This window comes from Paenibacillus sp. HGH0039 (assembly GCF_000411255.1).
In the GTDB taxonomy this organism is placed as follows: Bacteria; Bacillota; Bacilli; order Paenibacillales; family NBRC-103111; genus Paenibacillus_F.
Genome location: NZ_KE150412.1, coordinates 1,745,878 through 1,790,195, shown reverse-complemented (window position 1 = coordinate 1,790,195; position 44,318 = coordinate 1,745,878). Strand labels below are relative to the sequence as shown.

The window sequence follows — 44,318 nt, the reverse complement described above, 5'->3', positions numbered from 1 at the left end:
CCAGAACAACAACCAGAACAACAACCAGAACAACAACCAGAACAACAACCGTCCTAAGCCTTCCCAAGCGGCCGAAACTCCGGCTCCGCAAACCGGTCCGGAATCTTCCGAATAATTCAGATTACCAAGCAAAAGCAAAACCCTCTGTTCCTCCTTATTTATGCATAAGGACAAACAGAGGGTTTTTATATGTGAGCCCTTCCGGCAAAGGGCATGTCCGGCAACAATCAGTTTGCTTTGTTCGCTTTTTGAGCCAGGCGGACCAGCATGTGAGCGAGCATATGACGCTCTTCATCGCGGCCTACATTCCAGAGCTCTCTGAGCAGATTTTCCTCCGCATTGCGGGGTTCCTCGTGAGCAGCCAGGTAGCCTGCTACTTTCTCGGCCGTTTTGGCGAGCTGCTCTTCACCCAGACCGAGGCTTTCACCCAGATGGACGCGGCTTCCGAGGTAAGATTTGAACTCATCGAAGTTTTTCAGAATCTGATCTTTCTCACCCGTATCCATGCGATTCATGACATCATTCACTTTACCTGTATCCAAAGTTCCGTTTTTGTCGACCATATGATTTTGTTCTGTCATCGTTAACGCCTCCTTGTATAAGGTTAGTATAATGTTACAAGACATCCTTACCCTCAGGATTTTAGGTTGAATCGGTGCGGGCTTTTTTTCGAGGGGGCGGATATCGTATTGACTTGCCATCGGAGCGCTGGTTATAATTAAGAGGTAACTTCTTACAAAAGGGGAAATTTTGATGTCGGTGTCCGTTCTTAACTAAACAATTCCATAACCGGAGTTCGACTACGTACCGTGCAGGCTAAATGTCGCTCAAGGCGATGTTTATTTTGTTGCGCGTACCGGATTCCAGTGGATTAGTTAAGAACAGCGGAAATCAATCATCGCCCCAGGTGCATACCCGGCTTTGAGCTTATTCCGTGCTTTCTTAAAAGCACGGTTTTTTTAGTTAGCTCTCATAAAAGCCGGTTTCTGAAGAGGCGGAGAATGAGCATGCTCATTCTTCGTCTTTTTTTATTACCCATTAAAAGGAGAGAAAGACCATGAATCCAAACACGTTAAAACGGTTGAACTACGAGTTTATTAAACAACACCTGCTGGAATATGCTATTTCCTATCTGGGAAAAGAGCGGGTCGAGAGTATGATGCCCATGACCGGTAAAGAGGAAATCCGAAGCCGTCTCGACGAGACGGAGCAAGCCAAGAAGCTGCTGGAGCGAGGCCGCGGAGCTCCTATCCCCTCCCTGGAAGGCATACGGGACATTATGGATCTGCTTGGATCCGGCTATATTTTCAGCGAACGGAATTTTTGCGATATCGCGCAGTTTCTCTACAGCTGTACCCAGCTTATTCGCTATATGAGGTCTCATGCTCAAGCGGCTCCGCTCGTAAACATGTACACAGCCGAAATGAACGACCTCCCCGCGCTGCAGGCAGAGATCGAACGATGTATCCGCAGCGGAGCGATCCTGGATACGGCAAGCAAGGAGCTGTTGAAAATCCGCAAAAAGAAGGCAACCGCCGAAGAACGGCTTAAGAGTAAGCTGGCTTCTCTGGCTAACAGATACCGGTCCGTTATGCAGGAAAACCTGATCAGCATGCGGGGAGGGCACTATGTGTTGCCCATCAAGAAGGAACACCGGAAGCTGGTAAAGGGATCGGTACTGGATGAGTCGGCAAGCGGCCAAACCGTGTATATGGAGCCTCACGAGATCGTGGAGCTTCAAAGCCAGCTTTCTTCTCTACGAAGGGAGGAAGCCGACGAAGAAATGAAAATTTTGAGCGGGCTGACGGCCATGGTGGAAGAGAACAGGGATGCTTTTCGCAAAAACGTCGAGCAGGTCGGTATTTATGATTTTCTGTTTGCAAAGGCGAAGTACGGTCTGGAAATCGGAGGGACGAACGTGAAATTAAGCGGGGAGGGTAAAATCGACCTCCGCGACGCGCGGCATCCACTGCTTGGAAACCGGATGGTGCCTCTGCATTTTGCCATCGGAGAAGCCTACAATTCTCTGATCATAACCGGCCCCAATACGGGCGGGAAAACGCTCACGCTCAAAACCGTCGGGCTTCTGACGCTAATGGCCCAATCCGGTCTGCTCGTGCCGGCTGCGGAAGGAAGTACCTTGGCGGTATTTACGCAAATAGCCGTGGACATCGGAGACGGTCAAAGTCTTGAAAATAACCTCAGTACGTTTTCGGCTCATATCCGCAACATGATGGAGATCTTAGAGAGGGCAGATCGGTCGACGCTGGTCCTCATCGATGAAATGGCGACGGGAACCGACCCGGGCGAAGGAGTCGCTCTGTCGGTGGCCATACTGGAGGAGCTTCAGAGAAGGGGAGCGACGGTTACGGTTACGACCCATTTTAACGAAATCAAAAATTTCGCGGAAGCGGCGGACGGCTTTGAGAATGCCCGGATGGAGTTTGACCCGGCAACGCTTCAGCCTCTCTACCGGCTGCGTATAGGGGAGGCCGGCCGGAGCTATGCGTTTCTGATCGCGCAAAAGCTGGGAATGCCGGCGGGGATTATAGAACGGTCGCGTGAAATCGCGTCAGAGGGAACCGGCAGGCTTGCGGATCATGGTAAAACCGAGTGAGGGGAGTACGCAACCGTAACCCGTAACCCGTAACCCGTAACCCGTAACCCGTAACCCGTAACCCAGCACAAAAAAACGGGACGTCTCGGCAGCATAAGATTGCCGGGAACGTCCCGTTCGCTATTTGCGGGAGCCGTCTGGGGCACCCGTAAAACACATTATTGAAATTCTTGGCCGATGAACGCTTCGCGGACCCGGTTCCAGAACGGGAACGGGCGGTAGCGGGCGAATTTCACCTTCAGGTTCGGGCTCACCCGGCACCGGATCGACTCCACATCGCTGCGCTGCACATATTGATAATCGAACGCCAGGTAAACCGGGTGCTTCGATTTGGGATAAATGTCGCAGTGGTGATGCATCGGAAGCAGCATCGGCGAGCCGAGCGTCCGGTAGACGCGGTTGTTGATGGACGCAATCTCGGCAATCTGGATAGCGGCCAGAGACGGATGCACGATGGCGCCGCCCAAACTTTTGTTGTAAGCGGTGCTGCCCGATGGAGTGGACACGCAAATGCCGTCTCCGCGGAACATCTCGAACATTTCATCGTTGATGTCGACTTGGGCGACAAGCGTGTTCTCGATTCCTTTTAACGTGAATTCATTTAAAGCCAGGCGCTGTTCTACACCTTGGGAAGAATGAATTTCAATTTCCAGAATAGGGTATTGAACAATGCGCATGTCCTGATTGATTTCTCCGTTATGCATAAGCTCTACCAGGTAATCGAGCTGATCGGGTTTCCAGTCGGCAAAAAAACCGAGATGCCCGGTATGAATGCCCACAAAAGAAATACGGTCCAGCTTATCCGCAAATTGGTGGAAGGCGATCAGCATGGTGCCGTCCCCGCCTATGGATACAACAACCTCGGGTTCCTGTTCGTCGAGCTCCATGCCGTATTGTCCGGCCAATTCGTGAAAACGGCGGGCCAGTCCGGCGGATACATCATCCTGACGCTGCACTAAGAAATATTTCAACACGGTTCCTCCTAAGAAGATGTTTGTTCGCAATAGGTATCAATGAGATTCAATGACGAAAGCGGAACGTCATGAAATTCAATGCCGACGCGATAAGAATCGCTGCTGAAGGGCGTGCTGCTCCGAACTTCGCCTGTCAGGAGAAGCGGAGCTTCAACTTCAGGCAAATGGAAGGATAATTCCAACATTAGGGATTCGATCATCCTGTGCGGAGTGATCATAGAAGTGCCGCTTCGGCTGATTTCCAGAAGCTGCCCTACAAAGGCGGGCGTTTCCTCGGCGGAACGCTGCCGGGCTCCGATCACACGGCACGTGGCGTTCGTGTGCGGAGGCAGAGGCTTCCTGCAGTGCCTGCGGTTCTGATAGGAGTACAGCTCCTGCGGAGAGACGAGCTTCAGCACGCAAGAGGAGACTCCCGGGTCAAGCTGTACAAGATCGACAAAAGAATAGTAATTGATCCCCTGATCCTGGAAGGAGAATTCGATAAAAGAAATCTGCTCCAGCTTATCAAGCGGATTGGCGAGGTCAAAATATACATGCACCGAAAAAAAGTCCAAGCCGGCTTCCCGCAAAAACACGCGGGTTTCCAAGCAAAAGGGCTGACCATCGGCGGTTTCTCCGACAATGATCAGCTTGCATTCCGTTTTCGGTACGAGAATATGTTGGGTCAGCGCATACGTCCAATTCATCATTATCACCATGGTTCCGTGCGGCGGCATCCAGATTAGGTACACTCATTCATAACGAACCTTCTTTTCTCATAATAATCAATTACGGCCGATAACACAATGCTTAGACCCTGTAAAGCTTTACTGGAAAGAGCAGCGGCGGGGATGCTTATTTGCCCGGACGCCCATAATTCGCCGTTTTCGCGCCGAAGGCTGAGGCTTCATACGATGCGGCGAGGCTGCCGAGGCTTCGGCTGACCGTTCACTTTTTGCAAGGCCGATTCATAAGATGAATTGACAGAATATTCTTTCAAACAGTTCGTTTCAGGAAGGAGTGAAGAAGATAAAGCGAGAATAAAATGAACAGGGAACCGGCGAAGACAACGAAAGCGAGCGGAAAAAGCGTCAGCCACCCGGTACCGCCGTCCGTTCCGAATTTTCCGGCAGGCAGGGTATTCTCCAGAAGAACCCCGATGGGCCGCATCGGTTTCCACAGCACAAACACAAGCAGCGAAGCGAGTAAACTATGCAGAATGCGGGCCGTCAAAAATGGCGCGTAACGCATGTTCGTCTGGCTCAGGACGCTCACGATCTGGGCATGAACGGATAGCCCTCCCCAGGAAAGAATGAAGGCGGCCGCGGCTGTCTTGAATACGAGCAGGGTCGAATCACCCATGCTGCCTGCCGCTTTGGCGCCGAGCGTAACTTCGAACGTGCCTCCGATCAGCGCATCTGAGAGGGTCGGGGGGAGTTGAAGCACGCTCAGGAACATGCGCAGCAGCCCGGAGAGCATGTGAATGACACCGCTCAGGGTTAGCATTTCAAGTACGACGGAGAAAAAAACGACGAGGCTGCCCAGCAGAAAAATCAGGTTCAGCGAATTCCGAACCCCTTGGGCCAGCAAAGTGCCGAAAGGCCGTCCGTCTTCCAGACGTGCCTTGTGCATCGCTTTGAAGGCGCGGGCCCAGACGGACGAACGATTGCCTGCGGCAGCACGCGGAGCGGGCGTTGAAGGAGCCCCTCTTCCATGGAACCGCATCAGAAAGCCGACAAGCAGGGCGCCCCCGTAATGGGCGGCCGCGAGCACGGCGGCGAGGGAAGCGTCATGGAAGAAGCCGACGCAGACGGCTCCGATGAGGAAGATGGGATCGGAGCTCGTCGTGAAGGCGACAAGGCGCTCGCCTTCCTCCCGGTTGACGAGCCTGTCCTTCCAGAGCTGCGAAGTCAGCTTCGCTCCGACCGGATAGCCGGAGGCGAAGCCCATGGCCACCACGAATCCGCCGATTCCGGGTATGCGAAAAACGGGACGCATCATGGGATCGAAGATCATTCCGAAGAAGTGGACGATTCCGAATCCGAGAAGCACCTCGGAAATAACGAAGAAAGGGAATAAGGCGGGAAAGAGCACGCCCCACCAGATGGCGACGCCGTGAACCGCAGCCGCGAGACTTTCGCGGGGATAGGCAACCATAAGCGCAGCGATACCGATGATCAGGACACACAAAGGAATAAGGGTAAAGACGGAACGTCTCGACATGGGGTTTGTACACCTCCTCCCTAACGTATATGTGCGCAGGGAGAGAAACATGTTTTTGTAAGCGTATACTTAGTTTTTCGAAAACACTGGAAGTTGAACTTAAGTATGGTACAATGGTACTAAACCTGGTTTTTCATCCTGTAACCGTGGGAGTGAAACTTATGGCTGGAGTAATTTCTGGACTGCTGGTATGCTTTTTTGTTTACGTGATAAGGGAAGCCCTTATAAATGCGGCGGAAGACGATCTGGAAGGATATTGAGCCGAGCAGTCAGGTCTGTTTAGCGCCGATGTCCTCAGGTTGTTCTGCGCCGACGATTTTAGTTGCCAAAGGATGACCTCAGCATGAATATCGATGATTCAACGTCAACGCTGTACGAGCGCATGGGCGGGGAGCCTGTCCTTCGCAGGCTGGTGGAAGCCTTCTATCCGAAGGTGCAGGAGAATCCGCTGCTCGGTCCTCTATTTCCGGAAGATATCCGTCCGGTGATGGAGAAACAAATACAGTTTCTCACCCAATTTTTCGGAGGGCCCATGCTTTATACGATGGAGCACGGACATCCGATGATGCGGGCGCGCCATATGCCTTTTCCCGTTACGAGAGACAGGGCGGATGCCTGGCTGTCCTGCATGCGCGAGGCTGCCCGGGAAATCGGTATTCCCGATGACTTGGCGGGGATTCTGCTTGCGAGATTGCAGGCGCCGGCCTATCATTTCGTGAATCAGGAATAAGGGGAAGGACACGTCCGGCAGGAATGCTCCTCTAGCCCCCTAAAATTTCAAAACGCTTATTGAAACACGCATGCTCTCTTTCGCATGGTACTTCAATAAGCGTTTTGTTGTTCCAGGAGCGCAGGCTCCGGAGATTCGCTGCACAGGGTAATCCTGTTTTTACCCGTATTTTTGGAAATATACAGGGCACGGTCCGCTTCATCGATCAGCAGCTGCAGATCCGCAGCTGCATCCGCGGCGGCAGAGATGCCGATCGAAACGGTGACGGGCGTCGTTTCCGCATGCTCGAACGGATAAGCCGCAACGGCAAGCCGGATTTTCTCGGCATACTCCCGCAGCTTGACGGGATCGGTCTCCGTGCTCATAAGGATGAATTCTTCGCCCCCGTAACGGGCGATATAATCGTGCTCTGCGACCACATTCTTGAGCAGGCGTCCCGTTTCCCGGAGAAGCTGATCCCCGTGAAGGTGGCCCCAGCAGTCGTTATATTGCTTGAAATTGTCGATGTCGATCATAAAAATGGAAACCGCACGGAACCCGAGCGTACGTCCCGCTATTTCAAAAAAGCTCCTCAGATTCGGGAGCCCCGTAAGCAGATCCTGGCTTGCTTTCATCTCGAGCTTGCGCTGGGTCAGCCACTTGGCGTTTTCGTCGTTGCTCATCCCGATCAGGAGGCAGACGGAGACAGCCGACACGACGGACATAAACAACAGCGGGTACGATTCGCTCAGGGCGTGCCTTCCCGTATGAACGGCCGCGTAAATGACGACTTGGGTCAGGAACAGGAGCACGCTGATTTTCAAGCCGGCCCAGATCGGAATCGGTTTGCTGCCGGTCCTGAATTCCGAACGATGAAAGCCCGAACTGAGAACAGCCGGGATAATCAGACTCTGCAGCGTTTGCATGACCCACATGGAATCTTCCGCCGTCAAGAAACAGTAGAGCGTGGGGAGCAGGGTGGAGAACAAGGCGTTGCCGAGCCCGTAGCGGAGCCCTGCCATGACGACGGGAAGGTAGCGCAGGTCTACGGCGCCCGTATCCAGCGAGAGCGGCTGCTGCATCAGCAAAATGCAGGCCAGGCCGGTCAGTACGGGTGAAGCTATTTTTTCATAATTTTCAAAAAAATGCATGCGCTGTATTTTCAGCGCCAGATAGCTGAGGGTGACCAGGGTACAAGCAATGGTGAGGGCAACCAGATATTCACTCAAGCGGAACCACTCCTCGTTATTGCAATGGATGGCTCGTCTTACCGTTTTCTGAAAGGCCGGTCCGCAAGCAAATAATCCGTGTCCGTGTCCACCAGCGTCACTTTCTCACGGCAGCAGGGAAACACAAGAAGTCTTTTCTTGCCTTCATGGATCGGAAGTAAGTCTTTAGTCCTTAAAGGCAGGAGAACGTTAGATTGGCTGCAGAACGGGCATTCGGCTACATAAATATCTTTCAAAACGGTTTCATAAGGCCATGTATGACTAAAAGGAAGCATCATTTTACTTCGTTTCACTTTCGGAATCCGGTGCCGGATCCTCATCGGGCTTGGACGAAGCGAGCTCGGCCAGCTTTTGCAGCAGAATATGCTGGGGCATGTGCATCAGGTGCTCGAGCGGTACGCCCAGGTGCTTGGCAAGCTTCACCGCCGTGTCCGGAGAAATGTTCAAGGGTTTCATTAGACCTATCCTTTCTTCGGGAAAAATGGTTCTTTTTATCTATTGATAGCATATTTCTTAGGAAGAAGCAATTGGGTGAATAAACGGTCCCTCTTCCATACTGTATCCTATCAGGGGTCCTCTCACAACAAGGCGGAAGACCCTTCTTTTGTTTGAAGGAGGTTTATGGTTTAATGTTACCGTAGGTCAATTTGCTCTTTACCCTCTAATCGGAAAGGTGGATTACACATGCATACACCGTTGAATCAGACTTGGGATCTGGACGTATTTTTCCCGGGCGGCAGCGAATCTCCCCAGTTTGCCTCGTTTCTGAACGACCTGGACGGCGATATCGCCGCATTCCGCGCCAGTCTCGAGAAAGCGTCGTCCCCTCAAACCGCCGGCGATTCGGCTGACTTTAAGGCGCTAATAGATCAGTATCAGGGCATCTTAAAACGGATTCGTGAAGCGGATTCATTCGTAGGCTGCCTCGCGGCCGATAATCAGAAGGATAAGAAAGCCGTCCAGCTCGGCGGTAAAGTGAAAACGCTCTATGCCGATTTCCTGGCATCCCTGACCCGTCTTGACCCTGTGATCACGGGAACGCCGGATGACGTCTGGAGCGCTCTGCTTGAGCAGGAAGGTCTCCGCGAGATCGCGTTTTCCCTGAACGAGCGCAGAGCGCAGGCGAAAGAGAAGCTTCCGCCGGAGCAGGAAGCGCTGATCAGCGACTTGGCCGTTGACGGCTATCACGGCTGGAACGACCTTTACAACACGACGGTGAGCCAGTTCCGCATGGTGGTGGAAGAAAACGGCGAGCGCCAGGAGCTGTCGGCGGGCCAGGCCTTTAACCGCCTGCATACGCCGGAGCTTGCGAAGCGCACCGAGCTTTTCAACCAGTGGGAAGAGGCATGGGCCGAGAAAGCCGACTTTGCGGCGGAGGCTCTTAACCATATCGCCGGCTTCAGGCTGCAGGTTTACAAACAGCGCGGCTGGGATTCCGTACATAAAGAACCGCTTGAAATCAACCGTATGAGCAAGCAGACGCTCGATGTGATGTGGGACGTCATTACCCGCAATAAGGGCGTGCTCGTCGATTATCTGAACCGCAAAGCACAGCTGCTGGGCCTTGAAAAGCTGGCGTGGGCGGATGTGGACGCCCCTCTGGAAGGCGGAACGAAGACCGTCGGCTACGACGAAGGCGCCAAGCTGATCGTCGACCAGTTCCGCGACTTTAGCCCGCGTCTGGCGGATTATGCCGCGGAAGCGTTCGAGAACCGCTGGATCGAAGCGGAAGACCGCGCAGGCAAGCGTCCGGGCGGCTTCTGTACGTCGTTCCCGCTGGCGAAGCAGACGCGTATTTTCATGACCTACAGCGGAACACTGAACAACCTGTCCACGCTCGCTCACGAGCTCGGCCACGGCTTCCATCAGTATCTGATGGATGATATGCCGGCGCTGGCCCAGGAATACGCCATGAACGTGGCCGAGACGGCTTCCACCTTCGCGGAGCTGATCGTGTCCGACGCGGCTGTAAAAGCGGCTGTCAGCGACGACGAGCGCATCGTCCTGCTGGAAGACAAAATTCAGCGCGCGGTCGCGTTCTTCATGAACATTCACGCCCGGTTTATTTTCGAGACCAACTTCTACGACGAGCGCCGCAAAGGTCTCGTAAGCGCAGACCGCCTCAGCGAGCTGATGGTCCAGGCGCAGAAAGAAGCGTTCAACGATTCGCTCAGCGCTTATCACCCTCATTTCTGGGCGGCGAAACTGCACTTTTACGCGACGGATGTGCCGTTCTACAACTTCCCGTATACGTTCGGTTTCCTGTTCAGCGCGGGCATTTATGCGCGTGCGCTCGAAGAAGGGACCGCGTTCGAGGACAAATACGCGGCGCTTCTCCGGGATACCGGCAGCATGACGGTCGAAGAGCTGGCTCATAAGCACCTCGGCGTCGATCTGACCCAGCCGGATTTCTGGCAGAGCGCGGTCGATACCGTTATCGAAGACGTGAACGAATTCATGCGCCTGACGGAAGGCAAAGTGAAGTAAAGTAAAACCGTTCATTACAGCCAAAAGAACCTTCAAATCCACAATTTGTGGAGGCGAAGGTTCTTTTTACATGAACACACCGGCGGACCGGAATGAAACTTTCTCAAGATGACTTTTGCTGCTGTCATTACACCGCCGCTGTATCCCAGGCCCGGTTTTGTGCTCGGCCAAATCTCTATTTTAACTCAAAATTTAAATATTTGTATCGTCTGCTCCAACTGTTTGACGGAACGTGTCATTTGTTCGCACCGGCTCACCATTTCGAGAACGCCGCTGATCTGCTCGTTCATCGAAGCGGACACTTCCTCCGTTCCCGCAGCGGACTGCTCGGTAATGGCGGAGATGTTCTCCATCGTTGCGGAAATTTGACGTGCGCTTGCCAGCATATGGTCGCTCTCTCCGGCAAATTCTCCGATCCGGTCGGAAATAAAACGGACGGCGTTAAAAATATCGGAGAACACGGCTTCGGTATCCCGGATCAGCTCCGTCTGTCTGCCGACGGCTTCCTCATTTACTTCAATATGAGACAGCGCCTGGCGAATGCCGGATTCGATGGCCGTCACCAGCCCGAACACTTCCCGCGTCTGGGTCGTCGCTTCTTCGGCCAGCTTCCTCACCTCCTGCGCAACTACGGCAAATCCCCGTCCCTGTTCCCCCGCTCTTGCCGCTTCTATTGACGCGTTCAGCGACAATAGGTTGGTTTGTTCGGCAATTTCCGAGATCGCCTTGGTGATTTTGGAGATTCCTGCCGTTTGTTCCGCAAGTGTGCGAATCGTGTCGGAAACGCGCGCGGTGGCTTCGACATTTCTTTTCATGCCCTGCCCCTGTATTTCGACAGCCTCACGGCCTTTGTCGACGAGCGACAGCATCTGCTCCGAACGGGCATTCATCGTTTTGGTCGACCCCGCAAAGTTCGAAACCTTCTGCTCGATATCTTTCGTAGAGACGGAAATGGTGGAGACTTCTTCCGAAATCTGTCCGGCTCCCGAGGCAAGCTCCTGGGCGGAAACCGTCACCTGCTGAAGAACGTCCTTGAGCTGCAAGTTCTGGGAATAGATGCTTTGGCTCGTATCGGCGACTTGTCTCGTGATGGCTCCGGTTTCGCCCAAAATGCCGCGCAGCTTGTCGATCATGCTGTTGAAGGAACGTCCGAGATCGCCCAAGGCATCGTCCGTTGCCGCATCCACCTTGCGGGAGAAGTCGCCTTTGGAGATGTTGAGAGCCGCGCGAGTAAGGTCTTCGACAGGTTCTGTAAGCGCTCTCTCGAACCAGCGAACGAAAGGGAAACTTGCAGCCAGCATAACCGCGAGAAAAATAAAGCCGATCAAGCGGTTGGAACCCGGAAGCAGGAGAAGGAGAAGCAGCGCCGCGGAATAAACGGCGATCAAGCCGTAACAGCCGGCCAGCAGCTTGCTTTTGAAGGAGAGAGACGACCAGTTCTTCATACTTAACGCTCCTATAGACAGAGTAAATTCAAAATGTAACATATTTCCTGCCGCCATTATATCACCGTGTTTTATAAGGGTCTATAGTTTTATTTCGCGTAAAAAAGGTGAGTGAAAAGACCTAGAAAAGAAATGGAAATATAGGACCTAAGATAAAAATTTCCTCAATTTTCATAGGAAAAAATCATAGGAAATGTGACTATTAGGCGGATTTTGGCGGGAAAAGGGTTGAAAAAAATAAAAGTAATGTAAAATTTTGTTGTATTAGCTCTAAAGACACATTATACTGTGGCTACATACCTAGAACATACAAATTCATACCATTTTAAGAGGGACATTAGGGGGAAAATGATGATTATTGAACCGATTTCATTGGTGCGTCAGGTTGAAATTGTATTTACCGAGCTTCGGCAGGAATTGAGCGAGTTAAACTCGGGAACGGTCTTTTTGCAGATCCGCAACAATGCGGTCGGAAAGTTCGGTGTCCGGCATAATCCTCTCGAAGGAAGGGACGGGGTTGTGCAGAAGAGCGGGACGGGTCTGGCGGAATCCCAGTGGCAGGCTTTCCGGAAGCTGGCGCTGGATTCCCTGAAGTACAAAGTGAATTGGACGCACGGGGAAATTACGTTTGATTTCACGGTAAAGAAAGAAACGCTGTATGCCAGCGTCATGTTCGAATCGAACTATAACATGTCCAGCCTCATCCGCGGATAAATACGTTTAAAACAAGCAAAAAGGTGGCTATTTCGGCCACCTTTTTTGGTCGTGCTTAAGTATGTTTGAATCAGACGATTAACGTCCCAATTTGCCTGCCAGCTGTTGCTCGGCGATTTGAACCAGTCTGCGAGTGATGTGTCCACCGATCGCGCCTGTGTCGCGAGTAGCCATGTAACCGTAGTAGCCGTCTTGAGGGATTTGAATACCAAGCTCTTGAGCGACTTCGTATTTCAGTTGGTCCAAAGCTTGGTTAGCTTGTGGAACAACCAGTGTGTTGCTGCTGCGGGATTGTCCTGCACCCATTGATATCACCTCCTTCGGTAATGGGTAGTATGAACCGTTTTGTTAAAAATACTCATGCCAGAAAAAAATATTTTAACTTGTCGAAAAGAGTCTGGATAGAGGTGTATAAATAGGTAGAAAAAGTCGAAAGCGTCAAAAAAGGAAAAGAAAAGAGGGTCTTTACGAAGAGCGGCAAGGAGGCTTTATGAACGGGCGGAGCTCTGTCATTTTGTGATAAACTATAGGCCGGGGATCGGACAGATACGCACGTTGTCCGGAACGACCCCTTTGCATGGAAAGGAAGGGAAGTATGGCCGAGAAAAAGTTTTATGTGGTATGGGTGGGCAGAACCCCGGGAATTTATTCGACTTGGGCCCAGTGCAAGGAGCAGACCGATGCGTTCCCGCAGGCCAAATACAAGTCGTATCCGACGGAAGCCGAGGCGCGGGCCGCTTTCGAACGCGGCTGGCAGAAGTCGCTCGATTTCGGAGCGAAGAAAAAGTCCGCGGGAGCGGGAGCTTCGGGGAAATCCGAGGCGCCTCCGGAGGTGGATTACGACAGCATTTCCGTCGATGTGGGCTGTTCCGGCAATCCCGGAATCGTGGAATACAAAGGCGTGGATACGAAGACGGGCGAAGTGATTTTCTACAGGGGACCGATTTCCAAAGGGACGAACAATATGGGGGAGTTTCTCGCCATCGTTCATGCTCTGGCCTATCTGCAGAAGCTGGGAAGCAGCAAGACCATTTATACGGATTCGATGACGGCCCTCAGCTGGCTCCGCAAAAAAGAGGTCGCTTCCAATCTGGTCAGGGACGCTTCGACCGAAGAAATATGGACCTTGGTAGACCGCGCGCTCCAGTGGGTCCGCACCAACACATATACCAATAAAATCGTCAAATGGGATACTAAAAAGTGGGGCGAAATCAAGGCCGATTTCGGCCGTAAATAAGCCAGGCTCTTAGTCCGGAATGTTATCCGGGCTGAGAGCTTTTTTAGTTTGCGCGCAAAAAGGGCGCCTCGGAACCTGCGCAAGTGCGCCTAAAATTTTCGTTGACGAAAAGAAGGACGTACAGTATGATATGCCTTAATCCAACTGGAATACTTGGATTAAACAGAATCTTTTACACAGAAAATGAACAACGGGGGAGATGGAACTATGAAAGGGATACGCAAAGTTGTCCATGTTTTCACTATGATGATTCTCATCGTCGGTCTGGTGGCGGCATGCGGCAAAGCAAACACGGAGACAACTACGGGATCGGCTGCGCAGACACCTGGCGCCTCGCCGGCTGGCGGAGATAAAGCAAATGCCCTGGCGGGCAAGAAAGTCGCGCTGATTATGCGTCAGAATCTCGGAACATTCTCGGCTCAATACGTGGAAGGCGTGAAGGAGCAGGTTACCAAGCTTGGCGGTACGGTAACGGTGATTCCTGCGGACGGCGATCTGACGAAGATGGCCTCCAACCTCGATGCGGCCGTCAATCAGAAATTCGATGGTATTCTGCTCGATCACGGAACACCGGATGCCCTTCAGAACGGAATCAATAAAGCCGTGGAGAAGAAAATTCCGATCGTCGCGTTCGATTCCAACGTCAAAGGACCCGGCATCGTGGCACTGGAGCAGAACGATCAGAAGCTGGCCGAACTGACGCTGGAGCAGCTTGGTAAAGACGCCGGAGGCAAGGGCAACATCGTCAAAGTATGGGTAGCGGGTTTCCCTCCGATGGAGAGCCGCCAGATCGCTTACAAAGCGTTCTTGGATAAGAACAAAGACATTAAAGAAGTCGCGGCGTTCGGCAACGCGCAGAACCCGGCTTTGGATACGCAGGCGCAAATGGAAGCGATTTTGAAAAAATATCCGAACAAAGGCGATATTACGGCCGTCTGGGCGGCGTGGGACGAGTTCGCCAAAGGCGCAACGCGCGCCATTCAGCAGGCGGGCCGCACGGAAATCAAAGTCTACGGCATCGACATGAGCGACGAAGACCTTCAGCTCATTCAGGATGCGAACAGCTCCTGGGTAGCTTCGGCCGCCGTCGATCCGAAAGATATCGGACGCATTCAAGTCCGTTACCTGTATCAGAAGCTTCACGGAGATCAGACTCCGGAGAAAGTCATCCTGGAGCCGGTATTCGTCTCCCGCGACGAGCTGCCGAAAGACAAGAAAGTAACGACGGCGGAACTCAGCCAGTACGTGAAAGGCTGGGGCAACAGCCAGCAGGGCTATACCGACTGGCTTAAGGAAGCCGAGAAACAGTCAGGCAAATAAGAAAAATACGCGAAATCCCATCGGGTTGTTGACGATGGGATTTTGAAAGTTCGGGGAGGAGTACGGTTCATCATGACGACGACTTCACTATCCGTGCTGCGGATGAACGGCATAACGAAAACATTTCCGGGCGTAAAAGCCTTATCGGAAGTGGATTTTGAAGTAAAAGGCGGAGAAATTCACGGGCTTCTGGGGGCCAACGGGGCGGGAAAAAGCACGCTCATGAAGATTTTGTCCGGCGCTTATACCGCCGATGGGGGAACGATCGAAATCGACGGGGAGGCCGTGACGATTTCGTCGCCCAAGGATGCGATGCGCCAGGGGATCTTCTGTGTGTATCAAGAAGTCGACACCGCACTCGTTCCGGAGCTCACGGTGGCGGAGAACGTGCTGCTGGACAGCGTCGCGCACGGGAGCGCCTGGCTCCGCTGGGGCACCCTGAACCGGGAAGCGGCGAGAATCCTCGCCTCGATGGGTTCGGACATCCCGGTGAAGCTGAAGGCGTCGCAGCTGACCATCGCGCAGAAGCAGCTTGTGCTCATCGCACGGGCGGTGGCTCATGCGGCGAAGTGCGTCATTTTCGACGAGCCGACGGCTCCCCTCAGCCTAGAAGAATCGGAGCAGCTATTTGCGATTATGGAACGGCTGAAGGCAAACGGCGTCGGCTGCGTATTTATTTCGCACCGGCTTGCGGAAGTGACCCGGCTGTGCGACCGAATCACGGTCATGCGGGACGGAAGCCGCGTGCTGACGAAGGCCGCCCAGGGCACCAGCCACGGCGAAATCATTGAAACGATGCTCGGCAAGACGTTCGCCGAGGAGTTTCCCAAGCTGCCGGCGGACCTGGGCGGGACGGTGCTGGAGGTCCGGGGGCTGCGCCGCGGAACGAAGGTGCGCGGGGTCGATTTCACGCTCCGCGAGGGCGAAATCCTCGGCATCGTGGGCCTGGTCGGCGCCGGCAAAACCGAGCTGAGCCGGCTGCTCTTCGGAGCCGACCGCGCCGACGGCGGCGAAGTCTCCCTGCGCGGCAAACGCCTGCGGCTCTCCGAGCCGGAGGATGCCGTCCGCGCAGGCGTGGTGCTTGTGCCGGAGGAGCGGCGCAAGCAGGGCGTGCTTGTGGAGGAATCGGTCCAGCGCAACTTGTCGCTGCCGATTCTCCGGAGCCTGAGCGCCGGCGGATTCATCCGCCGGCGCGAGGAGCGCGGCCACGCCGAGCGGCTGATCGGCCAGCTCGGGGTGAAGCCGACGCAGCCGGAGCGGCCGGTGAAGCACCTGAGCGGCGGCAACCAGCAGAAGGTGGCCGTAGGCAAGTGGCTGCCGACGGACGCTTCGGTGTACATGTTCGACGAGCCGACGAAGGGCGTGGATGTCGGCGCGAAGAGCGACATTTTCCGGCTGATCGGACAGCTGGCGCAGGAGGGCAAGGGCGTTATCTACCTGTCCTGCGAAATCGCCGAAATTCTGGGGATCGCCGACCGGATTCTCGTGATGAGCTACGGCCGGATCACAGGCGAGCTCAGCCGCGAAGAAGCCACGGCGGAAGCCATTTTATCTTATGCCAGCGCAGGGGAGGCCGAACACGTTGAAAGATAAAGCACTGGACGTTTCGTTCCGCTACGGGACGCTTGTCGTCATCGCCGCGGTTTTCGTCTTTTTTTCCATTACGAACCCGAACTTCTTAAGTTATGATAATATTTTTGATATATTGCGTTCCATTTCTATTGTTACGTTTGTGGCGATCGGTGTCACTTTGTCGCAGATTGTCGACGGATTCGACTTGTCTGTCGGCTCTACCGTTTCCATTACGACCGTCGTGGCCGCTTCGCTGATGGTCTGGTACGAGCAGCCCCTGATCGTGGTCCTGCTGGTACCCTTGGCGATCGGCATCGGAATCGGCTTGCTCAACGCCTTCCTTATTGTGAAGGTGCGCATTCCCGACCTGCTTGCCACACTGACGGTTATGTATATCATCGCAGGGGTGCACAAGACGTACACCAAAGGGTTCTCGGTCTACAACAACATGCCGATGCCCGACGGAACGACGGCAAAGGGTGTAGTGACGGAAAGCTTCAAATGGCTGGGCCAGGGAAAAATCATCGGCCTGCCGGTTCCCGTCGTCCTGATGATTATCGCGGTGGCGGCCGTCCATATTTTCTTGACGTACACGCGCTGGGGACGTCAGCTCTATATTACGGGAGGAAACCGCGAAGCCGCCCGATTGTCCGGCATCGGCGTAAACCGGGTCCGGACGGCCGCCTACGTGCTCTCAGGGCTCTTCGCCGCGATAGGGGGAATCCTGTATGCGGCCCGGATCGGTTCGGGCCAGATCGACGCGGGGGCTCCGCTGCTCATGGAAGCGGTGGCGGCCGTGTTCGTGGGGTATTCCGTCCTGGGCGCGGGCAAGCCCAATGTAATCGGCACTTTCTTCGGAGCGGTGCTGATCGGCATTTTGCTCAACGGCTTGACGATGCTGAACGTGCCGTACTACTCCTTCGATATCATCAAGGGGGGCGTGCTTCTTGCGGCGCTTGCCGTTACGTTCGTTCACTTGAACCGCCGGCGTCAGTAGGCCGGCACGAACAAGAGACCTTGAAGGAAATCCTTCAAGGTCTTTTGTTGCAGATAAAGCGGCTCTTCCGAACCCCTCGTCAGGAAGATTTTAGTTGACGGTGGACAGATTGAGCGTATAATTTTTTCTTGTATCGACATTCAGGAAAGCTGGAGACACTTTAACGAAAAAAGTAGTCCCGGACGCGCCGCCGTTCAGCGTAACCGATCCGTTGCCGCTTGCGGAGGACTGGTAAACAGGCACACCCAGCGGGGACAGTGTATATAACGTAATGAGGTAAGGATAGCTGGAAGGAGACGTGAGCGTGACTTTGTGTACGCTGCCGGCCGGAACTTGGTCGGTCCACCAGTCTCTGTCGAGCGATCCGCTCAGTTTGCCGAAGTTGTCCCCTTGGGACAAAACATTGGCGGTTGTGTAAGTATCGTTAGGCTCGGTTTCGGCGAAAGCGGAAGAGGCTCCTAAGGTCAGCAGGAAAAGAAGCGTGAGGACAATGATTTTTTTCATAAACGACACCTCCAGGTTATAATAAATGGTAGGTTGGCCAACCTATCTTAAAAAATAACATAAATAGGCAAAATTGTAAATTTAGTATTTGTAAAATACCCGCTTCACTGCCTCTTTTAAGCTCTACAAGCAGCAAAAAAAACAACCAGTCCCGTTTATCAAAAGGAGCAGGCTGCTTTTTTATAACCTTCGGATTCTATCAAACTTTCACTTTCCGGAGGTATAGAAAAACCGATTGTTAGACAGGATGTATAAGGAGCAAGAGTCATACCCGTTTTCCGGCTGTCGTGGTGCAAACAAGCCGACTAGAGCCTCATGTACAGCAGCCAGCCCAAACTTCCGGCAATCGCGCCTGCCGCCACAGCGACCCAGAACCAGCCGTTGTGCAGCAATTGCCGCAAAAATGCAGGAAGTTCCCGCATAAAACCGCCTCCTTTTTCATACTTTTTATCATAATCGCAAGGGCAGGGGCGTGCCGCCCGCAATTTTTGCTGAAAGTTCTGAAATACCGGAACCATATTCCCGTCTTTTCGTTATATAGTAGAGAGAGTTAGAGCGGGCGGAAAGGCCCCGAGTTTTGTGAGGATAGGAGCACACCATCACATGTTTACCAAACAATATTTTCAAAGCAAAGGTTTCCGGAGAATTTTGATCTTCGCCCTGCTTGCCCTTATTCTTTATGCTATGCAGAGTATGATCAATCTCATTCTGCTTACGTTCATCTTCGCTTTTCTGATGGATCGTATGCAGTCTTTCGTCTCATCCAGGCTGAACCGGTATATAAGAGTGGACCGGCGCTGGATCGTTGCGATTCTGTACGTGGTTATTCTGGCGCTGCTGGGGATGGGAATGTACAGGTATTTGCCTGTCGTGGCCGTCCAGGTATCGCAGGTCGTCAGGCAGCTGTATGAATTTTATACGCAGCCGCAGGACAATGAGGTGCTCAGCTATATCATCAACCTGATTAAACCTTACATTGAACAGACCGAGCTCTCGAAGTATATGAATCAGGGATTCGGCTTTGTGTTCAAATCGGTGACCGACATCGGAAAAGTGCTTCTGCATGTGTTCATCGCCCTGCTCCTCAGCCTGTTTTTCCTGCTCGAGAAGCCGAGGATCATCCGCTTTACCGCGAAGTTCAAAGACAGCAAAATCGCGGCGTTTTACGAAGAGGTCGCTTATTTCGGCAGCCGTTTTGTCCACTCTTTCGGTAAAGTGCTGGAAGCTCAGTTCCTCATTGCGCTCGTAAATGGTATTCTGTCCGTTATCGCGCTGTGGATTCTCGGTTTTCCTCAGCTGTTCGGCCTCGGCCTGATGATTTTCCTGCTGGGCCTCGTCCCCGTGGCGGGCGTCATCGTATCCCTGATTCCGCTCTGTACGATTGCTTACAGCATAGACGGGATCATGATGGTGGTATATGTGCTTGTCCTGGTCGCTGTTCTGCACGCCCTGGAAGCTTATATGCTGAATCCGAAGCTGATGTCCGCCAAAACGAACCTGCCCGTGTTTTACACCTTTATCGTCCTCATCTTCTGCGAGCATTTTATGGGTGTATGGGGACTGATTATCGGGATTCCGATCTTTATGTTCCTGCTGGACGTACTGGATGTGACCCGTGAAAAAGAAACCGTTGCTTAAACCGAAAAGAGCAAGCGTCCCTTAAAGGGGTGTCTTGCTCTTTTCGGTTATGCTGCCGCAAATCGGTCAGCCGGTAGGACAGGCCGCGGTATCGTCGCCTTCCGGATGTTCGGGAAGGCATGTGCCCTACATGCTTGTCCAGCGCTATAGCCGGATTCGCCTGAATCGTGTTTTGAACCGGATGAGCGCAGCTGATGGAAATTGGGTATTGCAAAAAATGATTCGTCTATGATATAATATGTAATTGTATTGTTAAACCCTCTTTTTTAGTTCCTCTTTTATGAATAACATTCCTCCACCGAATCAAATTCCAACAACCCTAAGAATTTGTTTACCGTGTTACTTGATTCACACTGGCGCGGTCATCGGAGCCGCAAGGATGAAAGAGAGGCAGGGCTTTCATTGTTTTAGGAACACTAATTGGTCATTTCTTTATTCAGAGATCATTAGGAACTAGAAAACAAGGCCGTTTCTTCGAGCCTTCTATATGAGCATACTAACGACATTTTCTATAGAAACGGCAGTGGGTTTCTTTCCGCCATAGTAGCCATGGCACAGGAAGAAGCAGATGGACACATAACCGCTACAGGCAGTAAAACGAACATACGAAAAACCCGTCAGCATGGCTGGCGGGTTTTTTCTGTTTCCGGTTGTTTTTGCGGTGCTCGTTTTATCTCAGTAGTCGATTTCAAATGAATTTGAAACGGCGTTTCAGCAGGAAACGGAGAATGAAATAAACCGCAGCTCCGCCCAAGAGGAAAGCAAAGCAGTAGGCATAATCGTACGCGCCGTTTTGCTTATATTGATAGTAGGCGTAAGTGAAATTTTTGGCGACAAGCCCGGCAAAACAAGCTCCGCAAACTACGACGCTCCACAAAAAGTAAGGTTCCAGGCGGGGAAAAAGAATGGCCTTGCCGTTGTTCTCCGGTTTGTTTTTCGAATAAGCGTAAAGCCCGGCCCCCAGGAAAATTAAAATGTAAACCGCACATATCCCGAACAGATAAAGCGAAGTCGGTGGATACCAGCTGTCCGTAACTAGAACCAGAGGGTTTAAATAATGCCAATTGGATCTAACAACCGGGGGTAATAGCTCTCTATATCCGGACCAGTAAACGGAGAAGAAAGAACTTAACATACTCTTGAGGCCCATCGGCAGCACGCCGGCGACTATGGCTAGAAGAATCTGTGTCAAAGCCCCGCCCGTGAACGTTCCTGCAAACAGGACGATGGTGTACCAAGCGGTTAATATGAGGATTGAACGAAAGATCTCACGCACGTGGACAGACAGAGTGAAATAGTCATGGAACGGCGATAAGAGAATCACGACAATATCCAGTGCGTTCGTGAGGAGAACCGATCCGAGGATAAAAATAATGCCCAGAAGCCATTTGTTCCAGTAAATTTGAGTGCGTTTGAACGGCAGCGAAAAGGTGAAATCCTGATGAAGGCCGCGCCGCTCCATGCCAATAAGCAGGACCGCGGCTCCCAGTGCCAGGACGGCAAGCGCAATCCGGTAGTGAATAAACTCATTTCCGTATATCGTGGCGTTTTCCGGATGCTCACGCATAAAAAGCAGCTTCCATTTAATGTTCATTGGATTAAAAATCAAGTCGTTCATCCGGCTAAAAACCAGAAACAGAAACCCTGCCGCAGGCATAAGCCATAGCAGCAGCTTGGCTTGCTTGTAGTCTTTTTTCCACAGTGCTTTAGACAACATGTTCGTCACCCTCTCCCAGACGGTATTCAAATACATCTTCCAATTGGATGGGAAGCCGATCGACCAGCAGCGGATTCAGGTGTTGAAGATGCTGGAGAGTTTGCCCCGAATCGTCCTGGAGCAGGAGGAGCGTATAAACGCCGCCCACATGGCTTGCGACTCTCACCTGAGGCAGACTCAGGAAATCCCCCGGCGGCTCTCCGTTGAACACGACCTGCAGCTTATGCAGGGCTCCTTTGGTTTCCTCCAGAGAGGAGACGGACTCCAGCTTTCCTTCCCGGATCATGACGACCGTGTCCGCGATGCGCTCCAGTTCCTGCAACTGATGGGACGAAATGAGAACGGACGTGCTCCCGCCCGCGACTTCTTCGACCAGGAAGGAAAGCACCTGCTTGCGGACGATCGAATCCAGACCGTTCGTTGGTTCATCGAGGAGAATGAGGCTGGCTTTCGACGAAAAAGCGAGAAGTATGCCCATAAGCGCCTTCATGCCTTTTGAGAAGGTGCGGATTTTTTTGCGCTCCGGAAGATGAAATCTGCGGAGCTGGTCCGCAAAATAAACCGGCTCGAAGTCGGGATAGGCAAGACGATAAAGGTCCGCGCAATCCTTGGCCGTGTAGCCTCCCAGCATATCAAGGGAATCGGGGACATATACGATATTCCGCTTGGCATCGGGATGCTCGTGAATCGAACGGCCTTCCCATCGGACTTCTCCGTGGTCCGGGTCCAGAATGCCGGCAAGGGTCCGGAGCAGGGTGGTTTTGCCGGCTCCGTTGCGGCCGACGAGCGCGGCGATGGAGCCTTGGCCGAGCTCGAACCGGATATCTTCCAGGACAGGATGCCCGTCGATGCGTTTGCTGAGAGCTTCAACGTTTAGCATAATTGATACTCCTTTACTCCTTGATTTCTTTGTAAAATTGTTCGGTCCAGCCTTTGATCTGGTCGGCACCGATTCCGAGATAAGTGGCTTCGACAAGAAGCTGACGGAAAGTGGAGCGGAACTTCTCAAGGCGCTCTTTTTCCATACCCGGTGAAGATGGCTTGGCGACAAAGGTGCCTTTACCGCGCAGCGTTTCGATGATGCCCTGGCGCTCCAGTTCCTGGTAAGCCTTGCTGACCGTATTCGGATTGACGAGGACCGCGGCGGAGAGTTCCCGGACAGAGGGCAGACGGTCTCCCTGCCGCAGCGCCCCCTTGAGTATGAGTTCTTTCATTCCTAGTATGATTTGTTCGTATATGGGAAGTTCGCTTCGCTCGTTGATTTTGATCATCGGAGGAGGCACCCCTTTCTTGGCGGTTAGTAGGATGAAGAACTCGTGGTGTCGATAGGGCGGGTAAAATTTAAAGTGTACTATTTAACGTAATACACTTAGTACAATAAAGAGGATAAAGAGGTTTTGTCAACCGGATTTTTCCGGAGCCTTAACGGTGCTGGAGAAGAAAAGTTGCGTTTTTGGCCTTCCGGCCGGAGACATGTTAAGATCAAGTACAAACGAAACCGGAGAAAGGAAAAGGAAACACGATGGACCCCAATCCGAAGATGACACGCAGAGCCTTTCTGGCAAAAGGCAAATTTCTGGCAGGCGCTTTGTTGGCAGCCCCTTTTGTTTCCTACGGATACGCGCGGTTTGCCGAACCGCACTGGATCCGCACCAAGCATGTCCGGCTGGAGCTGGAACGGCTGCCGCAGGCGTTCGATGGCGTACGTGTCGTCCAGTTCAGCGATGTTCACGTCGGACCCTATCTGGCGCCCGGAGATCTGCCGCAGCTTGTGGACATGATCAACGCGCTCAAGCCGGATTTGCTGTGCTTCACCGGCGATTTGTACGATTACCGCGTGTACGACGCTTCCGCAGTCAGTCAGGCATTGGCGGCACTCAAGGCACCGCTGGGTAAATTCGCGGTACTCGGCAATCACGATTATTACGGCTCACCCGGGGAGACGGAGAAGGTGCTGAAGCCGGGAGGCTTCGAGCTGCTCACGAACCGGTCCGTCGCGGTCGGCAAAGACAAGGCGCTGATCCGGGTGGCCGGCGTCGATGACATGTGGGAAGGCCGCCCCGATCTGAACCGGGCGCTGAAAGGCGTACGCCGAGACGACTTCGTGCTCCTGCTGTCCCACGCCCCGGATTTCGCGGATATCGCGCTGGAAGCGCCGGTCGATATGCAGTTGTCCGGGCACAGCCATGGGGGGCAGGTCCGGCTGCCGTTCTACGGCGCGATTACGACGCCGATGTACGGACGGAAGTATGTCGACGGCTTGTACAAACTCGGCGGCGGCAAGCTGCACGTGTACACGAACCGGGGCATCGGCATGACGATGCACCCCGTCAGGTTCTGGTGCAGGCCCGAGCTGACGGTGTTCACGTTAAAAAAGCGCTTGTAACGCCCCGGAGGACGGCAGCACCGACGGTGTATCGCTCAATTTAACCGAATGCGGGCTGACATCCACTCCATCTTAGCGGAACTACATATAGTGTACGGTAAGACATTAACTCACCGAGAGGGGATACGAAAGATGGGTTATGTTGGAGGAGTAGGCGGAATAGGCGGAGTAGGCGGAGTAGGCGGAGTAGGATACGGAGGCGGAGGCTACGGCGGATACGGGGGCATAGGCACGAGCGTAGGTGCCATTCTGGTTCTGTTCATTCTGCTGGTTATTATCTCCCGCACGTTCCTGTACTAATTTCCTTATAAGTTCCGTCGGCCGGGTTAACGGCCGTAAGCGTTCATGAACAAACTCCAGGCTGCTTGCAGCCGGGGTTTGTTCTTTTTTATGCGTTTTTTCCTTCTAAAACGTTTAATTAAGGTGGAGGTCTTCTGCGAGGCCCGCATTCCAAAATCAAGGAGGTACCGCCATGTACAAGGATTTGGAAGGAAAAACGGTTGTCATCACGGGAGCGTCCACGGGGATAGGAAGAGCGGCTGCGGTCCGTTTCGGCCAAGAGAAAGCGAATGTCCTGATCAATTACTTGAGCCATGAAGAAAACATTCCCGCCTTGATCGCTGAAGTGGAAGCCGCGGGGGGCAGAGCGCTGGCCATCCGGGGAGACGTGACCAAAGAAGAGGACGTGAAGAAGCTGGTGGAAACCGCCCACGAGCATTTCGATTCTCTGGACGTGATGATCAACAACGCGGGAATCGAGAATGAAGTTCCTTCTCAGGAGCTGTCCGCCGACGAATGGCGCAAAGTGCTGGACGTGAACCTGACCGGGGCGTTTCTCGGCAGCCGGGAAGCCATCTCCTATATGCTGGAGCATGAAATCAGAGGGGCCGTTATCAACGTTTCAAGTGTGCACGAAATGATCCCTTGGCCCCATTTCGTCCATTATGCGGCGAGCAAAGGCGGCATCAAAATGATGACCGAAACGCTGGCGCTGGAGTTTGCGCCCAAAGGAATCCGGGTGAACAATATCGGGCCGGGGGCTATCAACACGCCCATCAATGAAACGAAATTCGCCGACGAGCAGGCGCGCGCCGGCGTGGAAGCCCTCATTCCGATGGGGTATATCGGCAAACCGGAAGAGATTGCGGCCGTAGCCGCCTGGCTGGCCTCGTCGGAGTCAAGCTATGTCACCGGCATTACGCTGTTCGCGGACGGAGGGATGACGAAATATCCGTCGTTCCAAGGAGGAAGAGGCTGAGGGAGAGGAGAGAATTCACATGAACCAAACATGGTGGAAAGAAAGTGTCGTGTACCAAATTTATCCGTCCAGCTTCAAGGATTCGGACGGGGACGGCCGAGGGGACCTGCGCGGGATCATTTCCAAGCTGGATTATCTCGCGGAGCTTGGCGTCAACGTCATCTGGCTGTGTCCCGTTTACCGCTCGCCGGGCGCCGACAACGGCTACGATATCAGCGATTATTACGAGATCGATCCGCAGTACGGCACGATGGAGGATTTTGACGAGCTGCTTCTGGAAGCGCGCAAGCGCGGGCTGAAAATCATGATGGATCTTGTGCTGAATCATACCTCCGATCAGCATGCCTGGTTTAAAGAATCGCGTTCTTCCAGGGACAATCCCAAACGCGACTATTATATCTGGAGGAAGGGGAGAGAGGGGCTCTTCCCGAACAACTGGGAGTCCTACTTCAGCGGAAGCGTCTGGGAGCACGACCCGGAGACGGATGAGTATTACATGCATCTGTATTCGAAGCATCAGCCCGACCTCAACTGGGAGAACGACGAAATGGTCGACGAGCTTTTCAGAATGGTGCAATGGTGGCTAGGCAAGGGAGTCGACGGTTTCCGCTTCGATGCCATCGCTCATATCGTAAAAGCGCAGGGGCTGCCGGATGCCGATAATCCTCGGCATTTGCCCGTTGTGCAGGCTTACCAGCTTTTTTCGAACCTGGAAAAGGTACATACGCTGCTGCACAAACTCAATGACCGGGTGCTGTTTAACTATGACATCATGACGGTCGGCGAAACATCCGGACTGGGTCCGGAGCAGGCGCTGGATTACGTGGGGGACGAGCGCCATGAGCTGAACATGGTTTTCCAGTTCGAGCATATGAATCTGGATGCGGCTTCCGCCGGGACGGGCAAATGGGAGTCGAAGCCGTGGACCCTGCTGGAGCTGAAAAAGGTGATGAGCCGCTGGCAGACGGTCCTTCACGGCAAAGGCTGGAACGCCAACTATCTCGGCAATCACGATCAGCCCCGTCCCGTTTCGAGGTTCGGAGATGAAGGCCGGTACCGGGTGGAATCCGCGAAAATGCTGGCTGCGTTTCTCCTGACGCTGGAGGGGACGCCGTATATTTTTCAGGGGGAAGAAATCGGCATGACCAATGTCGAATTCGATCTGATCGGCGATTACCGCGATGTGGAAACGATCAATTACTACAAGCAGGCCAAGCTGCTCGGCAAGCCCCAGGACGAAGTCATGAAGGCGATCTGGAAAAAAAGCCGGGACAACGCCCGCACCCCCATGCAGTGGGATGACACGGCAAACGCCGGATTTACGACGGGGGAACCGTGGATCAAGGTCAACCCGAATTATCCCGGGGTCAATGCGGCGGCAGCGGCAGCCGATCCGCAGTCCGTCTACCACTACTACCGCAGCCTAATCGCGCTTCGCAAAAAGCATCCCGTCATCGTTTACGGCGAATACAAGCTTCTGCTTCCGTTGGACACGGAAATTTATGCGTATACGCGGACGCTGAACGGGGAGAAGCTGCTGGTGATTCTGAACTTTTTCGACGGAACGCCGGAGTTTAGATGGCCGGAAGAGCTGGGAGAGGGGAAGGACGCGGAACTTCTCATTTCAAATTACGATCCCGTCTCCGTCGAGGATACCGGCGTCCTCAAACTGCGGCCTTATGAAGCCAGAGTTTATCTGCTCGGTTGAGGGGGGCGTTTTATCGGCATAGACAAGTTCTTTGACCGGATGTTATGATGAACAGAACACAATCGAATATGGTAAAAACAGGTGCGGAGCCCATTCGAACGGATCAGACAGTCCATAAGAAGCGGGTTCGGCTTAAAACGGGAAGTTCGGTGAAAGACCGACGCGGACCCGCCACTGTAAGGAGCCCCCTGCAATCGCAGGGGAAAATTTTTTTCGGCATGAACGTCACTGGATTTTCCGGGAAGGCGCCGAAGAAAGCTCCGAGCCAGGAGACCTGCCTGTTTAAATAACACTAGATAACCTACGAGGATTTAGGGAGGTGTTGAGAACGGCTGAATCGCTGCCAACGGCGGCTTGCCGGAACGTGGGCGTACAAGACTGCCCGGGGCCGGCGACTGTGCGGGTTGGAAGCATATGCGGGATATTCCCGCTTAATGGCTCGAAAGTTCGAAGCATTTCTATCCGAAGAGGGTGGAAATGCTTTTTTTTATTGTCCGGACGAGACGGGAAGGCAAACGGCAGGCCGCCGGAAGGCGCACTGCCGTGCATATAGAAGGCCGCCTGTACGAAGCGGACAGGAAGGCCGGACTGCTTGATAACGGTTGTTCAGCGTAAGCGCTGGAGCTTTTTTTACAGGGAAGAGGAGGAATGGGAATGGCCGGTAAACTGCTTATCATCGGATTTGGCCCCGGGGACGAAGCCCATATTACAAAACGCGCGCGCGAGGCGATTTCGGAAAGCGAAGTCATTATTGGCTATAACACTTACGTGGATCTGATACGCAGCCTGATCGACGGCAAACAGGTCGTGCGTACGGGCATGACCGAGGAAGTGAGCCGTGCGCAGGAAGCCGTCAGACAGGCGGAGGCCGGGCGTAAGGTGGCCGTTATATCCAGCGGCGATGCGGGCGTCTACGGTATGGCGGGTCTCGTGTACGAGGTGCTGATCGAGAAAGGGTGGAAGCCGAGCGATGGCGTGGAAGTCGAAATCGTGCCCGGCATCTCGGCGATCAACTCGTGCGCTTCGCTGCTTGGAGCTCCCGTCATGCACGACGCATGCACGATCAGCCTCAGCGATCACCTGACGCCGTGGGATCTCATCCGGCGCAGAGTCGAAGCGGCCGCATCCGCCGATTTCGTCATCGCGCTGTACAACCCGCGGAGCGGCAGAAGAACACGCCAGATCGTGGAGACGCAGCAGATTTTGCTGAAACACCGCTCTCCCGATACTCCGGTGGGTATCGTCAAAAGCGCCTACCGCGACAGGGAGCACGTCGTGTTGACCACGCTTGCTGAGATGCTGGAGCATGACATCGGCATGCTTACTACCGTGATCATCGGCAACTCCGCGACCCGCAACTACGAGGGACTCATGATTACGCCAAGGGGCTATCAGCGCAAGTATACGCTGGACAGCGATATTCAGCCCCTGCGCCCTCATGAGCGTCTCCGGCGGGAAGCCGAGCCGTGGGCTCTGGAGCAGGAAGCGGAAACCGGCGCGGAAACGGAAGCGGTCCTGCCGGGACAGCCCGGACAGCCCGGTGCCGCTCTCCGGTCCGCGGAGCAGCGGGAAGCCGGCAGCGCCGGTCTGCCGTCCTTCTTCGACGAGGACGAGTACGGGGATGACGGCTACGGCGAATACAGCCCCGAAGCCGAAGGGACCGGTACTGCCGACGACTACGACCGCGAAGATTCGCCGGTCCGCATACAAGCTGCCGGGACACGGTCCGCGTACGATACGCCCGCGTCTTCGGGGGCCGTGGAGTACGGGGTCTCGGCGGTTGCGGTCGCCGTCCGTCCGCCTGCCGCACCTGCGGCTTCCGTCGAGGCTCCGGCTCCTACCGCGTATGAGCTTGCGGAAGAAGCGCTCCGTCTCGTGACGGGCGAGCCCGGCGGAACGGCTCCCTCCGCTTCCCCAAGCGGATTTTTCCGCCAGCAGGCTATTCTCGAGTTCGCCGTCAGCCCCGGACTCGCGAACAAAAACCTCACCGCCAAACAGCTGATGGTCCTCGCGGCCGCTGTCGGCGATACAGGAACGATGGAGTATACCCCCCATCATCAACTGCTCGTCAAGCTGCGGACCGATGATCCCGATTCCGTAACGAAACGGCTTCGCGGAGAAGGGCTTCTGCTGGCTCCGGTCGGCGATGTGGTCCAGATCAAGGCCTGCGACTTCTGCAATATGGACAAGGGCGACGCCGTGCCGTATGCGGAGGAGCTTCACGATCTTCTGGGCGGAGCGGCCGTGCCCAAAGAGATGAAAATCGGTTTCAACGGCTGCGGCATGGCCTGCTACGGCGCGGTGAAGGAAGATATCGGCATCGTGTACCGCCGGGAGAAGTTTGATCTGTTCCTCGGGGGAAAAACGGTCGGCCGCAATGCCCACGCGGCGCAGCCCGTTGCGGAAGGCATCGAGCCGGACAAGCTGGTCGAGACCATAGAGCGGATCGTCGCCCGGTACCGGAACGAAGGGCACCCGAACGAACGGTTCCATAAGTTTTTTGCCCGCGTAAAAGAGCTGGAGGGCTACCGTCACCGGGAAGTCCCCGCTTTTCAAATCGAAAACGCTTTGTGCGGAGATTAACGAACCCGTAAACACGAGGAGTTCTTTTCAATACAGGGATACAAAAAAAGGAGGCAGAACCGATGGATGCGGTACTGTTTGTAGGTCACGGAAGCCGTGACGCGGAAGGGAACAGCGAGGTCCGGGCGTTTGTAAGCCGGCTCGCCGAAACAATGGAGCAGGCCATTATCGAAACCTGTTTTCTGGAGCTTGAAAAACCGACAATTTCGCAAGGGATACAGACTTGCGTCAACAGAGGAGCCACACGGATTGCCGTGGTGCCGATCATTTTATTTTCCGCCGGTCATGCCAAAATTCATATTCCGGGCGCCATTGACGAAGCGAAAGAGCGTTACCCAGGCGTGCAGTTCATTTACGGACGGCCGATCGGCGTACATGAAGGTGTAGTGGACATCATGACGGCAAGGCTGGGCGGGGCGGACCGGTTCCGCGAGGAAACGCCGGGGGATACCGCCGTACTGGTAGTCGGACGCGGAAGCAGCGATCCCGATGCGAACAGCGAGCTGTTCAAAATTTCCCGCCTGCTCTGGGAAAAGCTTCAGGTTCCCTGGGTCGAAACGGCATTTATCGGCGTAACGGCGCCGCTTCTGGAGAACGGGATCGAACGCTGCCTGAGATTGGGCGCGAAGAAAGTGATCGTGCTTCCTTATTTTCTTTTTACGGGGATTCTGATCAAACGGATGGAAGGCATGCTGCTCGACTTCTCTCTGCGCTATCCCGATTGTACGTTTGAGATGACGGATTATTTCGGCCTTGATCCGATTCTTGGGGGCATTCTCCGCGACCGCGCGGGCGAGGCGCTTCAGGACGAGGTGAAAATGAACTGCGACATGTGCTCCTTCCGCCTGGAAGCGATGAAACATATCGATCACCACCATCATCACGACCACGATCATGATCACCACCATGAACACGAGCATCACCACGGGCACCATCATGAGCACGGGCACGATCACGGGCATGCACACGAACATGAACACCATCACGAGCATGATCACGTTCACGGTCATGCTCACGACCATGGGCAGCATGCGCACAGTCATGAGCATGAACATACCCACGCGCACGAGCATGCACAAGCCCATGCGCATGAAGAGCACGCGCACAGCCACGCGGATGACCGCCGTGCCGCAAGCGAGGCCGGCGCCACCGGCGGCGAAGCGTCCCACCGGGCGGCTGCGTCCCCGTCTGCGCCGGGCCCCGTAGCCGCAGGCGCGGACGGCAGGGAGGGAGGACGATGATCCTCCTCCTGGCCGGCACGAGCGACGCCCGCGAGCTCGCGGTGCTGCTGGCGCAGGCCGGGCACCGCGTGCTGGCGACGGTCGTCACCGACAGCGCCGCCAAGAGCCTGACCGACGCCGGCATCGCCGCCGCCGTCGGTCGCCTCGACGCCGAAGCTCTGGCGGCGCTCATCCGGCGCGAAGAGGTCTCGCTCGTCGTAGACGCGAGCCATCCCTTCGCGGAGGAAGCCTCGCGCAACGCCATGACGGCGTCGAAAGCGGCGGCTGTGCCGTACGTCCGCTACGAACGGGAAGGGTCGGACCTGCAGGTCCGGCCCGGCATCGTGTTTGCGGACGATTACGCGCACGCCGCCGAGCTGGCGGCCGTTCGCGGCGGTGTTGTCATGCTGACGACGGGCAGCAAGACGCTGCATATTTTTGCCCGGCGCCTTGGCGGGCTCCCGGACGTGAGGCTCGTCGCCCGCATGCTCCCGCGTCTTGACAATATGGAGAAGTGCGAGGAGCTCGGGATCGAGCAGCGCAATATCGTGGCGATGCAAGGGCCTTTTTCCAAGGAATTGAACAAGGCGCTCTATGCGCATTACGGCGTAACGCTGATGATTACCAAAGAAAGCGGAAAGGTCGGCGCGGTGGACGAGAAGCTCGAAGCGGCTCTGGAGATGGGGATCGAGACGATCGTGATCGGCCGTCCGGGCCTGGAATACGGCATTCATTTTTCCGATTATGAGGGCGTGCTGAAAGCGGCCGCCGATCTTTTGCAGGAGGGATCTTCCTAATGGACTTTCGTACCGAATTTAAACCGCTGACGGTTCAGCCGCAGGAAATAGAAGCGAAAAGTTTTGAGATGATTACGGAGGAGCTGGGTTCTCACGACTTTACCGAAGAGCAGTACCCGGTTGTCCAGCGGGTCATTCACGCATCGGCCGATTTCGAGCTGGGTCGAAGCCTTGTTTTTCATCCCCGTGCCATAGAAGCCGGAATTGAAGCGATCCGTGCGGGCCGCACGGTCGTGGCGGACGTTCAGATGGTGCAGGTGGGAATCAGCAAACCCCGCATCGAGAAATTCGGCGGCAAGGTCAACGTTTACATCTCCGATCCGGACGTGATGGAAGAGGCCAAAAGGCTGAACACGACACGCGCGATCATTTCGGTCCGCAAGGCGATCCGTGAAGCGGAAGGCGGGATTTTCGCCATCGGGAATGCTCCTACGGCTTTGCTGGAGCTGATCCGTCTGGTCAAGGAAGGCGAGGCGCGCCCGGGACTTATCGTAGGCGTTCCGGTCGGTTTCGTATCCGCGGCGGAATCCAAAGAAGAGCTGCTTCAGCTCGACGTGCCGTTCATTACGAATATCGGCCGCAAAGGAGGCAGCCCGGTCGCGGTCGCGGCAGTCAATGCGCTGTCTCTGATGGCAGAGAAGCGGGGGTAAGCTTACGCCTATGGAAGAGCAGGCAGCCAAACCGCTCCGCCACGGCTACACGACAGGCTCCTGTGCCGCGGCTACGGCCAAGGCGGCTCTGACCGCGCTGATCGAGCAGGAGCTGCAAAGCGAAGCGACGATCCGGCTGCCGATCGGGGAGGTCGTCACGTTCACGATGACGGCCTGCTCGGTCGGAGAGGAATCGGCTTCTGCCGAGACGATCAAAGACGGGGGCGACGACCCCGATGCGACTCACGGCGCCCGGATTATTACCGAGGTGAAGTGGCGATCGGAACCCGGGATCGTCATCGACGGCGGAATCGGAGTAGGCCGGGTCACGAAACCGGGTCTGCCCGTTCCGGTCGGCGAGGCGGCGATCAACCCCGTTCCGCGCAAAATGATCCGGGAAGCGGTGGAAGACGTCCTGAACGTTTACGGTTCCGACCGCGGCGTTCAAGTAGTCGTTTCCGTTCCGGACGGCGAGGAAATCGCGAAGAAAACATTGAACGGCCGTTTGGGGATCATCGGCGGCATTTCTATTCTGGGAACGCGGGGAACCGTCGTCCCTTTTTCCACGTCGGCCTACAAAGCGAGCGTGGCCCAGGCGATCCGGGTCGCCGTACGCTGCGGCTGCGAGCACATCGTGCTCTCGACCGGAGGACGTTCGGAGAAGTTCGGCATCGACCTGTATCCCGGGCTGTCGGAAGAAGCTTTTGTCGAGATGGGGGACTTTGTCGGCTTCGCTTTGAAGCAGTGCCGGGGCCAAGGCGTGAAGAAGATTACGCTCGTCGGCATGATGGGCAAGTTCTCCAAGCTGGCGCAGGGCGTCATGATGGTCCATTCCAAAAGCGCCCCGGTGGATTTCGGGTTTCTCGCCGAGCTCGCGGAAGCGGCCGGCGCGGACGCGGAGCTCATCGGCGAGGTGCTCTCGGCCAACACGGCCTCCCAGGTGGGGGACCGGATGCAGGAGCTGGGCCTGACGGCTTTCTTCGAGGAAATGAGCAGCCGCTGCTGCCGGGAAAGCTTGAAGGAAATGGGAATGGAGCAGGCGGCGCGGGAGAACGACGGATCTGTCACGATTGAAACGTTCCTGATCTCCATGAAAGCCCAGCTTCTGGGTCAGGCTGTTTTATACGGAAAGGGGAAAGACAAGTGAACAAACCCATTAAAGTGATCGGGATAGGGGACAACGGAGCGGACAGCCTGCTCCCGGCGTACCGGCAGTGGATCGAGGAAAGCGAGGTGCTGGTCGGAGGGGAGCGGCATCTGGCTTTTTTTCCGGATTACCGGGGAGAGAAGAAGGTGCTGAAAGGCGGCTTGTCGGCAATGACGGATGGGCTTGCGGCAGAGGAGCGGACGGTTGTCGTGCTGGCATCGGGCGATCCCCTGTTCTACGGCATCGGCTCCCTGCTCGCGCGTAAGCTCCAGGTGGAGCTGTATCCGTATTTGAGCTCGCTCCAGCTTGCTTTCGCCCGGATGGGCGAGAGCTGGCAGGACGCGCACGTCGTGTCCCTGCACGGCCGCAGCATCAAGGGCCTCGCGCAGCGAATCGACGGCAGGCCGAAGGTAGCGCTGCTGACGGACGAGCATAATACGCCGGCCGCTATCGCCGCTTATCTGCTCGAATACGGCATGACCGAATACCGCGCCTTCGTAGCCGAGAATGCCGGGGGAGCCGCCGAGCGCACGGGCTGGTACGAGCTGGAGCAGCTTGCGCGTACCGAGTGCGCTCCGCTTAACCTGGTGGCGCTGAAGCGTACGGGTCCTTCACCGGTCTGGCCGCTCGGCATTCCCGATGAGCAGTTCGCCCAGCGCAAGCCGGACAAAGGGCTTATCACCAAACGCGAGGTGCGCGTGCTGAGTCTTGCCCAGCTCGCTCTCCGGCCGGACAGCGTGGTGTGGGATATCGGGACCTGTACCGGTTCCGTTGCCATCGAGGCGGGAAGGATCGCCCGCGAGGGGGCGGTTTTTGCCATCGAAAAAAACGAGGGAGACCTCGCCAACTGCCATGAAAACGCGCGGCGTTTCCGGGTCGATCTGACGGCCGTGCACGGAAGGGCGCCTGAAGGACTGGAGGCGTTCCCCGATCCCGATGCGATTTTCATCGGCGGTACCGGCGGAGAGATGAGAGAACTCCTGCGCATCTGCGCTTCGAGGCTGAAGAAAGGGGGCCGCATTGTGCTCAATGCCGTCACCATCGAGAATTTAAGCGATGCGATGCGCGCTTTTGCCGAAGAAGGGATGCGGACGGACATCCAGCTCGTCCAGATTTCGCGGAGCAAGCCGATTTTGCAGCTGACGCGTTTTGACGCGCTGAATCCGGTCTATATCTTGACGGCCGCGCACCCTCCTGAAGAAAACACGGATACATTCGACATACCTGCAGAAAAAGGAGACACAGCCACATGAGCGAATATGCAGCAAGCGGCACCCTTTCGGGTGGTGCCGGGCAACCCGCGAATCGCGCGGAATCAAGCGGAACAGGGACCCTGTACGGGCTTGGAGTCGGTCCGGGGGACCCGGAGCTTCTGACCGTTAAAGCGTTCCGCATTCTCAAGCAGTCCCCGGTAATCGCGTATCCGCGCAAAAAAAGCGGCGCCCAGAGCTACGCGCTGAAGATTGCGGAGACTTACGTCGATACGACGGCGAAGGAAATGCTGGGGCTTACTTTTCCGATGACGAAAGACCGGGAAGCCCTCGAAAAAAGCTGGAACAAGACGGTGGATGCCGTATGGGAACATCTGGCCGCGGGCCGGGATGTCGCGTTTCTTACGGAGGGCGATCCCATGCTTTACAGCACGTTTATCCATATGATGCGTTTTCTCAAGCAGCGCCATCCCGAAGCGAAAACCGTATCGGTCCCGGGCATTTCTTCGGTCAACGCCTCGGCATCCCGGCTCGGCATTCCGCTGGCGGACGGAGACGAGCGGATCGCCATCGTTCCGGCAACGGACGATTACGGGGCGGTCCGGGAAGCGATCGAAGAACACGACTGCGTCGTGTTTATCAAGGTGGCGAAAGTGATCGATCTTATGCTGCAGGTGCTCGGGGACCTCGGTCTTACGGACAAAGCGGCCGTGCTCACGAAAGTGACGTCCGCCGAAGAGTCCGTCTGGCTGGATGTGCGGGAACTCCAGGGCCGGCAGCTTGAATATCTGACTTTGATGGTGGTGAGAAAATGAGCCGTGTGGTTATTATCGGCGCGGGGCCCGGAGATCCCGATCTGATCACGGTAAAAGGACTACGGCTGCTGCAGGAGGCCGATGTCGTCCTGTATACGGATTCACTTGTTAACGACGACCTGATCGCCCGGGCCAAACCCGAGGCCGAGGTGCTCAAAAGCGCGGGCATGGAGCTGGACGAAATGGTCGCCCTTATGATCAAGCGGGTGGAGGAAGGAAAGCTGGTCGCGCGCGTTCATACGGGCGATCCTGCCGTGTACGGAGCGATTATGGAACAGATGACTCTGCTCAAAAAAGCCGGCGTTCCCGTCGAAATCATTCCGGGCGTAAGCTCGGTATTCGGCGCCGCCGCTGCGCTTCAGGCGGAACTTACGATCCCGGACCTCACTCAGACGCTCATTCTGACGCGGGCGGAGGGCAGAACGCCTGTGCCGGAAGCCGAGCAGCTCCGTGAGCTGGCCAAGCATCACTGCACCCTGGCTTTGTATTTAAGCGCAACGCTGGTCAAAAAGGTCGTCGGAGACCTGCTGGAAGCGGGCTGGAGCAAGGATACGCCGGTAGCCGTCGTACAGAAAGCAACCTGGCCCGACGAGCTGATCGTCCGCACGACGGTGGAGAATCTGGAAGCGGATATGCGGAGCAACGGGATTCGATCCCATGCGATGATTCTTGCAGGCTGGGCGCTGGACCCTCATATCCACGATAAGGAATACCGCTCCAAGCTGTATGACAAATCGTTTACGCACCGCTACCGCCGCGGGGTGAAGCCATGATTTCCCTCCAGGAAGGAATCGTGCCGGAAATCCGGGTACGCTCCGATTACGCGGTTATCGCCATCACGAAGCACGGGGTGGAGCTTGCCCGCAACTTGCTCCGGTCTTTTGGCGGCGTGGACGTGTATTACATGAGCAAGTTCGCGCGCGGGGATGAGGACGTTGTCTCTGCCGGAAGCGCGGAGGGATTAATGTCCGCAAGCGCAGACGGGGGCCGGGCCGCGGGTTCCAGCGTGGCTGGAGCGGAGGCATCGGCCCGGGCGGACGCCGCAAACGCGGCGGTATCCGCGGCGGATATCGCACCCGCCGGTACGGCCGGGACCACGCCAGTCGATGCGGCTGCTCCCAGCACGGCAAGCAGCCCTTACGGGGGCATCCAATTGTTCGAAGGCAGCGTCAGGATGCTGTTTCCCGCGTTATTTCCCGCGTACAAAGGGATTATCTGCATCATCTCGCTCGGAGCCGTAGTGCGCATGATTGCGCCGCTGCTCCAGGACAAGAAAAAAGACCCGGGCATCGTCGTCATCGACGACAAAGGGGAGCATGTCATCAGTGTGCTGTCTGGACATTTGGGCGGCGCGAACGAGCTGGCCCGTGAAGTCGCCGCCGCGATGGGGGCCCGTGCGGTCATCACGACGGCTTCGGATGTCCAGAAAACGATCGCCGTCGATTTATTCGGCCGCCGATTCGGCTGGGAGTGGGAATCCGCCGACAAACTGACCCCGGTCAGCGCTTCGGTAGTCAACGAAGAGCAGGTCGCCGTCGTCATCGAATCCGGGGAGCCGGGCTGGTGGACTCTGGACACTCCCGTTCCGCCAAATATCCGCAGCTACGGCAGTGTGCAAGAGGCGCTGGAAGCGGGACCGCATGCCGCGCTCGTCGTCACGCACAGGCTGCTGTCATCGGCCGAGCAGGCGATTCTGAGCAATGGCGTCCTTTACCGGCCGAAGGTGATCGTACTCGGCATAGGCTGCAACCGGGGAACGCCTGCCGAAGAGATCGAGGAAGTGATCGCTTCCACGCTGGCCGAACTGGATTTTTCGATCCTCAGCGTAAAGACGGTGTGTACCATCAACCTGAAGGCGGATGAGGAGGGACTTCTGGCCGTTTGCGGCAAGTATGGCTGGCCTTTGGTCACTTATACGCCGGAGGAGCTGAACGAAATGCCGATGAATCAGCCGTCCCCTACCGTGTTCAAATATACGGGCGCTTACGGGGTTAGCGAGCCTGCCGTCCAAAGATACATCGGCGCCTCCGTTCCCCTGGCCCTTGTGAAGAAAAAATCGGGAAACGTAACGATTTCAGTCGGCATTCAGCCGTTCACCGAAGAGCTTCCCCAGTAATAACGGCACATGGAAAGAGAGGAACAGAGATGGCTGCTGAGCAGGAAAAAGAACCGGGAATCCTCTCCGGAACGGCGGAAACGTCTGCCGCGGATTTTGTCCCGGAAGCGGGCGGTCTGATCGTCAGCCGGGCTAAGCGGCTCGTCATCGCAGGAACGGGCAGCGGCGTCGGCAAGACGACGGTCACGATCGGCGTTATGGCCGCCTTGAAAGCGAGAGGCTTGTCCGTACAAGGCTTCAAGTGCGGTCCGGATTATATCGATCCGACCTATCACACCGCGGTTACGGGCCGTCTGTCCCGCAACCTGGACAGTTGGATGCTTCCGGCGGACACCGTACGCGAGATTTACTGCCGGGCGTCCCGGGACGCCGACATCGCCGTCATCGAAGGCGTAATGGGTTTTTATGACGGCAAAAACCCGAAAACGAACGAAGGCAGCTCGGCCGAAATTAGTTTACTGCTTGATTGCCCGGTCATTCTGGTCGTGAACTGCAAAAGCATGGCGCGCAGCGCGGCCGCTATCGTGAAGGGCTTCCAGCTCCTGGACCCGCGCGTCAGGATCGCCGGGGTTTTCGCCAATCTGGTCGGCAGCGAGGGGCATTACCGGATCGTGCGGGACGCTATCGAGCAGGAGTGCGGGGTCCCGGTAATCGGCTACATTCTGCGGGACGAGAATCTGGCGATGCCGGAACGTCATCTGGGGCTGGTCCCGTCCATCGGGCGGGGCGAGCTGTCGCCGTTCTTCTCGCAGCTGGCGGAGCGCATTTCCGCTCATACGGATTTGGAGCGGCTCTTGCAGGCTGCCGATACGGAGCCGCTGGAAGCGTCTGCCCGGATCTTCCGGCCGCAGGAAGCGGATGGAAGCGGCACAGCCCCGGAGGCGTCGCGCAGCCCGCTGGCAGGCGCAGACGCGGATGCGGATGCGGCTCCCGAGACGGTCCGCCCGCCGGAACCCCGGGTGCGTATCGCGGTCGCCAAGGACGCGGCTTTCCATTTCTACTACCCGGAAAATCTGGAACTGCTTCAAGCTTACGGGGCGGAGCTCGTTTATTTCTCCCCGCTTGCCGGAGAGAAGCTGCCCGCAGGTGTTGACGGGCTCTACCTGGGAGGAGGCTTCCCGGAGGAGTTTGCCGAACGCCTGGCGGAGCTTCAGGAGATGAAGCAGTCCATCGCCGAGGGCATCGGATCGGGTCTGCCGACCTTGGCGGAGTGCGGCGGGTATATGTTCCTGACCGACGCGATCGTGGACACCTCCGGCAGGCAGTATCCGATGCTCGGCCTCGTTCCGGGCAAGGTGACTATGCAGACCAAGCTTGCGGCGTTAGGCTACAGGGAAGCGACGGGGACGGAAGGGAATTTCCTGCTCGGTCCGGGCGATACGGCGAGAGGACACGAATTCCATTATTCCGTATTCGAGCCTGCGGCGTCTGCGACGCTCCCGCCGGCGTACAAAACGAAAGGAATGCGCGGATCGAAGGAAGAGGGGGCGCTTAACGGCAGCCTCGTATCGGGGTACACCCATCTTCATTTCGCTTCCAATCCCGACATGCCGCGCAGATGGATCGAGAAATGCCTTCTTTTCCGGAAGATGGGGGACAGCCTTGTTTAACAGACTGGCCCAAATTCCCGGATGACTTTTTAGCCTGTGCGAGAAGAGAAGGATTCGGCTTGCTGTTTTAGAGCCATACCGAACGATTTTAAGGAATGACTAACATTTCGAAGTTATCTGTAACCCAAACTTTTTCGGAGGTGCACCATACATGACTACAGCCGCAGCATCTATTCTGAACCTGCTGAACAAAAGGCGTGCCGTGCGCGGGTACACGGAGCATCCGGTCGAGGAGCAGGATATCCGTACGCTTTTGCAAGCGGCCGTTACAGCGCCTAACGACAGGCTCAGAGAGCCCTGGCATTTTTACGTCATCCAAGGAGAAGCCAAGGCACGCTATGAGGCTGCTGCCGAAGCTTTTCTGACGGAAAGATTTCCGACCAAGCCTCATCTGGTGGAAGAGACGATGAAGGCCGTCAAAGGCGTGCCGCTCGTCATCGTCGTGACTGCGGACGTCATTCCCGGCGACGAACCTTCCAGCCGCGACAACGAATATGCGGCCGCCTGCGCGATATACGGCATGTGGCTTACGGCCGAAGAGATGGGTCTGGGCCTTGTTTGGCGGACCCGGGGAGTGGGGCTGGTCCATGACGGGCGCATGCACGAGTTTATCGGTTCGCCCGAGAACCGGAAGGTCGTCGGGACTCTTTTTATCGGTCACCCGGCAGAGCCCGCGAAACCTACGGCAAGAACCCCTTATGAAGAGAAAACGACCTGGCTGTAGTTTTCCGCTGTCGTTTGACATTAAGAGCAAACGGGGTATAATAAATAAAAATCGATGCAATCAACGCGAAGACGGGAACAAGTAAGCGGTATTCGTTCCGTACAGAGAGCCGGTGGGTGGTGTGAACCGGCGGAACATGCAGGCCGAATGGATCCCCGAGCTTAAAGTGGAACGGAAAGCGGACCGGCGATGACGGTTCATGGAACCAGCTGCTTTTTTTAAGCGGCACGGACCTTTCCCAGTATACGGAAACGGCTTTTCTCCCCGTTATCGGAGACGAAGGTTTGTTCTTTTTGCGGTCCGCGGATTTCGGGTGCGGTACCTGCAGCAGGCAAACGAATAAGGGTGGCACCGCGGTCTCTCGTCCCTTCGACGAGAGGCCTTTTTTGCGTTTATTTCCCAATCCAAATTCAGATTCAAACAGGAGGTTTTGTCATGAAACGCGTACTCTCGGGCATTCAGCCAAGCGGTCAATTAACGCTCGGCAACTATATCGGGGCCCTTCGCAACTTTGTTAAACTCCAGAACGAGCATACCTGCTATTTCATGATCGTGGATCTTCATGCCATCACGGTTCCTCAGGACCCGGCCGCATTGAAAGAACAGACGGAATCGGTAGCGGCGCTTTATCTGGCCTGCGGAATCGATCCTGCCAAAGCCAGCGTCTTCCTGCAGTCCACGGTCAAGGAGCATGCCGAGCTGGGATGGCTCCTGACGACGCTGACTTACATCGGCGAACTGGAACGGATGACCCAGTTCAAAGACAAATCGGCCGGTAAGGAATCTGTCGGCGCCGGGCTGTTCACGTACCCTTCGCTGATGGCGGCGGACATCCTGCTGTACAACGCGGACCTCGTTCCGGTAGGCGAGGATCAGAAGCAGCACCTGGAGCTTACGCGCGACCTAGCGGCCCGCTTTAACCACCGCTACGGAGATACGTTCACGATTCCGGAGCCGTATATTCCGGAAGTGGGGGCGCGCATCATGTCGCTGGACGACGCTTCCAAGAAAATGAGCAAGAGCAATCCGAACCCCGGCAGCTTCATCGCCATGCTGGATGAGCCTTCGGTAATCCGTAAAAAGCTCAGCCGCGCCGTGACGGACTCGGGCCGCGAAGTGAAGTTCGATCCTAAGAACAAGCCGGAAGTCAGCAACCTCATGGGCATTTATTCCCAATGTGCCGATATGACGGTAGCCGAGGTGGAAGCGAGATACGAAGGCCAAGGCTACGGCGCCTTCAAGAAAGATCTCGCCGAAGTCGTCGTGGAGGCACTGGAGCCGATTCAGCAGCGTTACCGCGAGATCCGCGAATCCGGAGAGCTTTACGATGTGCTCCGCAAGGGGGCGGCCGAAGCGTCGGAGCTTGCGGGAGAAACGATTAAGCAGGTTAAAGAACGGATGGGCTTTGTTCTTCTGTAAAGCAAATTAAAAAAAGCGCCGCAGCGGCGCTTCGGGTTATTGTTTTCCCGAGGCTTCCCGCTTGCGGCGCATTTTTGCTTTTGTAGCGAATCCGAATCCCATAAAACCGATGGACAAGACGATAAACAGCACGACCAGCAGCGGCTCCCTCAGGGCTATGGCGAAGCTGATGCCTGCCAGAAGTAGAGTGCCGATCACGGCAAAAAGTAGTGCGAGTCCGCGACTCATTGAAAATCCCCTGCTTTCAAAGTTTTTTTGTTTGAGATGCGTATAGAATTCTTCAACCGTCACATACTATCTTTGCAAGCTTGCAAATACATCAAGAATCTTAACTGACCGAAAGGAGTCTGATCCCAATGGGAACTGGACAATCTCGCAGCAGCAACGTACTGGTAGTACCTCAAGCTAACCAAGCTCTGGAACAATTGAAATACGAAGTAGCTCAAGAACTCGGCATTCAAATTCCTCAAGATGGTTACTACGGTTACATGGCTACTCGTGACACTGGCGCGATTGGTGGACACATCACTCGTCGTCTGGTGCAAATCGCTGAGCAACAGCTGGCAGGTCAAGGTCAAGGTCAAGGCCGCTAATCTTGCGGAAACTGTAATACGCAGTCTTCATATGAGCCCGAGGGACAAGTCCCTCGGGCTTTGCCATGTAATCCCGGCGATGCGGACACGGCAAAACCGCGCCGGTATCGGCGCGGATTAACCGTCGTACATAAGTGATGCCGTAGCCCCGCTCTAGTAGCTGTCCACACGAAGCCGCTTCTGAAGACGGTCGTCGCTGAGCCAGCCGATATAAGAATCGAGCGGCTTGTAGCTGTGGTCCATGAGCAGCACGGCAACGAACGGATACTGCTTGCGGTGCCGATACCTTACATCGCTCCATCTTACTTCATAACCCCAGGGCTTTTCAATCACCTGAGCGCACGCATGGCCCGAGAAATAAAGGAAAGCCTGGATGTCCTTGTGGCTTTTGGACGCTTCCGCAGCCGGATGGATGTCGCATTTGACCTGATCGATCCACCGGAGATTCCCTTTTCGCAAGTCTCCAAGGGTGTACAGGCCGTCTTCGCCCTGCTTGACCACATTCCACGCCGTTAAACTATAGGTGGGAATGGCCATATATTTATCCCCGGCTTTGTGTGCGGGATCTTGGACCGGCAGCTTCTTTTCCACCAGATAGTGGGCGAGTGTCCGCCATACGTAATAGAGAGCGATCAGCCCGTACAGCACCGGGAAAATCAATGTGGGTTCCGCGGCGTGAACGGCCCACAGAAATATCGCGACAAGGTGAGCGGTAAAAATAAACGGATCGAAAATGTGGATAATGTTCCACGATATCCATTTCTGGTTAAAAGGCCGGAAGGCCTGCGTTCCGTAGGTGTTGAACAAATCGGTAAAGACATGAAACGCCACAGCGATCAAAACCCACATTCCTACATGCAGGACGGGCACACCCCGGAAGATAAGGGCGAGAACACCTGTGATAAGCAGAGTCCAAAGAGCGACGAACGGCAGGGAGTGCGAAATGCCGCGGTGATTGCGGATATAAACGGCATTGTTTTTGAATCTGAGCAGGGTATCGAAATCAGGAGCCTGCGAGCCCAATACGGTCCCGATGAAAACAGCGGTCATGACCGAAGGGTTGGAGGCTACTACCGGATCCACCATGGATAAGCCGGCGAGGCCGAAGCCGATGACTAAATGGGTTCCCGTATCCACTGGCTCTCCTCCTAAGCTGGAATTGTCTTTGACGGTATATTATAGTTTACCATGTTCGGTGTGAATTTAAATCAAGCGGAGGGGAAAAATGAGTAAAGTTTTTGTTGAATACGCCATACTGCCTGAATCGCGCGAGGTTTACCTGTCCTTTATGCGGGAAAAACTCCGGGGTAACGAAAAACTCTCCTTATTGGAAGGGACAGACCAGCCTAACTTGTTCGTCGAGATATGGACTCCCGTTTCCCCTGACGAATATACTCGTATGCGGGAAGTCCGTCTCAGCGGCGGAGATCCTATATGGGGGCGTATGCACCCTTGGATCAAAGGCGGCGGGGAAAAGCTGCACATCTGGCATTTCCGGTCCATCGGTCCGGATGAATAGAAGGGTATTCCGGCTACGTTTCATTAACCTTTAATGACGGGTTAGAACCTGAAAGAGCCTATGGCTTAAGCGAAATAAAGCTGCCGGGCAAAAGGAAAGCCCCGGCTGTCTGCCGGGGCTTCGTCCTGAATCCGTTATCGGGGCTGAACCGGCGTGTTGAAATAGTTCAGCGGCTCGTCAAACGTCGCGTAATCCAGATTGACCATCAGCAGAAGATAGCGCACGCCCGTTTTGGGATCGCTGATGATGATGTGATCGCGCCCCGCCGCTTCGATAACGCCGCGGAAAATTTTCGCGTTCCATTCTTTGTTGTTCTCGTACGTCATGTAGAAGGTGCCGACTTTGCCCAGATTGAGCCGCAGAATGTTCTCGATGAACGATTCTTCCAGGGGAAGCTGGCTCACTCCGCCCGGGACGCCGGTGCCGCCCGACCCCGCTCCCGGAGGAGGAAATTGGCCCGGATAAGACGGATAGCCCGGGAATTGTGAGCCTGGAAACGAGGTTCCGGGGAACTGAGAGCCCGGGGACGAAGGATAACCGCCTTGCGCGGATCCGGGGTAAGACGGATAAGTTGTGTAACCGGGAGCTGCCGTGCCGTACGATTTGCTGCCTGGATTTGAACTGATCGTCATGGGAGTATACCCTCCTTATAATGCCCACTAGGTTCGCTGTTGCGCCGGCTTTTGCCGGATGGGCGCTTTTCCTTACTTAGCATATGGTCTAGGCGCTTGTCTCGTGACACAAAAAAAACCTTGCGCCGGCACAAAAGCCGTCGACAAGGTATTCATTAGGGCTATTCCGCGGCGAGAGCGAATTTATATCCGACTCCCCACACGGTTTTGATGTATTTGGGATCTTTGGGATCGACTTCGATCTTCTTGCGCAAATTCGCGATATGTACGTCAATGGCCCGTTCCGTTACAAAAGAATCGATGCCCCTGATCCGGTTAAGCAGCTCTTCGCGGCTGAACACTTTTCCTTCATGCAGCCAAAGCAGTTTAATAAGTTCAAACTCGGAGAAAGTTGTTTCCACAGGTATGTGGTTGACGTATAAACAGCGCTTATCGGTATCCACATGAATGGACGGCGGAGCCTCTCTGACCGCCGGGGCGGATTTGGCCTGTACGATTTGAGACCGTCTGAGAAGAGCCTGAATCCTGGCGGAAAGCTCGCGCATGCTGAAAGGCTTGCATAAATAAT

At 55.3% G+C, this 44,318-nt stretch carries 43 protein-coding genes, 1 pseudogene and 1 riboswitch (1 of these 45 running past the window's edge); of the genes and pseudogenes, 27 read left to right on the top strand and 17 right to left on the bottom strand.

The features are described 5' to 3' along the window. Window positions 1-227: 227 nt before the first annotated feature. The gene (locus HMPREF1207_RS07850) at window positions 228-581 is read right to left on the bottom strand and encodes a DUF3243 domain-containing protein (protein ID WP_009673132.1); all 354 of its coding nucleotides are present in this window, start codon (window positions 579-581) and stop codon (window positions 228-230) included. A 476-nt stretch (window positions 582-1,057) separates the two neighbouring features. Here HMPREF1207_RS07850 and HMPREF1207_RS07845 point away from each other — a divergent pair. Then, window positions 1,058-2,581, top strand: a pseudogene (locus HMPREF1207_RS07845) (endonuclease MutS2); the annotation flags it as partial. Between the two features lie 194 nt (window positions 2,582-2,775). Here the strand turns inward: HMPREF1207_RS07845 and HMPREF1207_RS07840 are convergent. The 3 genes from HMPREF1207_RS07840 to ylbJ form a co-directional block, all read right to left on the bottom strand. After that, window positions 2,776-3,588, bottom strand: a complete 813-nt coding sequence (locus HMPREF1207_RS07840; RefSeq protein WP_016423562.1) for an NAD kinase — start codon at window positions 3,586-3,588, stop codon at window positions 2,776-2,778. 11 nt (window positions 3,589-3,599) lie between these two features. After that, on the bottom strand, window positions 3,600-4,280 hold the full coding sequence (locus HMPREF1207_RS07835; RefSeq protein ID WP_009673177.1) for a PilZ domain-containing protein: 681 nt from the start codon (window positions 4,278-4,280) through the stop codon (window positions 3,600-3,602). Window positions 4,281-4,566: 286 nt separating this feature from the next. After that, complete coding sequence (gene ylbJ, locus HMPREF1207_RS07830) at window positions 4,567-5,793, bottom strand: sporulation integral membrane protein YlbJ (protein ID WP_009673114.1); 1,227 nt, start codon at window positions 5,791-5,793, stop codon at window positions 4,567-4,569. Window positions 5,794-6,136: 343 nt separating this feature from the next. On the opposite strand from ylbJ, the gene HMPREF1207_RS07825 reads away from it, so the two are divergent. Next, window positions 6,137-6,523 carry a globin domain-containing protein gene (locus HMPREF1207_RS07825; RefSeq protein WP_009673166.1) on the top strand — a complete coding sequence of 129 codons (387 nt, stop codon included), beginning with the start codon at window positions 6,137-6,139 and terminating at the stop codon, window positions 6,521-6,523. 92 nt (window positions 6,524-6,615) lie between these two features. On the opposite strand, the gene HMPREF1207_RS07820 is transcribed toward HMPREF1207_RS07825, so the two are convergent. From HMPREF1207_RS07820 to HMPREF1207_RS28645, 3 genes are read right to left on the bottom strand one after another with little or no spacing between them, the layout of a single operon-like run. Next, window positions 6,616-7,731, bottom strand: a complete 1,116-nt coding sequence (locus HMPREF1207_RS07820) for a GGDEF domain-containing protein (protein WP_009673180.1) — start codon at window positions 7,729-7,731, stop codon at window positions 6,616-6,618. Window positions 7,732-7,769: 38 nt separating this feature from the next. After that, complete coding sequence (locus HMPREF1207_RS30170) at window positions 7,770-8,006, bottom strand: hypothetical protein (RefSeq protein WP_231392066.1); 237 nt, start codon at window positions 8,004-8,006, stop codon at window positions 7,770-7,772. A gap of 4 nt (window positions 8,007-8,010) precedes the next feature. Then, window positions 8,011-8,187 (bottom strand): YycC family protein, encoded by a 177-nt coding sequence (locus HMPREF1207_RS28645; protein WP_009673101.1) that lies wholly within the window; start codon window positions 8,185-8,187, stop codon window positions 8,011-8,013. 228 nt (window positions 8,188-8,415) lie between these two features. On the opposite strand from HMPREF1207_RS28645, the gene HMPREF1207_RS07810 reads away from it, so the two are divergent. Continuing rightward, the gene (locus HMPREF1207_RS07810) at window positions 8,416-10,218 is read left to right on the top strand and encodes a M3 family oligoendopeptidase (protein WP_009673121.1); all 1,803 of its coding nucleotides are present in this window, start codon (window positions 8,416-8,418) and stop codon (window positions 10,216-10,218) included. A gap of 185 nt (window positions 10,219-10,403) precedes the next feature. On the opposite strand, the gene HMPREF1207_RS07805 is transcribed toward HMPREF1207_RS07810, so the two are convergent. Then, the gene (locus HMPREF1207_RS07805) at window positions 10,404-11,663 is read right to left on the bottom strand and encodes a methyl-accepting chemotaxis protein (protein WP_009673111.1); all 1,260 of its coding nucleotides are present in this window, start codon (window positions 11,661-11,663) and stop codon (window positions 10,404-10,406) included. Between the two features lie 351 nt (window positions 11,664-12,014). Between HMPREF1207_RS07805 and HMPREF1207_RS07800 the strand changes: the two genes are divergently transcribed. Beyond that, complete coding sequence (locus HMPREF1207_RS07800; RefSeq protein WP_009673102.1) at window positions 12,015-12,377, top strand: hypothetical protein; 363 nt, start codon at window positions 12,015-12,017, stop codon at window positions 12,375-12,377. A 78-nt stretch (window positions 12,378-12,455) separates the two neighbouring features. Here the strand turns inward: HMPREF1207_RS07800 and HMPREF1207_RS07795 are convergent, their stop codons facing one another. Further along, entirely contained in the window at window positions 12,456-12,683 is a 228-nt protein-coding gene (locus HMPREF1207_RS07795) for an alpha/beta-type small acid-soluble spore protein (RefSeq protein ID WP_009673104.1), read from the bottom strand. A 289-nt stretch (window positions 12,684-12,972) separates the two neighbouring features. On the opposite strand from HMPREF1207_RS07795, the gene rnhA reads away from it, so the two are divergent. From rnhA to HMPREF1207_RS07775, 4 genes are all read left to right on the top strand, one after another. Continuing rightward, complete coding sequence (gene rnhA / locus HMPREF1207_RS07790) at window positions 12,973-13,614, top strand: ribonuclease H (RefSeq protein WP_009673095.1); 642 nt, start codon at window positions 12,973-12,975, stop codon at window positions 13,612-13,614. Window positions 13,615-13,821: 207 nt separating this feature from the next. Next, a complete protein-coding gene (locus HMPREF1207_RS07785) occupies window positions 13,822-14,934 on the top strand; it encodes a sugar ABC transporter substrate-binding protein (protein WP_009673106.1) in 1,113 nt (370 codons plus the stop codon). A 72-nt stretch (window positions 14,935-15,006) separates the two neighbouring features. Continuing rightward, window positions 15,007-16,527: a sugar ABC transporter ATP-binding protein gene (locus HMPREF1207_RS07780; protein WP_009673184.1), complete on the top strand. Its 1,521-nt coding sequence runs from the start codon at window positions 15,007-15,009 to the stop codon at window positions 16,525-16,527. After that, window positions 16,517-17,503: an ABC transporter permease gene (locus HMPREF1207_RS07775; RefSeq protein ID WP_009673127.1), complete on the top strand. Its 987-nt coding sequence runs from the start codon at window positions 16,517-16,519 to the stop codon at window positions 17,501-17,503. The genes HMPREF1207_RS07780 and HMPREF1207_RS07775 overlap by 11 nt, the downstream gene beginning before the upstream one ends. 90 nt (window positions 17,504-17,593) lie before the next feature. Here the strand turns inward: HMPREF1207_RS07775 and HMPREF1207_RS07770 are convergent, their stop codons facing one another. After that, complete coding sequence (locus HMPREF1207_RS07770; protein WP_009673070.1) at window positions 17,594-18,007, bottom strand: hypothetical protein; 414 nt, start codon at window positions 18,005-18,007, stop codon at window positions 17,594-17,596. A gap of 603 nt (window positions 18,008-18,610) precedes the next feature. Between HMPREF1207_RS07770 and HMPREF1207_RS07765 the strand changes: the two genes are divergently transcribed. Then, window positions 18,611-19,645 carry an AI-2E family transporter gene (locus tag HMPREF1207_RS07765; protein WP_009673123.1) on the top strand — a complete coding sequence of 345 codons (1,035 nt, stop codon included), beginning with the start codon at window positions 18,611-18,613 and terminating at the stop codon, window positions 19,643-19,645. 688 nt (window positions 19,646-20,333) lie between these two features. Here the strand turns inward: HMPREF1207_RS07765 and HMPREF1207_RS07760 are convergent. Genes HMPREF1207_RS07760 through HMPREF1207_RS07750 form a run of 3 tightly spaced genes read right to left on the bottom strand, consistent with a single transcriptional unit; the run spans window position 20,334 to window position 22,633 of the window. Continuing rightward, the gene (locus tag HMPREF1207_RS07760; RefSeq protein ID WP_009673136.1) at window positions 20,334-21,362 is read right to left on the bottom strand and encodes a membrane protein; all 1,029 of its coding nucleotides are present in this window, start codon (window positions 21,360-21,362) and stop codon (window positions 20,334-20,336) included. After that, window positions 21,352-22,242, bottom strand: coding sequence for an ABC transporter ATP-binding protein (locus tag HMPREF1207_RS07755; RefSeq protein ID WP_009673082.1), 891 nt, complete (start codon window positions 22,240-22,242; stop codon window positions 21,352-21,354). Before HMPREF1207_RS07755 ends, HMPREF1207_RS07760 begins: the two co-directional genes overlap by 11 nt. Window positions 22,243-22,255: 13 nt before the next feature. Beyond that, the gene (locus HMPREF1207_RS07750; RefSeq protein ID WP_009673100.1) at window positions 22,256-22,633 is read right to left on the bottom strand and encodes a GntR family transcriptional regulator; all 378 of its coding nucleotides are present in this window, start codon (window positions 22,631-22,633) and stop codon (window positions 22,256-22,258) included. 251 nt (window positions 22,634-22,884) lie between these two features. On the opposite strand from HMPREF1207_RS07750, the gene HMPREF1207_RS07745 reads away from it, so the two are divergent. The 16 genes from HMPREF1207_RS07745 (at window position 22,885) to trpS (ending at window position 41,006) form a co-directional block, all read left to right on the top strand. Next, a complete protein-coding gene (locus HMPREF1207_RS07745; protein ID WP_009673154.1) occupies window positions 22,885-23,748 on the top strand; it encodes a metallophosphoesterase in 864 nt (287 codons plus the stop codon). A 132-nt stretch (window positions 23,749-23,880) separates the two neighbouring features. Beyond that, on the top strand, window positions 23,881-24,048 hold the full coding sequence (locus HMPREF1207_RS29720) for a hypothetical protein (protein WP_009673147.1): 168 nt from the start codon (window positions 23,881-23,883) through the stop codon (window positions 24,046-24,048). A 172-nt stretch (window positions 24,049-24,220) separates the two neighbouring features. After that, entirely contained in the window at window positions 24,221-25,006 is a 786-nt protein-coding gene (locus tag HMPREF1207_RS07740; RefSeq protein ID WP_009673188.1) for a glucose-1-dehydrogenase, read from the top strand. A 19-nt stretch (window positions 25,007-25,025) separates the two neighbouring features. Then, a complete protein-coding gene (locus HMPREF1207_RS07735) occupies window positions 25,026-26,714 on the top strand; it encodes a glycoside hydrolase family 13 protein (protein WP_009673077.1) in 1,689 nt (562 codons plus the stop codon). Window positions 26,715-26,820: 106 nt separating this feature from the next. Further along, window positions 26,821-27,010, top strand: a riboswitch (cobalamin riboswitch). Between the two features lie 358 nt (window positions 27,011-27,368). Continuing rightward, window positions 27,369-29,297 (top strand): precorrin-3B C(17)-methyltransferase, encoded by a 1,929-nt coding sequence (gene cobJ / locus HMPREF1207_RS07725; RefSeq protein ID WP_009673129.1) that lies wholly within the window; start codon window positions 27,369-27,371, stop codon window positions 29,295-29,297. Between the two features lie 62 nt (window positions 29,298-29,359). Then, on the top strand, window positions 29,360-30,538 hold the full coding sequence (locus HMPREF1207_RS07720; protein WP_009673137.1) for a sirohydrochlorin chelatase: 1,179 nt from the start codon (window positions 29,360-29,362) through the stop codon (window positions 30,536-30,538). Next, window positions 30,535-31,314: a precorrin-6A reductase gene (cobK, locus tag HMPREF1207_RS07715; RefSeq protein WP_009673088.1), complete on the top strand. Its 780-nt coding sequence runs from the start codon at window positions 30,535-30,537 to the stop codon at window positions 31,312-31,314. The genes HMPREF1207_RS07720 and cobK overlap by 4 nt, the downstream gene beginning before the upstream one ends. Beyond that, window positions 31,314-31,964 carry a precorrin-8X methylmutase gene (locus HMPREF1207_RS07710; protein WP_009673181.1) on the top strand — a complete coding sequence of 217 codons (651 nt, stop codon included), beginning with the start codon at window positions 31,314-31,316 and terminating at the stop codon, window positions 31,962-31,964. The genes cobK and HMPREF1207_RS07710 overlap by 1 nt, the downstream gene beginning before the upstream one ends. Window positions 31,965-31,974: 10 nt before the next feature. Then, window positions 31,975-33,111, top strand: coding sequence for a cobalt-precorrin-5B (C(1))-methyltransferase (locus HMPREF1207_RS07705; RefSeq protein WP_009673103.1), 1,137 nt, complete (start codon window positions 31,975-31,977; stop codon window positions 33,109-33,111). Continuing rightward, window positions 33,108-34,364: a bifunctional cobalt-precorrin-7 (C(5))-methyltransferase/cobalt-precorrin-6B (C(15))-methyltransferase gene (locus HMPREF1207_RS07700; RefSeq protein ID WP_009673159.1), complete on the top strand. Its 1,257-nt coding sequence runs from the start codon at window positions 33,108-33,110 to the stop codon at window positions 34,362-34,364. Before HMPREF1207_RS07705 ends, HMPREF1207_RS07700 begins: the two co-directional genes overlap by 4 nt. After that, complete coding sequence (gene cobI, locus HMPREF1207_RS07695) at window positions 34,361-35,137, top strand: precorrin-2 C(20)-methyltransferase (protein WP_009673099.1); 777 nt, start codon at window positions 34,361-34,363, stop codon at window positions 35,135-35,137. Before HMPREF1207_RS07700 ends, cobI begins: the two co-directional genes overlap by 4 nt. After that, entirely contained in the window at window positions 35,134-35,910 is a 777-nt protein-coding gene (cobM, locus tag HMPREF1207_RS07690) for a precorrin-4 C(11)-methyltransferase (protein WP_009673080.1), read from the top strand. The genes cobI and cobM overlap by 4 nt, the downstream gene beginning before the upstream one ends. Beyond that, a complete protein-coding gene (locus HMPREF1207_RS07685) occupies window positions 35,907-37,253 on the top strand; it encodes a cobalt-precorrin 5A hydrolase (protein ID WP_009673183.1) in 1,347 nt (448 codons plus the stop codon). Before cobM ends, HMPREF1207_RS07685 begins: the two co-directional genes overlap by 4 nt. A 29-nt stretch (window positions 37,254-37,282) precedes the next feature. After that, entirely contained in the window at window positions 37,283-38,863 is a 1,581-nt protein-coding gene (locus tag HMPREF1207_RS07680) for a cobyrinate a,c-diamide synthase (RefSeq protein ID WP_009673116.1), read from the top strand. Window positions 38,864-39,014: 151 nt separating this feature from the next. Further along, window positions 39,015-39,587, top strand: a complete 573-nt coding sequence (locus tag HMPREF1207_RS07675; protein WP_009673134.1) for a nitroreductase family protein — start codon at window positions 39,015-39,017, stop codon at window positions 39,585-39,587. 435 nt (window positions 39,588-40,022) lie between these two features. After that, window positions 40,023-41,006, top strand: a complete 984-nt coding sequence (gene trpS, locus HMPREF1207_RS07670) for a tryptophan--tRNA ligase (RefSeq protein WP_009673161.1) — start codon at window positions 40,023-40,025, stop codon at window positions 41,004-41,006. Between the two features lie 36 nt (window positions 41,007-41,042). Here the strand turns inward: trpS and HMPREF1207_RS07665 are convergent, their stop codons facing one another. After that, window positions 41,043-41,234, bottom strand: a complete 192-nt coding sequence (locus HMPREF1207_RS07665) for a DUF5325 family protein (protein WP_009673090.1) — start codon at window positions 41,232-41,234, stop codon at window positions 41,043-41,045. A 128-nt stretch (window positions 41,235-41,362) separates the two neighbouring features. Here HMPREF1207_RS07665 and HMPREF1207_RS07660 point away from each other — a divergent pair, with 128 nt between their 5' ends. Further along, window positions 41,363-41,599 (top strand): alpha/beta-type small acid-soluble spore protein, encoded by a 237-nt coding sequence (locus tag HMPREF1207_RS07660; protein WP_016423560.1) that lies wholly within the window; start codon window positions 41,363-41,365, stop codon window positions 41,597-41,599. Between the two features lie 153 nt (window positions 41,600-41,752). Here HMPREF1207_RS07660 and HMPREF1207_RS07655 read toward each other — a convergent pair whose 3' ends face one another. Then, entirely contained in the window at window positions 41,753-42,736 is a 984-nt protein-coding gene (locus HMPREF1207_RS07655) for a metal-dependent hydrolase (RefSeq protein ID WP_009673142.1), read from the bottom strand. Between the two features lie 88 nt (window positions 42,737-42,824). Between HMPREF1207_RS07655 and HMPREF1207_RS07650 the strand changes: the two genes are divergently transcribed. Continuing rightward, entirely contained in the window at window positions 42,825-43,118 is a 294-nt protein-coding gene (locus HMPREF1207_RS07650) for a hypothetical protein (RefSeq protein WP_009673110.1), read from the top strand. A 134-nt stretch (window positions 43,119-43,252) separates the two neighbouring features. Here the strand turns inward: HMPREF1207_RS07650 and gerQ are convergent, their stop codons facing one another. Together gerQ and HMPREF1207_RS07640 are read right to left on the bottom strand one after the other, a co-directional pair. Further along, on the bottom strand, window positions 43,253-43,750 hold the full coding sequence (gene gerQ, locus HMPREF1207_RS30735; RefSeq protein ID WP_009673138.1) for a spore coat protein GerQ: 498 nt from the start codon (window positions 43,748-43,750) through the stop codon (window positions 43,253-43,255). A gap of 161 nt (window positions 43,751-43,911) precedes the next feature. After that, window positions 43,912-44,318, bottom strand: partial view of a response regulator transcription factor gene (locus tag HMPREF1207_RS07640; RefSeq protein ID WP_009673178.1) — the 3' portion only. The gene runs 289 nt beyond the window's last position; 407 of the gene's 696 nt are visible here — the last part of the coding sequence; its start codon lies beyond the right edge, outside the window; its stop codon occupies window positions 43,912-43,914.

What these genes read in the sequence shown, in the direction of transcription:
- HMPREF1207_RS07850 (WP_009673132.1), bottom strand. Translation starts at nt 581, where the DNA reads ATGACAGAACAAAATCATATGGTCGACAAAAACGGAACTTTGGATACA.
- HMPREF1207_RS07835 (WP_009673177.1), bottom strand. Translation starts at nt 4,280, where the DNA reads ATGATGAATTGGACGTATGCGCTGACCCAACATATTCTCGTACCGAAA.
- ylbJ (WP_009673114.1), bottom strand. Translation starts at nt 5,793, where the DNA reads ATGTCGAGACGTTCCGTCTTTACCCTTATTCCTTTGTGTGTCCTGATC.
- HMPREF1207_RS07825 (WP_009673166.1), top strand. Translation starts at nt 6,137, where the DNA reads ATGAATATCGATGATTCAACGTCAACGCTGTACGAGCGCATGGGCGGG.
- HMPREF1207_RS30170 (WP_231392066.1), bottom strand. Translation starts at nt 8,006, where the DNA reads ATGCTTCCTTTTAGTCATACATGGCCTTATGAAACCGTTTTGAAAGAT.
- HMPREF1207_RS28645 (WP_009673101.1), bottom strand. Translation starts at nt 8,187, where the DNA reads ATGAAACCCTTGAACATTTCTCCGGACACGGCGGTGAAGCTTGCCAAG.
- HMPREF1207_RS07810 (WP_009673121.1), top strand. Translation starts at nt 8,416, where the DNA reads ATGCATACACCGTTGAATCAGACTTGGGATCTGGACGTATTTTTCCCG.
- HMPREF1207_RS07805 (WP_009673111.1), bottom strand. Translation starts at nt 11,663, where the DNA reads ATGAAGAACTGGTCGTCTCTCTCCTTCAAAAGCAAGCTGCTGGCCGGC.
- HMPREF1207_RS07800 (WP_009673102.1), top strand. Translation starts at nt 12,015, where the DNA reads ATGATTATTGAACCGATTTCATTGGTGCGTCAGGTTGAAATTGTATTT.
- HMPREF1207_RS07795 (WP_009673104.1), bottom strand. Translation starts at nt 12,683, where the DNA reads ATGGGTGCAGGACAATCCCGCAGCAGCAACACACTGGTTGTTCCACAA.
- rnhA (WP_009673095.1), top strand. Translation starts at nt 12,973, where the DNA reads ATGGCCGAGAAAAAGTTTTATGTGGTATGGGTGGGCAGAACCCCGGGA.
- HMPREF1207_RS07785 (WP_009673106.1), top strand. Translation starts at nt 13,822, where the DNA reads ATGAAAGGGATACGCAAAGTTGTCCATGTTTTCACTATGATGATTCTC.
- HMPREF1207_RS07780 (WP_009673184.1), top strand. Translation starts at nt 15,007, where the DNA reads ATGACGACGACTTCACTATCCGTGCTGCGGATGAACGGCATAACGAAA.
- HMPREF1207_RS07770 (WP_009673070.1), bottom strand. Translation starts at nt 18,007, where the DNA reads ATGAAAAAAATCATTGTCCTCACGCTTCTTTTCCTGCTGACCTTAGGA.
- HMPREF1207_RS07765 (WP_009673123.1), top strand. Translation starts at nt 18,611, where the DNA reads ATGTTTACCAAACAATATTTTCAAAGCAAAGGTTTCCGGAGAATTTTG.
- HMPREF1207_RS07760 (WP_009673136.1), bottom strand. Translation starts at nt 21,362, where the DNA reads ATGTTGTCTAAAGCACTGTGGAAAAAAGACTACAAGCAAGCCAAGCTG.
- HMPREF1207_RS07755 (WP_009673082.1), bottom strand. Translation starts at nt 22,242, where the DNA reads ATGCTAAACGTTGAAGCTCTCAGCAAACGCATCGACGGGCATCCTGTC.
- HMPREF1207_RS07750 (WP_009673100.1), bottom strand. Translation starts at nt 22,633, where the DNA reads ATGATCAAAATCAACGAGCGAAGCGAACTTCCCATATACGAACAAATC.
- HMPREF1207_RS07745 (WP_009673154.1), top strand. Translation starts at nt 22,885, where the DNA reads ATGGACCCCAATCCGAAGATGACACGCAGAGCCTTTCTGGCAAAAGGC.
- HMPREF1207_RS29720 (WP_009673147.1), top strand. Translation starts at nt 23,881, where the DNA reads ATGGGTTATGTTGGAGGAGTAGGCGGAATAGGCGGAGTAGGCGGAGTA.
- HMPREF1207_RS07740 (WP_009673188.1), top strand. Translation starts at nt 24,221, where the DNA reads ATGTACAAGGATTTGGAAGGAAAAACGGTTGTCATCACGGGAGCGTCC.
- HMPREF1207_RS07735 (WP_009673077.1), top strand. Translation starts at nt 25,026, where the DNA reads ATGAACCAAACATGGTGGAAAGAAAGTGTCGTGTACCAAATTTATCCG.
- cobJ (WP_009673129.1), top strand. Translation starts at nt 27,369, where the DNA reads ATGGCCGGTAAACTGCTTATCATCGGATTTGGCCCCGGGGACGAAGCC.
- HMPREF1207_RS07720 (WP_009673137.1), top strand. Translation starts at nt 29,360, where the DNA reads ATGGATGCGGTACTGTTTGTAGGTCACGGAAGCCGTGACGCGGAAGGG.
- cobK (WP_009673088.1), top strand. Translation starts at nt 30,535, where the DNA reads ATGATCCTCCTCCTGGCCGGCACGAGCGACGCCCGCGAGCTCGCGGTG.
- HMPREF1207_RS07710 (WP_009673181.1), top strand. Translation starts at nt 31,314, where the DNA reads ATGGACTTTCGTACCGAATTTAAACCGCTGACGGTTCAGCCGCAGGAA.
- HMPREF1207_RS07705 (WP_009673103.1), top strand. Translation starts at nt 31,975, where the DNA reads ATGGAAGAGCAGGCAGCCAAACCGCTCCGCCACGGCTACACGACAGGC.
- cobI (WP_009673099.1), top strand. Translation starts at nt 34,361, where the DNA reads ATGAGCGAATATGCAGCAAGCGGCACCCTTTCGGGTGGTGCCGGGCAA.
- cobM (WP_009673080.1), top strand. Translation starts at nt 35,134, where the DNA reads ATGAGCCGTGTGGTTATTATCGGCGCGGGGCCCGGAGATCCCGATCTG.
- HMPREF1207_RS07685 (WP_009673183.1), top strand. Translation starts at nt 35,907, where the DNA reads ATGATTTCCCTCCAGGAAGGAATCGTGCCGGAAATCCGGGTACGCTCC.
- HMPREF1207_RS07680 (WP_009673116.1), top strand. Translation starts at nt 37,283, where the DNA reads ATGGCTGCTGAGCAGGAAAAAGAACCGGGAATCCTCTCCGGAACGGCG.
- HMPREF1207_RS07675 (WP_009673134.1), top strand. Translation starts at nt 39,015, where the DNA reads ATGACTACAGCCGCAGCATCTATTCTGAACCTGCTGAACAAAAGGCGT.
- trpS (WP_009673161.1), top strand. Translation starts at nt 40,023, where the DNA reads ATGAAACGCGTACTCTCGGGCATTCAGCCAAGCGGTCAATTAACGCTC.
- HMPREF1207_RS07665 (WP_009673090.1), bottom strand. Translation starts at nt 41,234, where the DNA reads ATGAGTCGCGGACTCGCACTACTTTTTGCCGTGATCGGCACTCTACTT.
- HMPREF1207_RS07660 (WP_016423560.1), top strand. Translation starts at nt 41,363, where the DNA reads ATGGGAACTGGACAATCTCGCAGCAGCAACGTACTGGTAGTACCTCAA.
- HMPREF1207_RS07650 (WP_009673110.1), top strand. Translation starts at nt 42,825, where the DNA reads ATGAGTAAAGTTTTTGTTGAATACGCCATACTGCCTGAATCGCGCGAG.
- gerQ (WP_009673138.1), bottom strand. Translation starts at nt 43,750, where the DNA reads ATGACGATCAGTTCAAATCCAGGCAGCAAATCGTACGGCACGGCAGCT.